This is a genomic window from Marinomonas algicola, assembly GCF_014805825.1.
Taxonomy (GTDB): domain Bacteria; phylum Pseudomonadota; class Gammaproteobacteria; order Pseudomonadales; family Marinomonadaceae; genus Marinomonas; species Marinomonas algicola.
Map to the genome: position 1 here is coordinate 3806322 of NZ_CP061941.1, position 57671 is coordinate 3863992.

General features: G+C 42.3%; 46 protein-coding genes, 4 tRNA genes and 3 rRNA genes (2 of these 53 cut by a window edge). 19 read left to right on the top strand and 34 right to left on the bottom strand.

Annotated features, from left to right (window positions below; translation table 11 throughout):
* Positions 1 to 868: the 5' portion of an EF-P lysine aminoacylase EpmA gene (gene epmA, locus IEZ33_RS17330; protein ID WP_191601260.1), read on the bottom strand. The gene continues 107 nt to the left of window position 1, outside the view; 868 of the gene's 975 nt are visible here — the first part of the coding sequence; its start codon is at positions 866 to 868; its stop codon lies off the left edge, out of view.
* 300 nt (positions 869 to 1168) lie between these two features.
* Complete coding sequence (efp, locus tag IEZ33_RS17335) at positions 1169 to 1744, bottom strand: elongation factor P (protein ID WP_191601261.1); 576 nt, start codon at positions 1742 to 1744, stop codon at positions 1169 to 1171.
* 177 nt (positions 1745 to 1921) lie between these two features.
* Between efp and epmB the strand changes: the two genes are divergently transcribed.
* Positions 1922 to 2941, top strand: a complete 1020-nt coding sequence (epmB, locus tag IEZ33_RS17340; RefSeq protein ID WP_240009567.1) for an EF-P beta-lysylation protein EpmB — start codon at positions 1922 to 1924, stop codon at positions 2939 to 2941.
* A 98-nt stretch (positions 2942 to 3039) separates the two neighbouring features.
* On the opposite strand, the gene IEZ33_RS17345 is transcribed toward epmB, so the two are convergent.
* The 3 genes from IEZ33_RS17345 to IEZ33_RS17355 all read right to left on the bottom strand — a co-directional run bounded on the left by IEZ33_RS17345 (position 3040) and on the right by IEZ33_RS17355 (position 7232).
* Positions 3040 to 3231, bottom strand: a complete 192-nt coding sequence (locus IEZ33_RS17345) for a hypothetical protein (protein ID WP_191601262.1) — start codon at positions 3229 to 3231, stop codon at positions 3040 to 3042.
* An 83-nt stretch (positions 3232 to 3314) separates the two neighbouring features.
* Positions 3315 to 6257 (bottom strand): bifunctional [glutamate--ammonia ligase]-adenylyl-L-tyrosine phosphorylase/[glutamate--ammonia-ligase] adenylyltransferase, encoded by a 2943-nt coding sequence (gene glnE, locus IEZ33_RS17350; RefSeq protein WP_240009568.1) that lies wholly within the window; start codon positions 6255 to 6257, stop codon positions 3315 to 3317.
* A 33-nt stretch (positions 6258 to 6290) separates the two neighbouring features.
* The gene (locus IEZ33_RS17355; protein ID WP_191601263.1) at positions 6291 to 7232 is read right to left on the bottom strand and encodes a CYTH domain-containing protein; all 942 of its coding nucleotides are present in this window, start codon (positions 7230 to 7232) and stop codon (positions 6291 to 6293) included.
* Between the two features lie 115 nt (positions 7233 to 7347).
* On the opposite strand from IEZ33_RS17355, the gene argE reads away from it, so the two are divergent.
* A complete protein-coding gene (argE, locus tag IEZ33_RS17360) occupies positions 7348 to 8547 on the top strand; it encodes an acetylornithine deacetylase (protein ID WP_191601264.1) in 1200 nt (399 codons plus the stop codon).
* Entirely contained in the window at positions 8547 to 9872 is a 1326-nt protein-coding gene (gene argA / locus IEZ33_RS17365; protein WP_191601265.1) for an amino-acid N-acetyltransferase, read from the top strand. Before argE ends, argA begins: the two co-directional genes overlap by 1 nt.
* A gap of 107 nt (positions 9873 to 9979) precedes the next feature.
* Here the strand turns inward: argA and IEZ33_RS17370 are convergent, their stop codons facing one another.
* From IEZ33_RS17370 to rpoE, 5 genes are all read right to left on the bottom strand, one after another.
* On the bottom strand, positions 9980 to 11395 hold the full coding sequence (locus tag IEZ33_RS17370; RefSeq protein WP_191601266.1) for a DegQ family serine endoprotease: 1416 nt from the start codon (positions 11393 to 11395) through the stop codon (positions 9980 to 9982).
* Between the two features lie 140 nt (positions 11396 to 11535).
* The gene (locus tag IEZ33_RS17375; RefSeq protein WP_191601267.1) at positions 11536 to 12003 is read right to left on the bottom strand and encodes a SoxR reducing system RseC family protein; all 468 of its coding nucleotides are present in this window, start codon (positions 12001 to 12003) and stop codon (positions 11536 to 11538) included.
* A complete protein-coding gene (locus IEZ33_RS17380) occupies positions 12000 to 12953 on the bottom strand; it encodes a MucB/RseB C-terminal domain-containing protein (protein ID WP_240009569.1) in 954 nt (317 codons plus the stop codon). The genes IEZ33_RS17375 and IEZ33_RS17380 overlap by 4 nt, the downstream gene beginning before the upstream one ends.
* Positions 12954 to 12962: 9 nt before the next feature.
* Positions 12963 to 13646, bottom strand: coding sequence for a hypothetical protein (locus IEZ33_RS17385; RefSeq protein ID WP_191601268.1), 684 nt, complete (start codon positions 13644 to 13646; stop codon positions 12963 to 12965).
* A 2-nt stretch (positions 13647 to 13648) separates the two neighbouring features.
* Complete coding sequence (rpoE, locus tag IEZ33_RS17390; protein WP_191601269.1) at positions 13649 to 14236, bottom strand: RNA polymerase sigma factor RpoE; 588 nt, start codon at positions 14234 to 14236, stop codon at positions 13649 to 13651.
* Positions 14237 to 14487: 251 nt separating this feature from the next.
* Between rpoE and nadB the strand changes: the two genes are divergently transcribed.
* Positions 14488 to 16092, top strand: coding sequence for an L-aspartate oxidase (nadB, locus tag IEZ33_RS17395; protein ID WP_191601270.1), 1605 nt, complete (start codon positions 14488 to 14490; stop codon positions 16090 to 16092).
* On the opposite strand, the gene IEZ33_RS17400 is transcribed toward nadB, so the two are convergent.
* Positions 16089 to 16409 carry a hypothetical protein gene (locus IEZ33_RS17400; protein ID WP_191601271.1) on the bottom strand — a complete coding sequence of 107 codons (321 nt, stop codon included), beginning with the start codon at positions 16407 to 16409 and terminating at the stop codon, positions 16089 to 16091. The genes nadB and IEZ33_RS17400 overlap by 4 nt on opposite strands.
* Positions 16410 to 16605: 196 nt before the next feature.
* Positions 16606 to 16881 carry an FAD assembly factor SdhE gene (locus tag IEZ33_RS17405; RefSeq protein WP_191601272.1) on the bottom strand — a complete coding sequence of 92 codons (276 nt, stop codon included), beginning with the start codon at positions 16879 to 16881 and terminating at the stop codon, positions 16606 to 16608.
* Between the two features lie 221 nt (positions 16882 to 17102).
* Between IEZ33_RS17405 and ygfZ the strand changes: the two genes are divergently transcribed.
* On the top strand, positions 17103 to 18017 hold the full coding sequence (gene ygfZ / locus IEZ33_RS17410) for a CAF17-like 4Fe-4S cluster assembly/insertion protein YgfZ (RefSeq protein ID WP_191601273.1): 915 nt from the start codon (positions 17103 to 17105) through the stop codon (positions 18015 to 18017).
* Positions 18018 to 18061: 44 nt separating this feature from the next.
* On the opposite strand, the gene ung is transcribed toward ygfZ, so the two are convergent.
* Positions 18062 to 18748 (bottom strand): uracil-DNA glycosylase, encoded by a 687-nt coding sequence (gene ung / locus IEZ33_RS17415; RefSeq protein WP_191601274.1) that lies wholly within the window; start codon positions 18746 to 18748, stop codon positions 18062 to 18064.
* On the bottom strand, positions 18723 to 19640 hold the full coding sequence (locus tag IEZ33_RS17420) for a choline kinase family protein (RefSeq protein ID WP_191601275.1): 918 nt from the start codon (positions 19638 to 19640) through the stop codon (positions 18723 to 18725). Before IEZ33_RS17420 ends, ung begins: the two co-directional genes overlap by 26 nt.
* 87 nt (positions 19641 to 19727) lie before the next feature.
* Here IEZ33_RS17420 and hexR point away from each other — a divergent pair, with 87 nt between their 5' ends.
* Positions 19728 to 20591, top strand: a complete 864-nt coding sequence (gene hexR, locus IEZ33_RS17425; RefSeq protein WP_191601276.1) for a transcriptional regulator HexR — start codon at positions 19728 to 19730, stop codon at positions 20589 to 20591.
* 85 nt (positions 20592 to 20676) lie between these two features.
* Here hexR and edd read toward each other — a convergent pair whose 3' ends face one another.
* Positions 20677 to 22488 (bottom strand): phosphogluconate dehydratase, encoded by a 1812-nt coding sequence (edd, locus tag IEZ33_RS17430; protein ID WP_191601277.1) that lies wholly within the window; start codon positions 22486 to 22488, stop codon positions 20677 to 20679.
* A gap of 379 nt (positions 22489 to 22867) precedes the next feature.
* Here edd and gap point away from each other — a divergent pair, with 379 nt between their 5' ends.
* The 5 genes from gap (at position 22868) to purK (ending at position 27652) form a co-directional block, all read left to right on the top strand.
* Positions 22868 to 23881 carry a type I glyceraldehyde-3-phosphate dehydrogenase gene (gene gap, locus IEZ33_RS17435; RefSeq protein ID WP_191601278.1) on the top strand — a complete coding sequence of 338 codons (1014 nt, stop codon included), beginning with the start codon at positions 22868 to 22870 and terminating at the stop codon, positions 23879 to 23881.
* A gap of 86 nt (positions 23882 to 23967) precedes the next feature.
* A complete protein-coding gene (gene pyk, locus IEZ33_RS17440; RefSeq protein WP_191601279.1) occupies positions 23968 to 25413 on the top strand; it encodes a pyruvate kinase in 1446 nt (481 codons plus the stop codon).
* Positions 25414 to 25439: 26 nt separating this feature from the next.
* Entirely contained in the window at positions 25440 to 25895 is a 456-nt protein-coding gene (locus tag IEZ33_RS17445; RefSeq protein ID WP_191601280.1) for a methylglyoxal synthase, read from the top strand.
* A gap of 194 nt (positions 25896 to 26089) precedes the next feature.
* Positions 26090 to 26581 (top strand): 5-(carboxyamino)imidazole ribonucleotide mutase, encoded by a 492-nt coding sequence (purE, locus tag IEZ33_RS17450; RefSeq protein ID WP_191601281.1) that lies wholly within the window; start codon positions 26090 to 26092, stop codon positions 26579 to 26581.
* Positions 26582 to 27652, top strand: coding sequence for a 5-(carboxyamino)imidazole ribonucleotide synthase (gene purK, locus IEZ33_RS17455; RefSeq protein ID WP_191601282.1), 1071 nt, complete (start codon positions 26582 to 26584; stop codon positions 27650 to 27652).
* Positions 27653 to 28042: 390 nt separating this feature from the next.
* On the opposite strand, the gene rrf is transcribed toward purK, so the two are convergent.
* The 6 genes from rrf to IEZ33_RS17485 form a co-directional block, all read right to left on the bottom strand.
* Positions 28043 to 28157, bottom strand: a 5S ribosomal RNA gene (gene rrf, locus IEZ33_RS17460).
* A 260-nt stretch (positions 28158 to 28417) separates the two neighbouring features.
* Positions 28418 to 31305: ribosomal RNA gene (locus tag IEZ33_RS17465) — 23S ribosomal RNA — on the bottom strand.
* Positions 31306 to 31699: 394 nt separating this feature from the next.
* Positions 31700 to 33237, bottom strand: a 16S ribosomal RNA gene (locus IEZ33_RS17470).
* Together the 16S, 23S and 5S rRNA genes form the textbook arrangement of a ribosomal RNA operon.
* A gap of 516 nt (positions 33238 to 33753) precedes the next feature.
* Positions 33754 to 34923, bottom strand: coding sequence for a sodium ion-translocating decarboxylase subunit beta (locus IEZ33_RS17475; RefSeq protein ID WP_191601283.1), 1170 nt, complete (start codon positions 34921 to 34923; stop codon positions 33754 to 33756).
* 15 nt (positions 34924 to 34938) lie between these two features.
* Positions 34939 to 36726: a sodium-extruding oxaloacetate decarboxylase subunit alpha gene (oadA, locus tag IEZ33_RS17480; protein WP_191601284.1), complete on the bottom strand. Its 1788-nt coding sequence runs from the start codon at positions 36724 to 36726 to the stop codon at positions 34939 to 34941.
* 42 nt (positions 36727 to 36768) lie between these two features.
* On the bottom strand, positions 36769 to 37017 hold the full coding sequence (locus IEZ33_RS17485; protein WP_191601285.1) for an OadG family protein: 249 nt from the start codon (positions 37015 to 37017) through the stop codon (positions 36769 to 36771).
* 194 nt (positions 37018 to 37211) lie between these two features.
* Between IEZ33_RS17485 and IEZ33_RS17490 the strand changes: the two genes are divergently transcribed.
* Entirely contained in the window at positions 37212 to 38180 is a 969-nt protein-coding gene (locus IEZ33_RS17490) for a tRNA dihydrouridine synthase (protein WP_191601286.1), read from the top strand.
* 15 nt (positions 38181 to 38195) lie between these two features.
* Here the strand turns inward: IEZ33_RS17490 and IEZ33_RS17495 are convergent.
* From IEZ33_RS17495 to alr, 8 genes are all read right to left on the bottom strand, one after another.
* Positions 38196 to 38272: transfer RNA gene (locus IEZ33_RS17495), tRNA-Arg, on the bottom strand.
* Positions 38273 to 38348: 76 nt separating this feature from the next.
* Positions 38349 to 38425 (bottom strand) — tRNA-Arg (locus IEZ33_RS17500).
* 51 nt (positions 38426 to 38476) lie between these two features.
* Positions 38477 to 38553, bottom strand: a tRNA-Arg gene (locus IEZ33_RS17505).
* A 6-nt stretch (positions 38554 to 38559) separates the two neighbouring features.
* Positions 38560 to 38649, bottom strand: a tRNA-Ser gene (locus IEZ33_RS17510).
* Between the two features lie 67 nt (positions 38650 to 38716).
* The gene (gene csrA / locus IEZ33_RS17515) at positions 38717 to 38902 is read right to left on the bottom strand and encodes a carbon storage regulator CsrA (RefSeq protein WP_191601287.1); all 186 of its coding nucleotides are present in this window, start codon (positions 38900 to 38902) and stop codon (positions 38717 to 38719) included.
* Between the two features lie 142 nt (positions 38903 to 39044).
* The gene (locus IEZ33_RS17520) at positions 39045 to 40286 is read right to left on the bottom strand and encodes an aspartate kinase (RefSeq protein ID WP_191601288.1); all 1242 of its coding nucleotides are present in this window, start codon (positions 40284 to 40286) and stop codon (positions 39045 to 39047) included.
* A 41-nt stretch (positions 40287 to 40327) separates the two neighbouring features.
* Positions 40328 to 42946, bottom strand: coding sequence for an alanine--tRNA ligase (gene alaS / locus IEZ33_RS17525; protein WP_191601289.1), 2619 nt, complete (start codon positions 42944 to 42946; stop codon positions 40328 to 40330).
* A gap of 224 nt (positions 42947 to 43170) precedes the next feature.
* Entirely contained in the window at positions 43171 to 44247 is a 1077-nt protein-coding gene (gene alr / locus IEZ33_RS17530) for an alanine racemase (protein WP_191601290.1), read from the bottom strand.
* A 243-nt stretch (positions 44248 to 44490) separates the two neighbouring features.
* Here alr and IEZ33_RS17535 point away from each other — a divergent pair, with 243 nt between their 5' ends.
* On the top strand, positions 44491 to 44940 hold the full coding sequence (locus IEZ33_RS17535; protein ID WP_191601291.1) for a regulatory protein RecX: 450 nt from the start codon (positions 44491 to 44493) through the stop codon (positions 44938 to 44940).
* A 1-nt stretch (position 44941) separates the two neighbouring features.
* Here the strand turns inward: IEZ33_RS17535 and IEZ33_RS17540 are convergent, their stop codons facing one another.
* The 4 genes from IEZ33_RS17540 to IEZ33_RS17555 all read right to left on the bottom strand — a co-directional run bounded on the left by IEZ33_RS17540 (position 44942) and on the right by IEZ33_RS17555 (position 48760).
* Positions 44942 to 46489 (bottom strand): hypothetical protein, encoded by a 1548-nt coding sequence (locus IEZ33_RS17540; protein ID WP_191601292.1) that lies wholly within the window; start codon positions 46487 to 46489, stop codon positions 44942 to 44944.
* A 169-nt stretch (positions 46490 to 46658) separates the two neighbouring features.
* On the bottom strand, positions 46659 to 47711 hold the full coding sequence (gene recA / locus IEZ33_RS17545) for a recombinase RecA (protein ID WP_191601293.1): 1053 nt from the start codon (positions 47709 to 47711) through the stop codon (positions 46659 to 46661).
* Positions 47712 to 47806: 95 nt separating this feature from the next.
* A complete protein-coding gene (locus tag IEZ33_RS17550) occupies positions 47807 to 48295 on the bottom strand; it encodes a CinA family protein (RefSeq protein WP_338040925.1) in 489 nt (162 codons plus the stop codon).
* Positions 48296 to 48379: 84 nt separating this feature from the next.
* Positions 48380 to 48760 (bottom strand): helix-turn-helix domain-containing protein, encoded by a 381-nt coding sequence (locus IEZ33_RS17555; RefSeq protein ID WP_191601295.1) that lies wholly within the window; start codon positions 48758 to 48760, stop codon positions 48380 to 48382.
* A gap of 156 nt (positions 48761 to 48916) precedes the next feature.
* On the opposite strand from IEZ33_RS17555, the gene IEZ33_RS17560 reads away from it, so the two are divergent.
* From IEZ33_RS17560 to fdxA, 3 genes are all read left to right on the top strand, one after another.
* The gene (locus IEZ33_RS17560; RefSeq protein WP_191601296.1) at positions 48917 to 49552 is read left to right on the top strand and encodes a hypothetical protein; all 636 of its coding nucleotides are present in this window, start codon (positions 48917 to 48919) and stop codon (positions 49550 to 49552) included.
* Positions 49553 to 49788: 236 nt separating this feature from the next.
* Positions 49789 to 52380, top strand: coding sequence for a DNA mismatch repair protein MutS (gene mutS / locus IEZ33_RS17565; RefSeq protein WP_191603694.1), 2592 nt, complete (start codon positions 49789 to 49791; stop codon positions 52378 to 52380).
* A 126-nt stretch (positions 52381 to 52506) separates the two neighbouring features.
* The gene (gene fdxA, locus IEZ33_RS17570; protein ID WP_191601297.1) at positions 52507 to 52830 is read left to right on the top strand and encodes a ferredoxin FdxA; all 324 of its coding nucleotides are present in this window, start codon (positions 52507 to 52509) and stop codon (positions 52828 to 52830) included.
* A gap of 484 nt (positions 52831 to 53314) precedes the next feature.
* Here fdxA and IEZ33_RS17575 read toward each other — a convergent pair whose 3' ends face one another.
* On the bottom strand, positions 53315 to 54508 hold the full coding sequence (locus IEZ33_RS17575) for an EAL and HDOD domain-containing protein (RefSeq protein ID WP_191601298.1): 1194 nt from the start codon (positions 54506 to 54508) through the stop codon (positions 53315 to 53317).
* A gap of 160 nt (positions 54509 to 54668) precedes the next feature.
* On the opposite strand from IEZ33_RS17575, the gene ilvD reads away from it, so the two are divergent.
* The 3 genes from ilvD to IEZ33_RS17590 all read left to right on the top strand — a co-directional run.
* Entirely contained in the window at positions 54669 to 56513 is a 1845-nt protein-coding gene (gene ilvD, locus IEZ33_RS17580; RefSeq protein ID WP_191601299.1) for a dihydroxy-acid dehydratase, read from the top strand.
* A gap of 108 nt (positions 56514 to 56621) precedes the next feature.
* The gene (locus IEZ33_RS17585; RefSeq protein ID WP_191601300.1) at positions 56622 to 57464 is read left to right on the top strand and encodes a 23S rRNA (adenine(2030)-N(6))-methyltransferase RlmJ; all 843 of its coding nucleotides are present in this window, start codon (positions 56622 to 56624) and stop codon (positions 57462 to 57464) included.
* Between the two features lie 34 nt (positions 57465 to 57498).
* Positions 57499 to 57671 carry the start of a PAS domain-containing protein gene (locus tag IEZ33_RS17590; protein ID WP_191601301.1) on the top strand. 1063 nt of this gene lie beyond the right edge of the window, so only the first 173 of its 1236 coding nucleotides appear in the window; the start codon lies at positions 57499 to 57501; its stop codon lies beyond the right edge, outside the window.

Consider the following 57671-nt stretch of genomic DNA (forward strand, 5'->3'; position numbering starts at 1 on the left):
ACCCCTGTTCAAGTGCGGCTATAAGCCTTTCGTCTACTTGACGGTTTGGCAACTGTAATTGCTTTCTCTGAGATACATCATCGGAAAAACGTTTCCCTTGTTCAATCGAATCGGTTAATTCATAGTAACCATTAGCGAGTTCCATGCCTTTCCAGTAAAGTTCAAAACGAGCCGCAACCAATTTCCCATCCTGTGTTATTTTTTGAGCCAATGCCGCCTGAGAGGCAGGATAACTATGAACAAAGCACGGTAGCTCTAAGCCAATCTTTTTTTCAATCACATGACTAAACAGCAGCTCTAACAAGGTGTCTCGATCCATCTCTTCTAGGCCATAACCCGTATGCTCATGTGCCATTTGTTGCAATGTAGTCAGGGCCACGGTATGCGGATTAATGGACAGAACGTCTTCAAAAGCCGCTTGATAGCTTTGGCGCTCACACTTAACCGGTTGCCCTTCCATTAACACATTAAGTAGCTGTTCTATTTCGTCCATCAATTGCCAATGATCCAAACCCACTCTATACCATTCAAGCATGGTAAACTCTATTGAATGCCGACGACTTCGATCCTCAGCTCTAAACACCTTACCTAATTGATAAATACAACCAGAACCAGCACACAGTAAGCGTTTCATTGCAAATTCAGGGGACGTTTGCAAATAATACGGTATTGGCTCACCTTGCACATTCGTTGACAAGGTAAGCGCCTCAATATGAGGATCAGAAATAGAAGCAAGTGAAAGCATTTGTGTATCCACTTCCATGATGTTCTTTTTGTCGAAGAAATGACGAATTTTAGAGAATAATGCCGCTCTTTTTTTTAAAGTGATGATATCCGCACTCGGCTGCCAGTGATTTTTTTGGTACATGCAAACTCTTCAAGGGAATGTAGAATAAGAAAAATAAATCAATATAAGAAGCGCAACTATACAATACCGATCTAGAAAAAGGCTAACGGCTTAAATAAAGATCACCTTTATTTACCAATAAACAAGCACGACAATAGAAAGACTAAGCGTCTATACACGCGAAAATATAAGTGATGCATTTGATTATAAGAGAGTAGGAGGGTTTATCAGAATGGCGTCGCTATCGAGAAAGGAAAGCGTATTTATTCGTCGTTAAAGTAAGAATAAGCCTATCAATGTAGTATTAATAGGCTTAAGTAATTACTTGCCAGTTGCTCGTGAAACGTATTCACCTGTACGAGTATCAACACGTAACACTTCACCAATATTAATGAACAGCGGAACACGTACTACAGCCCCCGTTGACAAGGTAGCGGGTTTAGAGCCGCCATTCGCCGTGTCGCCTTTAAGGCCAGGGTCTGTTTCAGTTACTTCTAGTTCAATAAAATTAGGCGGTGTAACGGATAATGGTGCACCATTATAAAGTGTGATCATGTACTTTTCTTGCTCTTTCAACCACTTAACGGTATCGGCAACAGCCGTTGCATCAGCGCCATGCTGTTCAAAGGTGCCGTCTGTCGCCATAAAGTGATAGAATTCACCGTCGGTATAAAGGTATTCCATGTCCGTTTCCATGACATCCGCACCTTCTAAGGAGTCACCAGATTTAAACGTCCGTTCCCAAACTCGACCTGTTTTGAGGTTACGAAGTTTAATGCGGTTAAACGCCTGTCCTTTGCCCGGACGTACGTGTTCGTTTTCCAATACTGTACATGGATCACCGTCGACCATAACTTTAGCACCAGTACGCATATCGCTGGTAGAATGATTTGCCATAATTCCTCACCGTGTTTTCATTGAGATAAACGCTCTTTGCCACTCATGATAAGGAGATAAGCAAAAAGTAAAGCAAGCCAAACGCCTTGCGGGACTTTTACAGAGCGAGTGATCAAAGCGATCACTTAATTTGCCGCAATAATAACCCATATTCATATTATTTTGCAGACATTTGACGTGAACAAAATCAAAATCCAAACTGAATCCGATATTTCATGGCAACAGCATCTCTCTAAAGCGATCACAACTATTCCCGATCTTTTAGATTATGTTGGTTTACCCAGAGACCTTTCAATAGCATGTGAGGAGGCGACAACCCCCTTTAAACTCATGGCTCCTAGACCCTATTTGGATAGAATCAAAAAAGGCAATGCGACCGATCCTTTACTATTGCAGATACTGCCCGCTCAATCCGAACAAATAAAAGTAGAGGGGTACCATAAAGACCCTCTAGAAGAAGCAAACCATACGCCGCAAAAAGCACTTGTGCATAAATACAAGCGCCGTTTATTGGTCATCACGACAGGATCGTGCGCTATTAACTGTCGTTATTGCTTTAGGAGACATTTCCCCTATGGGGAGAATCAATTGGCTCAGGATGAGTGGCTTTCTGTTCTAGACTATATAAAACAGCATCCTGAAATAAATGAGGTAATTTTAAGCGGAGGTGATCCTCTCATCATGAAAGATAAGCTGCTTGCTAAACGAGTAGAAGCCCTCGACGCCTTACCACAATTAAAACGATTACGAATTCATAGCCGCTTACCGGTTGTCATTCCTCAAAGAGTAACAGAGGAAATGCTAACATGGATACGTCAAACACGACTCGATGTCATCATGGTTTTTCATATGAACCATGCCAATGAAATAGACAACGCCGTCTCTTTGGCGGCCCAAAAATTAAAACAAGCGGGCGTACATTTATTAAACCAAGGCGTTCTCTTACGGAATGTAAATGATACGGCGAGTGCTCAAGTAAACTTAAGTGAAACACTCTTTAAACATGGAATATTACCCTATTACATGTTTTTGTTTGACCCTGTTGAAGGGGCGGCACATTTTGATGTCTCTATAGAAAAGGCGCAAAAACTAATGGGGGAAGTTGCAGCGGAACTGCCTGGGTATCTTGTGCCTCGATTAGCAAAAGAAATTCCAGGAAAAAAGGCGAAAACGTTGTTTGTGCCAATTTTAACGTGAGGCGAGCCCATTACCCTCTACTGTAAACATAAAAAAAGCCAGATAAAATTACTTTTACCTAGCTTTTCATTCAAGCTTTTCAGGGTAAGGTAGAAGCCTTAAACATGGATGTTTATCGAGTTTCCTAAATTACCTTGAGGCGCTGTAGACTTAGCCGCCGTCGTCGAGGCCGCAGCACTGTCCAACAATTTCATTACCGTTTCACCTTCCTGCTTCTGCGCTGATTTTGCTAAGTTTGCACTTAGTACTTCAAGCCCATATGTAGAAGATGCACCACTAATAGTAGACATATTCATTCTCCTTTGTACCAACAATTAAAACATGGCAATAGTTTATCGGCCGAATTAAAAATTAGTAAAGTTATTTATGTATTTTATAGTACAGATTTCTCTACAAAATGACGCCACAAACAGGAAACGGTTTCTTGATTCGCCAACAGAGCTTCTTTAGGCACTACTCGACCTTGTTTCTGTAAGGTAAGTCGATGTGCACAAGAGCGATACAGTTTATAACTCTCTGCTAATCGTTCGGCATGTTCAGGGGAAATTACACCAACGTCCGCCGCCGCCTCTAATTGGCGAATGTTATCTGAATAGGCCAACAACTCTGGATGAGCATGAGCGTGCGCCAAAATGAGATACTGCACCATGAACTCAATATCAATAATACCGCCTCGGCCTTGTTTAATATCGAACTCTAGCCCCTGCTTAGCGCTATCTAAGTGCGCTCGCATCTTTTCACGCATTTTAATCACTTCAGCTTTTAAATCCTTTACATCCCGATGACTCGATAACACAGCGGCTCGAACCTTATCAAAAGTGCTGACTAAATCATGATGACCGGCTAAAGCACGCGCTCGGGTCAACGCTTGATGCTCCCAAACCCAAGCTTCTTTTTGCTGATAATCACTAAACGCCGTTAAGCTCGACACCAATAATCCTGAATTACCTGACGGCCGCAATCTCATATCCACTTCATATAAACGGCCACTGGCGGTAAAACTGTTTAATAAATGAATAATTCTCTGACCTAAACGCGTATAAAAAGTAAGGTTATCAACACTTCGTTCGCCATCGGTTGATAACGTTTGATTGGCGTTATGTAAAAACACTAAATCAAGATCAGAGTCATACCCTAGCTCCCATCCACCCGACTTTCCGTAACCAACAATAACCAATTGAGGGATAAATACAGGATTATTCTGTTCATCTGTCGGGTAGCCATGACGTTGCGTTAAATAATGCCAAGCTTGTAACATTACTTGTTCAAGTAACACTTCAGCCAACCAGGTCAAGTGATCACTCACTTTCATTAATGGCAACACATCAGTTATGTCACAAGCGGCGATGCGTAACGTTAAGGACAATTTAAAGCGCCTCATGGCATCCATTTTAGCTTCTTCATCTTCCTCCGGTAAACGAAGTAATATTTGTCTTAACTCTTCTTCCATTGAGTATTTATCTGGAGGAGAAAAAAGTGTATTCGCATCTAAAAGTTCATCAAGTAGCATAGGCGTAGTCGAGATAGACTCACTAAACCAGGCACTTTCACGACACAAGCGTATCAAATGAGTAATCGCTGTTGGGTTCTCGCATAATAAAACCAAGTAAGATGTTCGGCGTAGAATCGCCTCTAGAATGACCAATACTCTCTCAGAAACGAGATCAGGGTTGTTTTCTGTTTCTAGCTTAAGCATAAAACTCGCAAAGAAATTAGCCAAACGATCCTGTCCAATTGGCTGCATAAACACAACGCCGCGCGAAGACACAAACCGTTGGATACTGTCTATAGCCGTATCCGAGTTTTTCCAATTGACCTCGCAGGTTAATTCTTCAATGGATTCTCTAGAAATTTCTTTTTTAAACAATACTCTCCAAGAATCCACATTCGGCAAGGTGTCATTTGAAGCACTGTCTTCTTCAATCAACTCAATGAATTCTGCGTGTACCCGCTTTCGTTGTTGCCACAATAAAGAGTCTAACGATTGCCAGCTGTCAAAGCCTAGCATTGCGGCAAGTAATTCTCTTTCATCGGTCTCAGTGGGCAGTAACTGAGTCTGTTCATCGCGAACGCCTTGTAAAGCGTGCTCAACACGACGCAGCAAACAATAAGAGTTCCACAAAGAATCGACTTGTAATTGAGTTAAATACCCTTGTTCCGCAAGATACGGTAGCACCTGATAAAGAGATTGTGTTTGCAAACGCGTATCACGCCCACCATGCAATATTTGAATCGCTTGCACAATAAACTCAATCTCTCGTATTCCCCCCTCTCCCAACTTAATGTTGTGCTCTATCCCTTTTCTCTGCACTTCTTTTTCTATCATATTTTTCAAATCTCTTAAGGCCGAGATCGCTGAAAAATCGAGATACTTACGAAATACAAAGGGTTTTCTTAGCGCTTCAAAGGCTTTTACATCTTTCGGGTTGCCCGCCATCACACGGGCTTTAATCATGGCATAACGTTCCCAATCTCGACCTTGATCTTGGTAATAGTTTTCTAACGAGTCTAAGTTAAGAACCAAAGCCCCACTTTGACCAAACGGCCTCAAACGCATGTCCACTCGAAATACAAAACCATCGGCATTCACCACATCCAAATGCTGAATCAATTTTTGCCCAATTTTTGTAAAATACTCCTGATTAGAAAGCGTTTTTTTACCACCCTGGGTATCACCGTGTTCTCTAAAAGCAAAAATCAAATCGATGTCAGAAGACAGGTTTAGCTCCCCTCCTCCGAGTTTCCCCATACCAATCACAATAAGGGACAACTCGTTACCCTCTGCATCCATTGCTCGACCGTATAAGTTCAGATAATAATGCTCGATCCATAAAATACTGGCATTTACACACGCATCCGCGAGCAAGGTTAAGTAATTCGTTAGCTTTTTTAGACTAATGGCTTGTCGTACATCTAAAAATATCAAACACACCATACAATATTGACGAACTAATCTTAAACGAGACATTAACGCCTTTTCATCCATCTCTAACGGATTATCTAAAGACGTTAATAAATCGGCAACTGACGGGCTTGGCATGGTTTCTGGTGTAATATGGACAAGGTTTTCTATCCATTTAGGATGCCTCAATAATTGCAAAAACACATACTCACTGACACAAATCACACCGTTGATCTGTTCCCATACTTCCTCAGTAAGTTGAGGTAATTGTTGCAATCGATAACGCTCTTGCAACTCCAATAAACGTTTGTTATCACAGGCCGCTTGAGCATACGCAATCAAATGAGCATTATTATTCTTCGTTTTTAAGACCGTAGATCCACCAGCCGAAATAGCGTCCATTATTTTTGTCATAAGCGCCTCAAATCATTGTATTGATACATAGTGTTATTTTGAATGTTGTAAGTTAAGCCAACGAGCAATTTTAAGCATACACACCCCGACTTTTGTTTGTCTGGATAACTGTAAATACAAGGGCGTAGTGGGTGATTCCTCTGTTACAGGCCTATTTAATACTGTCTCCAATTCAACAGATAAGTCATGAGGAAGATAGCGCTGTAGATTAATAAGAGAGTCTTGTACTTTTTCAAACAAAGCGGCGTCCTGTCGATGTAACATAGCCTCCCAGTAAGTTAGCCATACTTCATACCAATAAGCCCCTATTTCAAAATCTTGAGCACCTTCAGAGAAAGTCTCTGGCAATTCAATGACAGGACATTTTAACCGAACGCCTCTTTGAGCTTTACTTACGGTGCACACCTGTACAGGTACTGCATTTGCTAAAGACAACGCCACGTCATAAAGCGCTTTTTCGTCTCCTTGCTTTAACTCGAATTCAATTTCACAAATATCATCACGGCCATAAGGAGAAGTCACCTCCCCCTTATCACATACAGCTTCGATAACGGAATCGCCATCATCAATCAACCATATTTGACGCTCAAAATCGGTACGGTAAACAATGTTCACATTCGCCTGCCATTGTTGGTTTTGCAAACTAGTTGGCAACATGTCGTGGGTAATCAAATCAAAATCAATGGTATCAGTCGGTAGGTACCATTCCCATTCACCGCGAGCGTGCATTCCGACACGGCTCACACCTCGAGTTTTTAAAGTTTGTATATATTCCTGATTGACTGAGCGAATTCTTAAGGCAATCCCTGAAGACATCAGTAACCCTGCTGCCGTATCGTAATAGCCGTTCATCAATTTAAGCGTTGGTTGTCGTGTAGCTGGCCCACTATGTAAGCAAAGTGCATCCAAAAACCTGATCGCTTTATCAAAGTAAGCGGGATGAACCATCAGTTTTAACTCAAGTTCCGTCGCCATAAAAATTCCTCTAGAAAGTCATACAAATACAAGCAAAAAATAATTCGCAAAGTGTACCAGAATCAGTGGCTTTCACCGTTAATTAAGGCAAAATAAAAGTAACAAGGAGAAGCTTATGCATAAATGTCCGTCTTTAATAAGTATGATGACTCAACTCATCGCCAACCCATCTATAAGCTGCAGTCAAGCTGAATGGGATCAGTCAAATAAAGGTGTAATTAGTTTACTTGAGTCTTGGTTATCGCCACTAGGATTCCATTGCGAGATTCTTCCTCTACCAGATCAACATAATAAATTTAATTTAGTCGCCACTATCGGGTCAGGCGAAGGTGGCTTAGTACTATCTGGGCACACAGACACGGTCCCCTATGACCAGGGTAAATGGCAATCTGATCCGTTTAAGTTAGCCGAAAGAGACAATAAACTGTTTGGCCTTGGTTCCTGCGATATGAAAGGTTTTTTTGCCATTGTGATTGATACCGTCTCTAAAATGGATTTACAAAACCTCAAGCAGCCCTTGATTATATTAGCAACCGCAGACGAAGAAAGCTCCATGTCAGGCGCTCGGGCTCTGGCCGCCCAGGGCAAGGTTAAAGCACGCTATGCACTCATCGGCGAACCCACGAAGTTGACCCCTATATACGCTCATAAAGGCATTATGATGGAACGCATTCAGGTAACAGGACAAAGCGGTCACTCTTCAAACCCAGCATTAGGAACCAACGCCTTAGATGCTATGCATGATGTTATGAGCGAGCTAATCACCTACCGTGCCAATCTAAAAAAGCGTTTTCAAGATGCCAGCTTTGTAATCGACTACCCGACAATGAATTTTGGTTGCATCCACGGAGGCGATAACCCTAATAGAATTTGTGGGCGCTGTGAAATTGAATTTGATTTACGAGCGCTTCCAGGAATGAGCAACCAATCGCTTATGGGCGAAATATCCAGTTTACTGCCCTCAATAGAAGCTAAAACAGGTACTCGTATTCAATTAACCAGTTTATTTCCTGATATTCCTTCATTCTCAACACCCATAGATTCCGATATCATTAACGCTTGTGAGAAACTTACTCAGAAAACCGCTGAAACAGTCGCTTTTGCAACAGAAGGCCCATTTTTAAATCAAATGGGGATGCAGACATTAATCCTAGGGCCAGGCTCTATTGACCAAGCCCACCAACCAAATGAATACATGGCATTAGACCAAATCCGTCCCATGCAACATATTATTGAATCACTTATTGGCCGTTATTGCCTTAACGATACCGCTGAATTTTCGCCAATGCCTCTGACAACAGGAGACTTACTCTGATGGGGGAAGATCAAAATAGCGACTTGAATTACGTTGATTGGTTCCGTCATTCATCGCCTTACATTAACTCTCACCGTGGGAAAACATTCGTTATTTTCATTCCTGGCGAGGCGGTTGAATGCCACTTATTTCCAAATATAATCAGTGATTTAGCGCTAATGGACTCTCTTGGAGTACGCTTGGTTCTCGTTCAAGGCGCACGCCCTCAAATCAATAGAGTTCTAAAGAATCGACATCTAACGTCAGCCATACATTATGGGTTTCGGGTAACACCTCAAGATCAGTTACTGGATATTATTCAGGCCTCTGCTGGTGTCAGAGTTCAGTTAGAAGCACAGTTATCTATGGGACTTGCCAATACACCTATGGCTGGCGCCCGTTTAAAAGTCTGCAGTGGTAATTATGTTATTGCTCGACCTTTAGGCGTCGTGGATGGCATTGATTTTGGCCACTCCGGAGAAGTTAGACGAATTGATAGAGACGCTATTTTTCGTCTACTTGAAGACGACAACATGGTGCTATTACCGCATCTAGGGTTTTCACCAACAGGTGAAGTCTTTAACTTAAAAGGTGAGGATGTTGCGACTCAAGCGGCCATCCAACTCAAAGCCGATAAACTCATTATGTTTAATGAGGAAGAAGGCATTTTGAACAGTGAAGAGCAATTATTATCTGAATTGCTCGCACGTGATGCACAAGAGCTGGTTGATGGAATGGATGATGAGGATTCCACCAAAGCAGCACTTAAATCCTGCGTTGATGCGGTTCGTTCTGGCGTTCCTCGTGCTCACCTTATTTCTTACAATGAAAATGGTGGCCTTATTCGTGAGTTATTTACTCGGGAAGGCGCTGGCACCATGGTCGATGAAGACAGCTATGAGCAATTACGCCCTGCAAGTATCGATGACGTTGGCGGCATGATGGCTCTACTGGCACCACTTGAAGAAAAAGGGGTGCTCGTTCGCCGCTCTCGTGAACTTCTTGAAAACGAAATCGAACGCTTTATCTTGGTTGAACGCGATGGTGCTATTGTAGCGTGCGCGGCTCTCTACCCATTTGAAGAGGAACAGTCTGGAGAGCTTGCCTGCTTAGCCGTATCACCGGCCTATAGAGGCTCAAACCGTGGTGAGCGTTTACTTAAAGGAATTGAGCAGGCCGCTAGAAAACAAGGCCTTTCCACACTTTTCTTATTAACGACAAGAACGGCGCATTGGTTTATTGAGCGTGGATTTATTGCGGGCAGCGTGAGTCATTTACCCGTCAAAAAACAAGCTCTTTATAACTATCAAAGAAACTCAAAAATTTTTATTAAACATTTAACCTAAAGGAAGAGTAAACGAAATTAACGGCCGTCGTTTTTTCGCAAAACTGAATCTATAAAAAATGCCAATCAAACATTTTTGATTGGCATTTTCATTTTCTGATATAGATATTACTCAGTCATTTTAAACGGAATAAACATTGGATAGCCGTCTCGTATAACGCGCATTGGCACGGAACGGTTATTAGGTAACTCTTTTACTATTTGAGAGAAAGAACCCACATTTTTTACGGCCTGACTATTCAACATAGTAATCACATCGCCTTGTTGCAAACCATTTCGAGCCGCGTTCCCGCCAAGAACTTGAGTAATAACCACACCACCCTCAATATTTAATTTACCAGCCTCATCGGCAGAAAGGTCCGTAACAGACATCCCTAAGCGATTTTGCTCTTGCTGTGTCTGAGTCAGAAGTTGAGGATCATCTGGTCTCGCGTCCAACGTTAAAGTTAAGGTTTTTTCGCGACCGTCACGATAAATCAGTGTTTTAACTTTATCGCCCGCTTTCATTCCACCAACTCGATAAGGCAGTTCCGCAGAATGCTCGATTACCTCATCACCAAACTCAAGTATGATATCACCCGCTTGTAAACCTGATCGTTCGGCTGGTGAGTCGGGTAATACACGACTAACAAGAGCACCTGCAGGACGTTCTAAGCCAAAGGATTCCGCTAAATCATTATTAATATCTTGAATAATAACACCTAGCCAAGCACGAGAGACTTTCCCATCTGATTTTAATTGCTCAACAACAGACATAACGAGATTAGACGGGATGGCAAAAGAAACCCCCATAAAGCCGCCCGAACGAGTATAGATTTGAGAGTTAATGCCAACGACTTCACCCTCTAGATTAAATAAAGGACCACCGGAGTTACCTGGGTTGATTGCCACATCTGTCTGAATAAAGGGTACATAGTTATCAGAAGGAAGATTACGTCCTAACGCACTCACGATCCCCGCTGTAACAGTATAATCAAAACCAAATGGAGAACCTATTGCCAGTACCCACTGCCCCGCTTTCAGCTTGTCCGAATCCCCCATATTGACGGTAGGAAGATCTGTCGCCTCTATTTTCAACAGCGCCAAATCCGTTCTAGGGTCTGTTCCAACTAAAGTAGCAATGTACTCACGACGATCATTTAAACGTACATGAATGACATCTGCGCCATCAATAACATGGTTATTCGTCAGGACATAACCATCTTTAGACACAATGAAACCAGAGCCTAAAGAGTTACGCTGTCTTTGCTGAGGCGCAGGATGCTGCTGGCCGCCTTGACCAAATGGCTTTTGCCCAAAGAAATGACGAAAAAATTCATTTAATTCTTCCGCTTCTGGGCTCAGCTGCTTAGATTTATTTGAATTATTATTCGAGGTCTGCTCTGTACTTATATTGACAACAGCAGGCGAAGCCGACTCCACCAATTCAGTAAAATCCGGTAAATCAACCGCTGACGCCAGCGTGGAAAAAAACATCAAGAAGCTGATTGCCAAGACATTGGTTTTTTTAAGCATTCTGTTCATAAATTGGTCTCCTTAGATGTACCAAAAATATAGCAGTGCTGAAATAGTAAAATAATCTAAGTCGTCACCGTACTCAATAATTGAATACGGTGACGACTTACGTAGCCTATGCACGATTTATAATACCAAAGCGAAAAAGATCAAGGGTGTTGGTAAATGGAAATTTGCGATCTTTCCACTGTCTTTACACGCAATACTCTCGGCATAAAATCTGGGTTAGTTGATTCCTTTTCGGCTTTACTTCTGGCAAAAAAGAAACCACCTGAAAACCCCAATAGTGCCCCCATCACGGGTAACACAGGGTCGCTGCTGATTAAGCTTGGCAATGTGGCACCGCCAATTAACCCTACTAAGGGAATAAAATACATCCAAATTGATGCTTTCAATAAAGTATCTTCGGGTATACCAACAACCACTTCTTGATCAACAGCCACATCCACATCGCAGATGGCATTCATCTTCATCCTATTAGACGAAGACATTTGCGCTACCGCATGATGCCCACAACCATGACGAGCACGGCATGCGGTACAGCTACTGGTTCGAATGGTCTCAATTTCAGCAAAACCATTACGTATGGATAAGACGCGGCCATTTTCTTCAATCATTGCATTGTCCTTGGGGCAAAAGACATCAACATTTTTTCAACCGTTTTTTCAGGAACTTCACCCACTATTGTTAATCTAAGGATATCCGTTAATAAAGAACGTGACATCTCGCCAACGGTAGTTGCTCCCATCTCCATTACAGAATACGGTTTAATGGTGTCTGTTGGTTCAACAAAAACTGAAATTGATGTCATACCATCAGAAAGTAATAACATGGCCGTACGGTCATTCAACAGTCGAGCATCACGCCATACAGGAGCAAAACCATCAGGCAACCATGTAAAATGCCATTTGTTATCCGTCATTTTTGGCGTTACAGAAACCACATGACGTGAGTAAGTACCCAGTCTTGGCAAAAAATCAGATTTTTTTAACGTTGGGTTAAAGGAAATATCCGTAAACTGAACTCGATCGAGCACCTTACCTTCGGCATCTAATGTATCGTGTTTGAGCAAAAAGCTATTTTCCATATCCAACCAAAAAGCGTGCCCAAAACGATAACTGTCTTTTGGAAGCAGCGTCAGTTTCTGCGCTTTTCTACCGGCAATGAGTTCAATTTTTTTCGACAGTTTAAACCTATAGCCTTCTAATAAACGATCTCCATTTAGTTCTTTGAATTGCTTCAATGGCGCACTCACAGGAGCGGCTGTATTTGCAAAAGAAATATCTGGATAGACACAAATCACACTGTCGTCAATTCGAATCACCTCTATTTTATCGCCATCAAGATCGATTAAGCTTTCATATTCGACACCATCAATAAGACCATGACGTATTTTCATGCTATTCATTGCAACACCTTGTGACCGCACAAAAACCCCCTGATAACTCAGTGACGAAAAAGACTGCACCATAGATGTTAGCTTGGCGAGACTCGTGTCGCTCTCCGAAGAAGCAGAAGCTAAATTGAACGCAACGGTTATCAATAAGCTAACTATGACTTTTCTCAAGTTAATCACCTATTGCTCATCCTCTGCCGAAAAACTGACGACACGCGCCATTGGAATCATGCCTTGCCCAATTGTCATTGTCGCCTGCTCAGTATGCTGCCTTAAATAGCTTTGAAGACGCTCATTATGCACATCCAAGCTCAAGGTCTTTATGTCTTGGGGCGATTCTAAGAGAGAGCTGTTTTGATCAAGGTGTGCGACAGTCGATGACGCTGTATAGTCACTCGGTTCTTGACCAAGAAACAGCTGCCCAGCTAAGACCGCGACAAAAACCACACTGGCCGCCATGGCAAACGACTTAAAAGTAATCACGTTACTTTTTGCCAAAGATGTATTGGCTGGAGCATCTAATGAGGTATTATCCGTTCCCTTTTGCTTTTGGAAAGGTACAATCGTCTCATTCGCTTTTACAAAAGCAGATTCTTTTGTCTGACTCTCGGCATCATCAGGAACCATACCCTTGATACCTTCTCGTACACCACTAAGAATATCAAAGGACGCAACGTCAGTAGTTGGCGCCGTATTTTCCATAACCGACTTTGCCAGAGCATAAGCATTTAATTTTGACTCCCAATCTTTGGAGTCTTGTTCTAATAGGTAATCCAAATCTTCTGATGACAGGGTGTCATCGATAAAATCAGATAAGCATAGCGACAATTTTTCATCTCTCAACGTTTCGTTTGATGTCTTCATAATTATTCTCCTCCGTCCAAATATGGACGAATATGTTGCTCAATCGCCTCTCTTGCTCGAAATATGCGTGACCGAACGGTACCAACGGGACAGTCCATGACATGAGAAATGTCTTCATAACTCATCCCGTCAAACTCCCTTAAGGTAATGGCCGATTTCAACTCTTCAGGTAACGTCTTAATAACACTGTAAATAGCCGCCTCTAATCGATTTCGATTTAGAGTGGCATCTGGAGACGCCACATCAGCAAGCGGCTCATATAAAGCAAACGAGTCATCGTTATCTAATTCAACATCATTGCCTGAGGGCCGACGAGAACGACTTATTAAGTGATTCTTTGCCGTATTAACAGCGATGCGGTACAGCCAGGTATAAAAAGCACTTTCACCTCTAAAGGAATGAATAGCACGGTATGCCTTAATAAAGCTTTCTTGTGCCACATCCATAATTTCATGTTGATCATTAACATAACGGCTAAGGAGGCCACAGACCTTGTATTGATACTTCACTACCAATAGATCAAATGCTCGCTTATCCCCTTTTTGAACTCTTTCAACCAATTCTTGATCAGAAGGCGAACCTTGCGGCATAACAACCTCGTTTTGATAACAACAATGTTTACCCTTCATTAATTGTGTAATAAGAAGATAGACATTGAAAAAACAAACTAGTTCAGACTTTGTTGTACTTGATTCTATTGTTAGGTGTAAATTACATTAGTCAAAATGCTTTTAAAGACGCCTCTTGCTAACATTGGAAGCCATTCAATCAGATAAAGTATTCACTAATCACATACAACAATAGTAACATTAATCTTTTCATGATGAATCAGAACAATAATATGAGCCAGCAATATCACTATGATATTTTAATTATTGGTGCCGGTGCAGCAGGACTTACGCTTGCACTGGAACTTGCCAAAACACATAAAGTTGCCATGTTGACAAAAGGTGATATTCGAGAAGGCTCGACTTTATACGCTCAAGGAGGGGTGGCGGCCGTTTTATCGAATAAAGATACGATTGAATCGCACATCGAAGATACGATCACAGCTGGAGCCCACTTAGGTGACCCCGAGTCCATTCGCTTTACTGTAGAGCACTCCAAAGAAAGCATCGATTGGTTAATTGACCAAGGGGTTCCCTTCACTCGATCAGATGAAGGCAATTCCTATCATTTAACCAAAGAAGGTGGTCATAGCCATAGACGGATCATTCATGCGGCCGATGCGACAGGCCAAGCCATTTCGTCTACCTTGATACACAATGCAACACAGCACCCAAACATAGATTTTTTCCCAGACCAGGTGGCGATAGATATTATCACGACAGAAAAGCTGAAGATAAAAGGAGAAAATCGAGCATTAGGTGTCTATGCGCTTAACTTGGCAACAGACGAAGTAAATGTCTTCAGTGCAGGAAGAATTGCCTTAGCGACAGGAGGCGCAAGTAAAGTCTATCTTTATACAAGCAACCCAGATACCGCATCAGGAGACGGTATTGCTATGGCGTGGCGAGCAGGTTGTCGTGTGGCGAATTTGGAATTTAATCAGTTTCATCCGACTTGTTTATACGATGCCAAAGCAAAAACCTTTTTGGTGTCAGAAGCCGTTCGTGGCGAAGGGGGGAAATTACGTTTACCTGATGGCAGTGCATTTATGCACAAATTTGACTCAAGAGAAGAGCTTGCACCAAGAGACATTGTGGCCCGAGCAATTGATCATGAAATGAAGCGCCTTGGCGTTGATCATGTTTTGCTCGATATTTCTCATAAGGGCAGTGCCTTTATAAAAACCCATTTCCCGACTATTTACGAGCAATGTGTGCGGTTTGGCTATGACATGACAAAAGAGCCAATTCCCGTTGTTCCAGCCGCCCATTACACCTGCGGTGGAGTGATGGTTAATCAATTTGGACATACCGACCTTAAACACCTCTACGCTATTGGAGAAACGTCTTACACAGGTCTTCACGGTGCGAATCGCTTAGCAAGCAACTCATTATTAGAATGCATTGTCTATGCTCGATCAGCGGCGCAACACATGCTATCTCATCCTGTTCTACCTAAACCCCAATTCGCCATTCCAGCTTGGGACGATAGCCAGGTAAAAGACTCAGATGAGGACGTGGTGATTGCCCACAACTGGCAAGAACTTCGACAATTCATGTGGGACTACGTAGGTATTGTACGAACCAATAATCGGCTTTTAAGAGCAAAACACCGCGTGGATTTATTACTCTCTGAGATTGACGAGTTTTACAGTAACTATAAAATCAGTAGTGATCTCATTGAATTACGAAATTTAGCTAATGTCGCCGACCTCATTATTCGATCTGCGATGGACCGTCAGGAAAGTCGAGGTTTGCATTTCACCTTGGATTATCCAGAGACAAAGCCCGAAGCGAGACCAACCATTTTAACGCCTGAAAATAAAGCACATCATTAACGCTTACTTTTGTTCGCGGTTAATCTTACTTGCCTTGCAGCAAAAGATTGAAGTGTTCGATATTGAGCAAAAGACAAGGCATCGCGCGGAATCAGAAATCGAGTACGTTTATTAGGCTGAATAGGTTTCTTTATTAACCTATTAATCGTACCAATCAATGTCTGAATGAAGACGTTTTTCGCTGTGGATTCATAATAGGCGTATAAACAAAGATTGCCATACTGCTCGAAGTAAAGAGGGTATTTGGTAGCTGTGCCCTTAGAGCCTTGCCGAGAGACTCGTTTTCCTCTAAAAAAGATAGGTGCTGGCGACTTCACACAATACGCTTGGTCACCATTTAATAAGATAGTTATCGGCGAAGCCCCCCACCAATACTTTATATAGAGCAGGCAGAGAAACAAGCAAACACCGCTTAAGAACCAAAAAATATGATCCGAGAGCATCAATGTACTGCCGTATAACAACACACCTATTAGAGGTAAAAGTGTTGTTATCAAGACACCAAAAGAAGGTCTAAGAGTGATAGTTTTCAGGCTGTACTCGCTCAACGATCAATTTTACAATACGCGCTAGATCCGGATCATTTGGCACCTCTTTTTGCATAAACCAAATAAATATGTCTTGATCCTCACATTCTATTAGTTTTCGAAAGCAACGTTTTTCTTCCTCGTCTAGAGTTTCAAACACCTCGTCCATGAAAGGTTCCAGTAGTAGGTCAAGCTCTAGCATTCCGCGGCGGCAATGCCATTTCAAACGATTAAATTCCATGGACTTTTCGACTTCATTCATCACATCACCTCAGAAAAAATAATGGCCACATTATATCCTTTGCATTCTTTACAGCAAACTTTTCATCAAAACGGTTAGATTATTTCTCACTTTATAATGATATTGCCATTACTTGATAAATTCATGAGGGTGAGATATTGAATTATTATAATTTGACGCCAACAACTGTGTATTAAGCGAACGTATTCGCACATTAATTCAATAAGGTTAAATGTACCTCTATGAACGATCTATTCACCTCACTCAAAGATGAATTCGTCTTCCCTTGTCTATCACAACGAAGAGATCTAGGTGTTCTTCAGTTTGAGGGCGTTGATTCAAGTAAGTTTTTACAAGGTCAAACCACTTGCGACCTAACAAATCTGACACCAGAGAATGCCCTATTAGGCGCAATATGTAACATTAAAGGCCAAGTCGTTAGCAGCTTTTACTTAATCCATTATGCAGACTGTATTTTTATGGTACTGAGCCAGGATTTAGTCGAAAAAACCCAACTTCATTTAAAAAAATTTGCTGTTTTTTTTAAAACGTCCATTACAGACGTAACGGCTCAATTCACTATTCATAGTCTCTTTGATGTCGACTCATCTCTTTTGCATCCCACTCCACAAGTGCACAAGCCTTGTGTAATAAAAGACGATGGTATTTACGTTCAACTGCACACAGCCCCAATGACACATGGCATTGAACTACGTCCAATAAAAACGCTAAATAATGAAATGCATAAAGACCTCCCTCTCAGCCAAGCACAGGCCTTATTGAGTTTGTTTGCGGAACCCCTTATCACCTCAAAAGACAGTGAAAAATTCTTACCAAACATGCTTAACATGCAGTTCACCAATGGAATTAGCTTTAAAAAAGGCTGCTATACCGGGCAAGAAATTGTAGCCAGAGTCCATTATCGAGGGAAAACCAAAAAAAGGCTCTATCTTGCTTCACTAGAGCAACCGATTGACTTAACCAGTACGAGCCTACTCAATGAAAGTAAAAAGGAAGTTGGAGACATACTTGAGGTAAATAGGATTAACAACAAGAGTATTCTATTGGCGGTTATCAATATCAATGATACGGATACTCCACTAAATGTAAACGGCATTGAACTCAGATTACATTCACTTCCTTATTCAGTAGAGTAAAACACACCAAAGCATAGTGACATGTAAATTAAACACGACGTGTCCTATGCTTCCTCCCCTAGCTGCCAGTTAATGGGGTTTTTGCCATTATCGATTAAATAATTGTTTACCTTAGAGAAATGCTGACAACCAAAAAAACCTCGATAAACCGAAAGCGGTGATGGATGAACAGACTCAAGAACACAATGTTTATTACGATCTATCTTTTTACCCTTCTTTTGCGCATACGCTCCCCATAATAGAAAAACAACATGCTCATGCTCTGAATTAATCAGCGCTATCACTGCATCAGTAAATTTCTCCCAACCTTTGCCTTTATGGGAGTTAGGACAGCCCGCTTCAACCGTCATCACACTGTTTAAAAGCAGCACACCTTGTTGTGCCCAAGGTATTAAACAACCATGGCTAACCGTCTGAATACCTAAATCACTTGCTAACTCTTTATATATGTTAACTAACGATGGAGGTACCTTAACCGCTGGAGGTACAGAAAAAGACAACCCATGCGCTTGGTTTTCTCCATGGTAAGGATCCTGCCCTAGAATCACCACTTTCACATTATCAAACTTCGTGAATCGAAACGCTGAGAATACGTCTTCTTCTTTGGGATAAATAACCGCACCTTCTTGTTTTCGAGCGATTAAAAAATCAAACAGAGCGGTAAATTCATCAAAGTCAATGAGGTGACTTAACGGTTGTTGCCAATCATCTGGCAAAGATATCGAACTCATCACACATACTCACGTCTAAAAAAATTAACTTTTCATGCAATACTTTTGAACAATTGTAATAAAAAAGAATGTCTTCAGAGCCATCATTGGCAATAAAGTACTTTAATAGCATCCACGTCATTTCTCGAATTAAATACAAGGCATGATAATACTCTAGCGTATTCAATGTTTGTTCTACAGGTAAGCTAGAATCATAGTGATTAAGCAAAAATACAGTTTGCTCTCGAGTTAAATTATGGGACGACTTTATTACCGCTAAGTCAAACAAAGGGTCTCCCAATCCAACGTACTCCCAATCAATAACCCAAAACTTAGAAGGGTCAGCAAGACAGTTCTGAGGGTTTAAATCATTATGGCATAGACACTTTTTGTTTTCCGGGATTTTTGAGCTTAAAAATACGGCTATTCGATCTAATAAGTCGCATTGTTTTTGAAATAATGGATCCACATCAGGGTGATGGTATATTTGTTCAATATAATGTTTTATAACAACATTTAATGTATAGGCTTTTTTTGCTTTTTCTAGGCGATGAATAGACTTCAGTATTTCAGCTATTCTTTTAATGTCGCTATTTGTATGCACTATGTCCCATGCAAAAGTCGTCTGTTTTACAAAACAGCTCACCATATAGCCATCTTCTTTTAGCAGTAGAACAGGCGGTGAGAGCCCTAACTCAGTGACGAGAGGTAATATGGCTCTTTCATCTTCTCGATTAATTAAAAAACAGTCCTTATCCAAATCAGGGAGCCTAATAATGAACTTAGCGACCTTGTTATGCTTTAGAAGAAAGGTTTTATTTGAAAAGCCTCCTTCAATCTTTTCGACAGTTAATTGAGAAAGAGGTGGCAGTAAATGGGAAATTGGAGTTAAATTGTTGAATATTTCCTTCATTTGTAATCCTTTTATTGCCAGAAATGAATGCTACTGTAAAATGATAACAGCCATTTATTAGTCAATAAACAGACTTGAAGACCAACCATGATTAAACACGACGATATAATTCGAAAGATCCAAGAAAACCTGAATACACTCAGTAAATCCGAGAAAAAAGTGGCGGAAGCCATTTTAGCGGACCCTAAATCAGCGATTCATTCAAGTATTGCCAAACTCGCCGCTAAAGCCGAGGTAAGTGAGCCAACGGTAAACCGATTTTGTCGGAGTTTAATTGGCAGCGGTTTTCCTGATTTCAAAGTTGCGTTAGCTCAAAGCCTTGCGACAGGAACACCCTATGTGAATTTGAATGTGGAGCCTGATGATGCCCCAGGCGCTGTTACACATAAAATTTTCGAAGCGGCAAAGAACGACTTAACCAGAGCACAGTTACTTTTACCTGAAGCGCTAATCAGTCGAGCGGTTGATGTTTTAGCCCAAGCAAGACGAATAGAGTTTTATGGTTTGGGCGCATCTGGCCCAGTGGCACAAGACGCCCACCACAAATTTTTTAGATTGAACATGCCCGTTGTCGCATACACAGATATATTAGTGCAAAGAATGGCGGCCGCTGGAACACATCCTGGTGATGCGGTGGTGGTTATCTCCTATACAGGCAGAACACTTCCCCTTATTGAAACCGCACGAGTAGCTCGAGAAGCAGGCGCAACCGTCATAGGGTTAACCAATCCAAATTCACCGCTTACCGAGCACTGCTCAATTGTACTCCCTATCGAAGAGACAGAAGACACCGATATTTACACTCCCATGAGCTCTCGTATTGTCTATTTGACACTTATCGATGCTCTGGCAACTGGCGTACTTCTTAAGCGTGGACCTGAATTTAATGCGCACCTGAAAAAATTGAAATCAAGTGTCCAAGATACTCGTTTACCAAAAGATGAAAAATAACACATAAAAAAAGGGGAGCATAAGCTCCCCAAACACCCGAACTGATATAAGCAAACTCACTTAGATCAGTCATCAGAGGAAAAGGTTATTCAAATAGACTGCATGCGCCTTGCTCTGCACCACTCACTAATTTACGTTGGGCACCAAATAACTCTCGCCCCATACCTTGATACGATTGCGTCGTATCATAAACAGCAGACACTCTCGCGGCCAACTCTTCTGCCGACACAAGCAGCGCCAATTCTCCAGTAACAGAATCAACACGCACAATATCTCCGTCTTGTATTTTAGCGATTAAGCCGCCATCAACCGCCTCAGGCGTAAGATGAATTGCCGCAGGGACTTTACCGGAAGCGCCTGACATACGACCATCGGTTACTAGAGCCACTTTATAGCCTTGATCTTGAAGGTTACCTAAATAAGGGGTCAATTTATGCAATTCAGGCATACCCAATGCTTTCGGCCCTTGAAAACGTACAACCGCAACGCAGTCTTTCTTCAAAGAACCATCAGAGATAGCCGTAGCCAGTGAATTTTGATCATGGAATACAACAGCTGGAGCTTCAATAACGCGATGCTCAGGTTTAACAGCAGACACTTTTATTACCGCGCGTCCTAAATTTCCTTGCAATAATGACAGACCGCCTTCTGGACTAAAAGGGCGCTCAATAGGCCTCACAACATCAAGATCTAAGCTTTTATCTGTACCATCCTTCCAAACCAACTTATCATTTTCTAAGAAAGGCTCTTTTACATAATGCTGCAGCCCTTTACCAAGGATAGTATTCACATCTTCATGAACTAAACCGCCTTTTAATAACTGCTTTACAAGGAACCCCATTCCTCCAGCCGCATGGAAATGATTAATATCAGCTTGACCATTTGGGTACATCTTGGTTAAAGAAGGAACAACCTTGCTTAACTCCGAAAAATCATCCCACGTCACGATGATGCCAGCCGCTCTAGCAAAAGCAACAATATGCATGGTGTGATTTGTTGAGCCACCAGTAGCAAGCAAGCCAACTATGGCGTTCACAATCGTTTTCTCATCAACAATCTTGTATAAAGGTCTGTAATTGGGGCCAATTGCCGTAATTTTTGTGGATAATTGTGCCGCGTATTCAGTTAACGCTTCTCTTAACGGACTGTCAGGGTTAACAAATGAAGACCCTGGTAATTGCAGTCCCATCAACTCAACCAATAATTGATTTGAGTTTGCTGTTCCATAAAACGTACAAGTGCCTGCACTGTGGTAGGAAGAAGATTCCGCTTCTAACAATTCATCTCTTGATGCTTGACCTTGCGCATATCTCTGCCTAACGGCAGCTTTTTGAGCATTACTGATCCCGGAATGCATAGGACCGGATGGAATAAACAAGCTTGGTAAATGGCCGAATCTCAGAGCCGCAATCAATAATCCAGGTACAATTTTATCGCAGATACCTAAAAAAATAGCCGCGTCAAACATATTATGGGACAACGCTATAGCCGCCCCTTGAGCGATGTTATCACGGCTAAATAAGCTCAGCTCCATGCCATCTTGACCTTGAGTAACACCATCACACATAGCCGGTACGCCACCAGCAAATTGAGCAATAGACCCAACAGCATGAACCGCTTGTCGAATTTTATCTGGATAAGACTCGTATGGCTGGTGGGCTGATAACATGTCGTTGTACGAAGAGATGATGCCAATATTAGCTTCATCCAATAAGGTTAACTTTTGCTTATCTTTTGGGCTGCAAGCGGCAAAACCATGGGCCAAATTACCACATGATAATGCACCACGGTGAGGGCCTTGTTGCTGTGCTTTTTCCATGTCTGTCAAATATTGAGCTCGTAAAGACGTACTACGCTCAACAATCTTTTTTGTAACACTTATAACCGTAGGGTTCATCGATGACTCCAGGGAAGCAATTTAAGGCTAGCAAGCCGATAACTTATGTAATATTACAACACATTTAGGTAAAAAACGACCCAAAACAAGAAATAAACCACAAAAATATGTAATAAAACTACATACTTAAACTTTTTATCATTAATTCTTCACCTCCTTCCTCCTAAGAATCTCTTTTTCATGTATTATGAGAGAACAAAATCAGGTACAAACTAAAAAAAGTGCTTGTACTGATCAATGCGCATTCCTGAACAGGGAATACGTATTGATTAGAGCACTCTTTATGTAGTATTTTTACATCATTATTGACTTAGTTTGTGAATGACATGTTAATCAACAAAATTAATTTTACAATTTCACCAAATTTAAAGAGGTAGATATGACTATTAAAGTAGCGATAAATGGTTATGGACGAATTGGTCGTAACGTTCTAAGAGCGCTATACGAGTCAGGCAAAAGAGAACAAATCCAAGTTGTTGCGATCAATGACTTAGGTGATGCGAAAATCAATGCCCATTTAACAAAATACGATACGGTCCATGGCCGCTTCAATGCAGATGTCAATTTTGATGCCGATGCCCTTTATATTAATGAAGATAAGATCACCATCCTTTCTGAGCGCGACCCAGCAAAATTACCATGGGAAGAATTAAATGTAGATGTCGTTTATGAGTGCACCGGCTTCTTTACGACAAAAGACACCGCCAGCGCGCACATTACGGCAGGAGCGAAAAAAGTCATTATTTCAGCTCCAGGTAAACAAGTTGATGCAACTGTCGTATACGGTGTAAACCAAAATGTACTGACTTCCGACATGACGGTTATTTCTAACGCTTCATGCACAACAAACTGTTTAGCCCCTATCGCCAAGCCATTAAACGATGCGTTAGGCATTGAAAGCGGCTTAATGACAACTATCCATGCCTACACAAATGACCAACGTCTATCTGATGTGTATCATACGGACCTTTATCGTGCTCGTGCAGCCGCGATGAATATGATACCAACTCAAACAGGTGCCGCCGCCGCCGTTGGCTTAGTTGTTCCTGAGCTAGCAGGAAAATTTGATGGTATGGCCGTGCGCGTTCCAACAATCAATGTGTCACTCGTTGACCTTTCTTTCTTAGCGCCACGTGAAACGACGGCGGAAGAAGTCAACCAGATCATTGAAGACGCCATTGCTAAAGACCCCGTTTTAGCTCAAGTTTTATGTGTAAACAAAGACCCGTTGGTATCCAGTGACTTTAATCACAGTACCTATACATCAAATTTTGATGCCACTCAAACTCGCGTTCAGGGTAAGTTGGTAAAAGTTATGTCTTGGTATGATAACGAATGGGGATTTTCTAACCGTATGTTAGACAATACAATTGCATTAATGAATGCAAAATAACCATTCTTCTTTAAGGCTGCTCTTGCAGCCTTAATTATTTTTAACATCTTGTATTTCATTATTCTTTAAAACGACTGGTATATATCATGAATCGCAGAACAAAAATTGTTGCCACACTTGGTCCAGCGTCCAGCTCTCCTGAAATGATTGAAAAATTAATTTTAGCTGGTGCTAATGTCTTTCGCTTAAACTTTTCACATGGTCAACCAGAAGACCACATTAACCGTGCAAATGTTGTCCGTGAAATGGCGGCAAAAAATGGCAAACATGTAGCGATTCTAGGCGATCTACAGGGTCCGAAAATTCGTATTGCTCGTTTTAAAGACACCAAAGTACAATTAAAAGACGGTGACACGTTTATTCTGGATGTAGGCTTTGATAAAAACGCAGGCGATGCAACACGAGTAGGCATCGATTACCCTCAGCTTGCAGCCGATTCAGAACCAGGTAACATTCTTTTACTGGATGACGGACGTGTTGTACTAGAAGTACTAGAAGTAAAAGGTATGGAAGTCATCACAAAAGTCATTGTGGGTGGCCCTTTATCTAATAACAAAGGCATTAACCGCCAAGGCGGTGGTTTATCAGCCGCCGCATTAACAGATAAAGACAAAGCGGACATTTTGACAGCCGCCGCATTAAACGCGGACTATCTTGCCGTCTCTTTTCCTCGTTCTGCCGAAGATATTGAAGAAGCTCGCACATTAGCACGTGCCGCAGGACTTAAAGCAGGCATAGTATCAAAAGTTGAACGTGCAGAAGCGGTTGCTGATAACGCGACTCTCGATGCAATTATCATTGCATCAGATGCTGTGATGGTTGCCCGTGGCGACCTTGGAGTCGAAATTGGAGATGCTGAATTGATTGGTGTCCAAAAGCACATGATTAAACGTTGTCGCCAATTAAACCGCCCAGTAATCACAGCCACTCAAATGATGGAAACCATGATTACAAGCGCTATGCCAACTCGTGCAGAAGTGTTTGATGTGGCCAATGCTGTTCTAGATGGCACCGATGCGGTAATGCTATCCGCAGAAACAGCGGCTGGAGATTACCCTGAAGAAGTTATTCACACTATGGTGCGAGTGTGTAAAGGTGCAGAAAAACAACCAGCCATCAATCGTTCAAAGCACCGCATTGATGTTACTTTCACCAATATTGATGAAACCATCGCCATGTCAGCTATGTATGCAGCCAATCATCTTGAGGGTGTGAAAGCCATTATCAGTTTAACTGAATCTGGTACAACACCTCTACTCATGTCACGTATTAGCTCTGGCTTACCTATTTTTGCTCTATCGCCGAATCAAGAAACGCTAAATAGAACGGCTCTTTATCGTGGTGTTACGCCCGTTTCTTTCTCTTCTAAAGAGTTCGATAAAGACAGTTTGAATCAAGGTTTAGTCGATGCAGTTAAAGCATTAGGAGTCGTGAAGGATGGTGATTTGGTTATTTTAACCAAAGGTGACCATTTAGTAAGCCTTGGCTCTACGAATGCAATGAAAATTGTTCGTATCGGCGACGTTCACTAACCCTCTTACGTACATAGGAAAGCTATATGCAAAAGAAACTCATTACCTCCCCAGCTAGAAAACGAATCGCGTTGGTTGCACATGATAATATGAAGTCTGAGCTCACCCAATGGGCTAAGAAACATAAAGATCAACTGATTAAACACGACTTGATGGCCACAGGAACCACTGGGAATCTTTTGCATAAACACCTTGATGTACCAATAAAAGCATTGATTAGCGGACCTCTTGGTGGAGATCAACAGCTGGGAGGTCTTATAGCGGAAGGGAAAGTGGATGTTTTAATCTTCTTTTGGGACCCTTTTGAACCCATGCCTCACGATCCAGATATTAAAGCCTTATTAAGGGTAGCCGCCGTATGGAATATTCCCATTGCATGCAGTGTCTCTTCTGCCAATTTTTTGATTTCATCGACATTGTTCAATGAATCTTATGAACGCTTAATCCCTGACTACGACGCCTACCTAAAAGAGCGACTTTAATTAGTCGCTTTTTTCCTTAAACTCTGCACGAAAACCTCGTTTAACTCGCCCCGAGAGCGATAATCCGCTATATTAACGCGATTATTTAGCATCATTTACATTATTACCTAAACTGAGCTTAATCAGCGTACATTAACTCTTTATTAAGTTCCTTTTTACAAAGTATTCACTCATTGACTGACAGGAGTATAACTGTGCAAGCAAAAGTTGCCCTCATTATGGGTTCAAAAAGCGATTGGGCTACTATGGAATCGGCCGCAGAAATCATGGATTTGTTAAAAGTTCCATATCATGTAGAGGTTGTTTCTGCTCACCGTACTCCGGTAAAGCTTGCTGAGTTTTCTGAACAAGCAGTAAATCGTGGCTTTAAAGTTATTATTGGTGGCGCTGGCGGCGCAGCGCACCTTCCAGGAATGGTCGCTGCACACACTCGTTTGCCTGTATTAGGTGTACCAGTGCAGAGTAAAGCCTTAAATGGAATGGACAGTTTATTATCCATAGCCCAAATGCCGAAAGGGGTTGCTGTTGGCACATTAGCTATTGGTACCGCTGGAGCATTTAACGCAGGACTTTTGGCTTGTCAAATATTAGCAAATGAAGACGCTGAGCTGGCTCAAAGAATTGACAACTTTCGTCAGCAACAAACAGAAACAGTATTATCACAACCAGATCCAAGGGAGGTTTAAATGTCAACTATTTGGGTTCTTGGTGCTGGTCAACTAGGCGCAATGCTAAAACAAGCCGCCACCCCTCTAGGCCTTAATGTACGTCCTGTTGATATAGAATCTGACGAGATACTTAACTTAGCGTCCAATGATATTGTGACAGCAGAAAGAGAAGAGTGGCCCACAACCAAAGCCACAGAGCAATTGGCCACACATAAGAATTTCGTTAACTTGAACACCTTTCCGCAGCTTGCAGACCGCCTAACTCAAAAACAGTGGTTAGACCGGCTAAATTTGGCGACGGCACCCTGGTTCCCAATCAAACAAGATTCAAGCAGTGAACATTGCTATAGCACACTTGGTGAACGGGTTTTGTTAAAACGCCGACGCGGTGGCTATGATGGTAAAGGGCAGTTTTGGCTGAAACAGGATGAAGCAACAGAAATCCCTGAGGATTGGAAAGGCCATGCTATCGCAGAGCAAGCCATCAACTTTGATGAAGAAGTCTCTCTTGTTGGTGTTCGCGGTAAAAATGGCGAGAGCTATTTTTACCCACTTACATTAAACCTCCATATTAATGGTATTTTATACGCATCGATTGCACCACTTCACAGGTTGAATCACCTACAATCTAAAGCAGAAGCTATGCTAAGCAAACTAATGGAAGCATTAGATTATGTTGGCGTTATGGCAATGGAATGTTTCCGTCTAGGCGATGATTTACTAATCAATGAGCTCGCTCCAAGAGTTCATAATAGTGGTCATTGGACGCAAGCAGGAGCAAGTGTGAATCAGTTTGAAAATCACATTAGAGCCGTTGCAGGTTTACCTTTAGCGCCAGCCGAGGTCAAAAATTTAAGCCTAATGGTCAATTTAATCGGAGTACCGGTTAACTATGACTGGCTATCAACCGAAGGAATAGAGCTATATTGGTACAAAAAATCGGTTAGACCCGGTAGAAAAGTTGGGCATATCAATATGTGTTCTGGCGACACGACTAAGTTAAATAAAGCCTTAACAAAGCTTGATGCTCAATTACCAGAACCTTATCAAGAAGCCATTAAATGGCTAAAAGCAAACCTACCTGAGTGATGGATTACCTTGTAGAATAAGCCGTTATGTAAGCCCCTAATACTATAAAACATTAGGGGTTTTTTTATGATTTGTTTCTCGCATAAACCTACCCCCCTACCAAAATAAACCTGAAATATAGGTCGACAGCTGTGCCTACGCTGGATGTTTTATGACCTAAAGACCCACCGGCACAAAACGTTCCTATAAACCCCACCAGTTTAATTAACGGATAAAAAAAGTAAAGTTATCGGAAGAAAACACACTTTATGGGACGGCACCACATCCTGCCCCAAGATGTCCCTATGTCCCTATGTCCCTATGTCCCTATGTCCTATAGTCAGCTTAAATCCCGATCTACAGACGAAAAAAAACCCTGACGGCGTGAGCCATCAGGGCTTTCTAATTGAAACTTGACGACGACCTACTCTCACATGGCGAATGCCACACTACCATTGGCGATGACGCTTTTCACTTCTGAGTTCGGGATGGGATCAGGTGGTTCAACGTCTCTATGATCGTCAAGCAAACCGGTTGCGTTCGTTCTGAGTGCCTGTGTTAAGCCCTTAGGCTTAATCCAGCTTGTTCACTCACAACACGCCAGTACGTGCTTGAATCTTTAACAATGCTTTTTTGAAATAGCGATAACCAAGTATCAAACCAGCCACATCATCGCTGATGCGCGTCGTAATCTGTGTCTCTATGATCTTTTCATGATGCGTTTGACCCTTCTCTTTTCGAGTTTTCTCAGTCTCTCTTTATCACTTAAAACCACTTTGGTGTTATATGGTCAAGCCTCACGAGCAATTAGTATTGGTTAGCTCAATGCCTCACAGCACTTACACACCCAACCTATCAACGTCGTAGTCTTCAACGGCTCTTTAGGGGACTTATGTCCCAGTGAGATCTCATCTTGAGGGAGGCTTCCCGCTTAGATGCTTTCAGCGGTTATCCCGTCCGAACATAGCTACCCGGCAATGCCACTGGCGTGACAACCGGAACACCAGAGGTTCGTCCACTCCGGTCCTCTCGTACTAGGAGCAGCTCCTCTCAAATCTCAAACGTCCACGGCAGATAGGGACCGAACTGTCTCACGACGTTCTAAACCCAGCTCGCGTACCACTTTAAATGGCGAACAGCCATACCCTTGGGACCGGCTTCAGCCCCAGGATGTGATGAGCCGACATCGAGGTGCCAAACACCGCCGTCGATGTGAACTCTTGGGCGGTATCAGCCTGTTATCCCCGGAGTACCTTTTATCCGTTGAGCGATGGCCCTTCCATACAGAACCACCGGATCACTAAGACCTACTTTCGTACCTGCTCGACGTGTCTGTCTCGCAGTTAAGCGCGCTTTTGCCTTTACACTCTTCGCATGATTTCCGACCATGCTGAGCACACCTTCGTGCTCCTCCGTTACTCTTTGGGAGGAGACCGCCCCAGTCAAACTACCCACCACACAGTGTCCTCGATCCCGATAAGGGACCTGAGTTAGAACCTCAAACATACCAGGGTGGTATTTCAAGTTTGGCTCCACTAGAACTGGCGTCCTAGTTTCAAAGCCTCCCACCTATCCTACACAAGTAGGTTCAAAGTTCACTGTGAAGCTATAGTAAAGGTTCACGGGGTCTTTCCGTCTAGCCGCGGATACACAGCATCTTCACTGCGATTTCAATTTCACTGAGTCTCGGGTGGAGACAGTGTGGCCATCGTTACGCCATTCGTGCAGGTCGGAACTTACCCGACAAGGAATTTCGCTACCTTAGGACCGTTATAGTTACGGCCGCCGTTTACTGGGGCTTCGATCAAGAGCTTCGCTTACGCTAACCCCATCAATTAACCTTCCAGCACCGGGCAGGCGTCACACCCTATACGTCCACTTTCGTGTTTGCAGAGTGCTGTGTTTTTAATAAACAGTCGCAGCCACCTGGTATCTTCGACCGGTCAATGCTTACGGAGTAAATCCTTCACACTAACCGGCGCACCTTCTCCCGAAGTTACGGTGCCATTTTGCCTAGTTCCTTCACCCGAGTTCTCTCAAGCGCCTTGGTATTCTCTACCTGACCACCTGTGTCGGTTTGGGGTACGGTTCATGTATATCTGAAGCTTAGAAGTTTTTCCTGGAAGCATGGCATCAACTACTTCGTCCAAAAGAGGACTCGTCATCAGCTCTCGGTCTTAAGAAAGCCCGGATTTACCTAAGCCTTCAACCTACTACCTTAAACACGGACAACCATCGCCGTGCTAGCCTAGCCTTCTCCGTCTCTCCATCGCAATATACATAAGTACAGGAATATTAACCTGTTTCCCATCGACTACGCATTTCTGCCTCGCCTTAGGGGCCGACTCACCCTGCCCTGATTAGCATGGGACAGGAAACCTTGGTCTTCCGGCGGGGGAGTTTTTCACTCCCCTTATCGTTACTCATGTCAACATTCGCACTTCTGATACCTCCAGCCTGCCTTACAGCTTGACCTTCAACGGCTTACAGAACGCTCCTCTACCATGCAAGATAAATCTTGCATCCGTAGCTTCGGTGTACAGTTTTAGCCCCGTTATATCTTCCGCGCAGGCCGACTCGACTAGTGAGCTATTACGCTTTCTTTAAAGGATGGCTGCTTCTAAGCCAACCTCCTAGCTGTCTAAGCCTTCCCACATCGTTTCCCACTTAACTGTAACTTTGGGACCTTAGCTGACGGTCTGGGTTGTTTCCCTTTCCACGACGGACGTTAGCACCCGCCGTGTGTCTCCCGTAATTGCACTCATCGGTATTCGGAGTTTGCATGGGGTTGGTAAGTCGGGATGACCCCCTAGCCCAAACAGTGCTCTACCCCCAATGGTGAGATACGAGGCGCTACCTAAATAGCTTTCGAGGAGAACCAGCTATCTCCGAGCTTGATTAGCCTTTCACTCCTATCCACAAGTCATCCCCGGACTTTTCAACGTACGTGGGTTCGGTCCTCCAGTTAGTGTTACCCAACCTTCAACCTGCTCATGGATAGATCGCCCGGTTTCGGGTCTATTCCCAGCAACTAAACGCCCTATTAAGACTCGGTTTCCCTACGGCTCCCCTAAATGGTTAACCTTGCTACTGAAAATAAGTCGTTGACCCATTATACAAAAGGTACGCAGTCACGGAACTAAGTCCGCTCCCACTGCTTGTACGTACACGGTTTCAGGTTCTATTTCACTCCCCTCGCCGGGGTTCTTTTCGCCTTTCCCTCACGGTACTGGTACACTATCGGTCAGTCAGGAGTATTTAGCCTTGGAGGATGGTCCCCCCATATTCAGACAGGATACCACGTGTCCCGTCCTACTCGATTTCATTGATAAGGCGTTTTCGTATACGAGGCTTTCACTCTCTACGGCCAAGCTTTCCAGCTTGTTCTACTAACACCAAATCAACTTAAGGGCTAATCCCCTTTCGCTCGCCGCTACTTAGGGAATCTCGGTTGATTTCTTTTCCTTCGGGTACTTAGATGTTTCAGTTCCCCGAGTTCGCCTCATTAACCTATGTATTCAGTTAATGATACCCGCAAGCGGGTGGGTTTCCCCATTCGGAAATGTTCGGATCAAAGTTTGTTTATCAACTCCCCGAACCTTATCGCAGATTACCACGTCCTTCATCGCCTCTGACTGCCAAGGCATCCACCGTGCACGCTTGGTCACTTGACCATATAACCCAAAGTAGTTTTTTGATGCCTAACGCTTCTTAAAGAAGAGCCAGTATCAAAACAACACTTAGATCACATACCAACGATGCTTTTGTGTCATCACTGGATTTTACGATTTTAGAAAGTCATCCAGGTTATTCTCAATAAAGAGAAAGATGCTTTCCACCGGTTTGACGCTTGATTATCGTCTATTTCAAAAAGTTACATTGTTAAAGAGCAAGTTTAGTGCAAAGCACTAAGTCAGACATTTATGAATAAGACGAAGAATATGATGACAGGTCATCACATAATCACTTTCATCAACACCTTGCTTAGGACTCTATCCTAGTACAATTGCCGCTATAAAGTAGTCATCAGATAATTTGTGTGAACGCTCACCAGAGCTTCGTATCGTTTAAGGAGGTGATCCAGCCCCAGGTTCCCCTAGGGCTACCTTGTTACGACTTCACCCCAGTCATTGACCACTCCGTGGTAACCGCCCTCCTCGAAAGGTTAAGCTAGCTACTTCTGGAGCAATCAACTCCCATGGTGTGACGGGCGGTGTGTACAAGGCCCGGGAACGTATTCACCGTGACATTCTGATTCACGATTACTAGCGATTCCGACTTCATGGAGTCGAGTTGCAGACTCCAATCCGGACTACGACGCACTTTGTGGGATTCGCTTACTTTCGCAAGTTCGCCGCCCTCTGTATGCGCCATTGTAGCACGTGTGTAGCCCTACTCGTAAGGGCCATGATGACTTGACGTCGTCCCCACCTTCCTCCGGTTTGTCACCGGCAGTCTCCTTAAAGTTCCCACCCGAAGTGCTGGCAAATAAGGATAAGGGTTGCGCTCGTTACGGGACTTAACCCAACATTTCACAACACGAGCTGACGACAGCCATGCAGCACCTGTCTCAGAGTTCCCGAAGGCACTAAGCTATCTCTAGCGAATTCTCTGGATGTCAAGAGTAGGTAAGGTTCTTCGCGTTGCGTCGAATTAAACCACATGCTCCACCGCTTGTGCGGGCCCCCGTCAATTCATTTGAGTTTTAACCTTGCGGCCGTACTCCCCAGGCGGTCTACTTATTGCGTTAGCTTCGCCACTAAGTCATTACAACCCAACGGCTAGTAGACATCGTTTACGGCGTGGACTACCAGGGTATCTAATCCTGTTTGCTCCCCACGCTTTCGCACCTCAGTGTCAGTATCAATCCAGAGTGTCGCCTTCGCCACTGATGTTCCTTCCTATATCTACGCATTTCACCGCTACACAGGAAATTCCACACTCCTCTATCGTACTCTAGCCTGCCAGTATCGGGTGCCATTCCAAGGTTGAGCCCTGGGCTTTCACATCCGACTTAACAAACCACCTACGCGCGCTTTACGCCCAGTAATTCCGATTAACGCTTGCACCCTCTGTATTACCGCGGCTGCTGGCACAGAGTTAGCCGGTGCTTCTTCTGAGGGTAACGTCACAGCTATTGAGTATTAATCAATAACCTTTCCTCCCCTCTGAAAGTGCTTTACAACCCTAAGGCCTTCTTCACACACGCGGCATGGCTGGATCAGGCTTGCGCCCATTGTCCAATATTCCCCACTGCTGCCTCCCGTAGGAGTCTGGGCCGTGTCTCAGTCCCAGTGTGGCTGGTCATCCTCTCAGACCAGCTAGAGATCGTCGCCTTGGTGAGCCTTTACCTCACCAACAAGCTAATCTCACGCAGGCTCATCTAATAGCGAAAGGTCCGAAGATCCCCTCCTTTCCCCCGTAGGGCTTATGCGGTATTAGCATGCGTTTCCACATGTTGTCCCCCACTACTAGGCAGATTCCTACGCGTTACTCACCCGTCCGCCGCTCGACGCCTGTAGCAAGCTACATCGTTTCCGCTCGACTTGCATGTGTTAAGCCTGCCGCCAGCGTTCAATCTGAGCCATGATCAAACTCTTCAGTTTAAGATCTTGTGCTGATAAATCAGCTTGCTTACTCAAATTTAACTCTAACTAAACTTAAATGTTTGTTTGATAAACCAAACAAACAAGAACGAATTGAAAGTGTTTGGACTCTCGTAAGACTTCAAATTTTTCGAAGCCTCCAGCGAGCGCCCACACAAATTATCTGATTAACTATTTTAAAGAGCGTGCTGACTAAAGTAAGACAAGAAGAATGCAGTATTTTGTTTCTTCTTGCTGGGCAGTCACTCGTTGTTCTGAGTGGTTGTCCGTGTCAGCGAGGGCGTATATTAAGGATCTACAGATTTAGTGCAACCTTTTTTTGGCATTTATTATAAAAAAAGGCAATTAAAGTGATCCAAACAGGAAATCGTTCGTTTTCCACACAAAACCCATTGAGATCAGTACAATAAACATACAGAAACCAGCGAAACCACCTCAGCTCGCAAACAACAGACACAAAAAAGACGCCGAAGCATCTTTTTTGTGTCATCACCCCAGAAGGATTAACAACACCAATTAACCAACGTAACTTAACATGACGCCAGCCGCTACAGCCGATCCGATAACACCGGCTACGTTTGGACCCATTGCATGCATCAGCAAGAAGTTTTGCTTATTCGTTTCTAAGCCAATTTTATTAGCCACCCTTGCCGCCATAGGAACAGCCGAAACCCCTGCCGCACCAATTAGAGGATTCACCTTAACAGAGGCAAAGCGATTCATTGTTTTCGCCATAATAATACCAGCCGCTGTACCAATAGAGAACGCAACCAACCCCAGAGACAAGATCCCCAATGTTTCAAGGTTTAAGAAATCAGCAGAACTCAACTTTGAGCCGACACCTAAACCTAGGAAAATAGTCACAGTGTTGATCAGGGCGTTTTGCGCAGTATCACTTAAACGATCAACCACACCACACTCTTTCATCAAGTTACCAAAACAAAACATACCTAGAAGAGGGGCTGCGGAAGGTAAGAACATAGCAACCAATAGAAGCACCACTAATGGAAAAACAATTTTCTCTGTTTTAGATACCGGTCTTAACTGCTCCATTTTTATGGAACGCTCTTCATGAGAGGTTAAGGCCCTCATGATGGGTGGCTGGATCAAGGGAACAAGCGCCATATAAGAATAAGCCGCTACCGCTATGGCACCTAACAAGTCCGGAGCCAGTCTACTCGCCACAAATATCGCAGTAGGACCATCAGCACCACCAATAATACCAATCGCCGCCGCATCCGCTAGCGTAAAGTCCATGATTCCAGTTGCACCAAGCACAACAGCACCAATGACAGTGGCAAAAATACCAAACTGTGCGGCAGCACCCAGCAACAATGTCTTAGGGTTTGCTAACATAGGCCCAAAGTCAGTCATGGCCCCAACACCCATAAAGATCAGCAACGGGAACAACCCTGTCTCTATACCACCATGATATATGTAATACTGGAGCCCACCCGGTGATACCAAGTGACCCGTTGCATCATACACAGGAGCAGCCATAAAGCCTGCCCCCGGAATATTGACCATGATTGCACCAATACCAATTGGTAATAACAGCAATGGTTCAAAGCCTTTTTTGATAGCAAGATAAATCAACAGTAGACCAACGATAATCATAACCGCCTGGCCAAGCTCAAGTTGATATATACCTGTATCGTGAAATAAGTTTAATAGTTTATTTTCCATTTTTACTCAAACCTTCTACAGGGTAACCAGTGATTGACCCACTTGCACAGAGTCGCCTTCTTTCACATGTATTGCGCCAACAACACCTGTAACAGGAGCTGAAATTTCAGTTTCCATTTTCATTGCTTCTAAAATAATAATGGTTTCACCTTCTTCAACTTGCTGCCCAGGAGACACTAGAATCTTAAAAATATTGCCTGCCAATGGAGAAGGCACTGACTCACCGCTAGTTACCGGTGCGGCAGGAGCCGTCGGGGCAGACGCCAAGTTTGTACCACCAGCACTTTGAATACTTTCAATATCACCGCCATCAGAAACCTGAACAACGTACTCTTGACCAGAAACTGTTACCGTATAAACACTTGGCTCATCAGACGCTTTATCGAGTGCTGGTGCCACATCATTAGCGCTTGGTACAGGCTCAAACGCATCAGGGTTATTACGATTTTCGATAAATTTCAAGCCGATCTGCGGAAACAAAGCATAGGTTAGGACATCATCAACCTGAGCATCAGCTAAAGACAGACCTTTCTCTTTTGCTATGGCTGAAAGCTCTACCTCCAATTTATCCATTTCAGGCGAAAGTAAATCAGCCGGACGACAAGTAATAGGAGCATCACCATTTAGTACTTTAGCCTGCAGCTCGGCATTATAAGGTGCTGGTGCCGCGCCATACTCACCTTTTAAAATCCCAGCCGTCTCTTTAGAGATTGACTTATAACGTTCTCCAGTCAGAACATTAAGAACAGCCTGAGTACCTACAATTTGCGACGTTGGAGTAACGAGGGGGATTAAACCAAGGTCTTCTCGAACTCGCGGAATTTCTTGTAGAACTTCATCAAACTTATCTGCTGCGCCCTGTTCTTTCAACTGGCTTTCCATGTTTGTCAGCATTCCACCTGGAACCTGAGCAATCAAGATACGAGAATCGGTTCCACGCAAAGAGCCCTCAAACTTAACGTATTTCTTACGAACCTCTCTGAAATAGGCCGCAATCTCTTCAAGAAGGGCCAGATCTAAATTCGTGTCTCGATCGGTACCTTTTAATGCAGCAACAACCGTTTCTGTTGCAGAATGCCCATACGTCATCGACATAGATGAAATCGCAGTATCTACACGGTCCACACCCGCTTCAATCGCTTTCAAAATAGTCATATCGGATAAACCAGAAGTTGCATGCGCATGCAATTGAACTTCAAGTTGTGTTTGTGCTTTTAATAAGCCAACTAATTCGTACGCATCATATGGAGTCAAAATGCCAGACATGTCTTTAATGGCAATAGACTCAGCCCCCATATCTTCTAATGTTTTGGCATAATCGACCCAATTTTGAGTGGTGTGTACTGGGCTTTTTGTATAAGAGATAGTACCTTGAGCATGTTTACCCATTCCTTTAACAGCTTTAATGGCTGTTTCAAGGTTTCTTGGATCATTCATCGCATCAAAAATACGAAACACATCAACGCCATTTATAGCCGCTCTTTCAACAAACTTATTTACAACATCATCGGCATAATGGCGATAACCTAATAAGTTCTGCCCCCTTAATAGCATTTGCTGAGGCGTATTCGGCATTGCTTTCTTCAGCTCTCGAATACGATCCCATGGATCTTCACCGATAAAGCGAATACATGAATCAAATGTGGCTCCCCCCCAAGACTCTAGAGACCAAAAACCGACTTGATCAAGCTTCTCAGCTATAGGTAACATATCGTCTATACGAAGACGTGTCGCGAAAAGTGATTGGTGTGCATCCCTTAAAACAACATCGGTAATGCCTAGAGGTTGCTTATTTACTGTCATACTATCAGCCCCTGATATAGTTCTATTAAATAGTTTTTATGATTAACGTTTTGTATTTCTATGCTGATGAATTGCCGCAGCAATAACCGCTTTCAGATTTGCATCCACTGGTGCTTGCTGAGCCGTTGCCGATGGTGAACTCTTTTTAGCAACGGGAACAGCTTCTGGGAAGTACTTAGTCAATAAGGATGACATAACCCCTGTTGCATAGATCAAAAGAACTAAAAACAAGAATACAAACCCCATCCCCAAGACTAATAAACCAAACCCATCTTGAATTAACCCATTCATTTTTACATAAGCCCCTATCTAAATATTAACCATTAGACTTGTTTGAATTCTATGATTATGATCCTATTCACCCAAGCACTAAGCCATTGTTTACTTAATGCTAACTTTTATATCACAAACCATAACAGTTTCATATTTTTTATGCATAACAGTTTGATTTATTTTTAATTGCCCCAACCTCTAAGAAACCATCCATGCATCAAAACATTAAAATAGCCGTCGCCCCCATGGAAGGCATCATGGATCACACTCTAAGACAACTACTGTCTGAAGTGGGAGGAATGGATTATTTTGTATCCGAGTTTGTTCGTGTTACTCAATACCCTATTCCAAGCCATACATTCCATCGACTCATCCCTGAAAACACACAGGGAGCCACAACGAAACACAAACATCCAGTCCATACCCAATTACTTGGAAGCGTACCAGATCTTATGGCGTTAAGTGCCGCCAATGCAATTGAATCAGGATCAACACATATAGACGTTAACTTTGGCTGCCCAGCAAAAAGAGTAAACGGTCACGGAGGCGGCTCTGTATTACTGCAGAGCCCAAACACACTATATGACATTATGAGTACAATTAAAAAAGCCATCCCCTCACACATACCCCTTTCAGCAAAAATCCGTTTAGGTTATGAGGATGAATCACGGCTATTTGAAAATGTGAGCGCAATTGAGCTAGCGGGCACACAATCTTTAACGATACACGGAAGAACCAAAAAAGACGGCTACAGACCTCCTGCAAGATGGGAAAAAATAGGCAAGGTGAAAGAACACAGTAAGATGAAAATTATCGCGAACGGAGATATCACCAGTACTAAGTCATTACTTAGTTGCTTAAATGAAACAAAATGCTCTCATTTCATGATTGGCAGAGGTGTATTAATCAACCCTTTCATTTTCCAAGACATCAAAAGCGAGCTATCAGGCCATAAACCTTTAGATCACTCAAAAGAGTTAGAAGCGTTATTGACACGCTACATCCACATTTTACAACAGCATTATGATGAGGTCGCCACATTAGGCAGGCTAAAACAATGGTGCGGCAATTTAAGACATCAATTCATAGTGATCGAAGAGAATTTAACATCATTAAGACAGAGCCAATCTGTAGACGAGTTCATTAATAAATTGGCAAGTATGAGCAACGCAATAAAATGATATAAAAACAAGAAATGGTGCATCCGGAAGGATTCGAACCTTCGACCGCTCGGTTCGTAGCCGAGTACTCTATCCAGCTGAGCTACGGATGCGCACAAGATTAATCATTAATCTTTGGGAAGATAATTATAAAGGAATTATTAACGCAGAAGTATTATCAATAGTATTTGGTGCATCCGGAAGGATTCGAACCTTCGACCGCTCGGTTCGTAGCCGAGTACTCTATCCAGCTGAGCTACGGATGCGCTCAAATTTTCACGACATTCTAATCAAGAAATTAGAACTACTTGCTTTAATGGTGCATCCGGAAGGATTCGAACCTTCGACCGCTCGGTTCGTAGCCGAGTACTCTATCCAGCTGAGCTACGGATGCATTAAATGGCGGAGAGTGAGGGATTCGAACCCTCGATGAGTTTCACCCCATACTCCCTTAGCAGGGGAGCGCCTTCGGCCACTCGGCCAACTCTCCAAACAAGTGGGGCGTATTATAGATACCTCATTTGTTTTGTAAAGGGTTTTTTCGAAAAAAATTAAAATTAATCTTCTTCGTGTTCACCCTGTTCTTTTTGTATACGCAAATAGATTTCTTCGCGGTGTACAGAAACATCTTTTGGTGCATTAATACCAATACGCACTTGATTGCCTTTAACACCCAAAACCGTAACTGACACTTCATCACCTACCATAAGAGTCTCACCAACTCGACGAGTAAGAATTAACATGTAAATCTCCTTAGTTATCCTTTCGTGCATTTAAATAAAGAGATATGCCTCACAAATCACGTAAGACATATCTTACAAATCGAATTGTAGCTGCTGAAACAAATTTAATCCAATTTTTTTTCAGCTACTGATATGAGACACATTACGCTTCACGCACTCCATGAGCACTGTCACTTAACTTAAAAGCAGAATGAAGCGACCTAACAGCCAATTCCATGTATTTTTCATCAATAATGACAGAGACTTTTATTTCAGACGTTGAGATTAATTGAATATTAATGGATTCTTTTGCCAATGCCTTGAACATAGTACTGGCCACACCGGCATGAGAGCGCATACCAACACCCACAATAGACACTTTCACTATTTTAGAGTCGCCGATAACATCTCTTGCGCCCAACTCATCTTTAATATTTTCAAGTATTTCGAACGCTTTACTAAACTCAGTTCGGTGTACTGTAAAGGTGAAGTCAGTCGTTCCATCAGCAGACACGTTTTGCACTATCATATCGACTTCAATGTTTGCATCACTGATTGGAACCAAAATTCGCGAGGCTATACCTGGAATGTCAGGCACGCCTTTTAGCGTCAACTTCGCTTCATCACGATTAAATGCAATTCCAGAAACAGCTGGCTGCTCCATACCTTCACTCCCCTCAGTTGTAATTAATGTACCTTCACCTTCTTCAAAACTAGACAGTACACGCAATGGCACTTGATACTTTCCAGCAAACTCTACTGAACGAATTTGTAGGATTTTCGATCCCAAACTCGCCATTTCAAGCATTTCTTCAAAGGTAATTTTTTCTAATCGACGAGCGCTGTCCACAACTCTTGGGTCTGTCGTGTACACACCGTCCACATCTGTATAAATTTGGCATTCGTCAGCTTTCAATGCCGCCGCAAGCGCAACGCCAGTTGTATCAGATCCACCACGACCAAGCGTCGTGATATTACCGTCCGCATCCGCGCCCTGAAATCCTGCCACAACAACAACTTTACCCGCATCAAGATCGGATCTCATACCTTCAGTATCAATACTTTGAATGCGAGCTTTACCGAAAGCACTGTCTGTTTCAATACGAACTTGAGAACCGGTATAAGAACGTGCATCAATGCCACGCTTTTTAAGAGCCATACACAAAAGAGCAATAGTGACTTGCTCTCCTGTAGAGACCAACACGTCCATTTCTCTAGAGTCAGGTTCCTCTTGTATCGCTTTTGCCAATGCAATTAAGCGATTTGTTTCACCGCTCATTGCCGATACAGCAACGACGATATCATCGCCTTTTTCTTTGTGCCTTTGGACACGATCAGCAACAGCTTCGATACGCTCAACGGAGCCGACCGAAGTACCACCATACTTTTGAACTAACAACGCCATAATTTTTTAAACCCACACAATGGCCAATTTCGGCACTTTTTTTACACTCGCTCTGAGACCCAAGCCACAGCCACTTCCAACGCTTCTGATAACTTGTCAGGATTATTACCACCAGCCTGAGCCATATCAGGTCGACCGCCCCCACGACCATCGACAATTGGAGCAACCATTTTAATGAGATCACCCGCTTTCACTTTACTTGTCAAATCTTTTGTTACACCCGCAATCAAACTGACTTTGCCATCATTAACACTTGCCAATAAAATAATGGCGGACTCAAGCTTGCTCTTCAGCTGATCTAACATATCCCTTAAATCTTTTGGGTCACTGACTTCCACTTGAGAAATCAATAATTTCCCTCCTGATATATCAATGGCTTGAGAGGCCATATCCGAACCGGCTTGCGCCGCAATTTTTGACTTAAGCTGGTCTACTTCTTTTTGCAAAGCGCGACTCTGATCAACCAAAGACACGATCTTTTCCAATACATTATCGGAATTGCCTTTTACTAGAGAGGCTACTTTGTGCAATGTAAACTCTGTTGCTCGAACATAATCAAATGCCGCTTTCCCAGTCACAGCTTCAATTCGTCTAACACCTGCAGCAATACCACCCTCAGAAACAATTTTCAGCAAACCTATATCACCGGTTCTCTTAACATGAGTACCACCACAAAGCTCAATAGAATAATCTGACCCCATAGTCAATACACGAACATTGCTGTCGTATTTTTCACCAAATAAGGCCATAGCGCCTTTCTCTTTAGCCGACTCAATGTCCATAATTTCAGTAAGCACTTCATGGTTTAAACGAATTTGCTCGTTCACCATGTCTTCTACCTGCTCAAGCTCAACATCTGTGACACCTTCAAAATGCGAAAAATCAAAGCGTAAACGCTCGGCGTCACATAAAGATCCTTTTTGGTGAACATGATCACCGACGACTCGACGTAACGCTTCATGCAACAAGTGTGTCGCCGAGTGATTCAAAGATGTAGCGGAACGAAGCGACGAATCAACCGTACCAGTGAGTGTATCCCCAACGGCAACACGGCCCTCTCTAAGCACACCATGATGTAGATGGGTTTTACCTTGCTTGGTGGTATTTGAGACATTAAAAGCACCACCACCTCGCAACCATCCTTTATCACCAACTTGACCACCAGACTCACCATAAAAAGGCGTTTTCGTCAAAATAATCACCGCATTTTGACCCGCTTCAAGTTTCTCTACTTTCTCACCATCAACAATAATGGATTCAACAACGCCTGTACCATTTAACTCACCATAACCCGTAAACTCAGTAGCGCCTGCATCAATGATACTCGACATGTCCATGGTAAATTGACTAGCCGAGCGCGCTCTATTTCTCTGCTCATCCATAGCGACTTCAAAACCAGTCTCATCGATCTCCAAGTCGCGTTCGCGGGCCACATCATTCGTCAAATCCGCAGGGAACCCATAAGTGTCATACAGTTTGAAAACCACGTCGCCAGGGATAGTTTTAGAACCGGAACCCATAGACGCAATCGCGTCATCTAAGATCCGCATACCTTGCTCAAGTGTCTTAGCAAATTGTTCTTCCTCTTTAAGCAGAATAGATTGAATACGGCCCTTTAACTTAATCAGCTCAGGATACGCTTCGCCCATCTCGATACAAAGTGCGTCTATCAACTGATTAAAAAACGTCTCCTTCTGACCCAACTTATGCCCATGGCGAACCGCTCGACGGATAATACGTCTTAATACATAGCCGCGCCCTTCATTGGAAGGGACAATACCATCAGTAATCATGAAAGAGCATGAACGAATATGATCCGCAATAACTCTTAAAGATTGAGCACTCAAATCGTCAGTACCAACCACTTTAGCAGCCGCTTTAATCAGGTTTTGAAACAAGTCAATTTCGTAATTACTGTGTACACCCTGCAAAATAGCCGCAATACGTTCCAGCCCCATACCGGTATCAACCGATGGTTTAGGTAATGGCGCCATACTACCGTCAGCAGAGCGATTAAACTGCATGAAAACCACATTCCAAATTTCTATGAAACGGTCACCATCTTCTTCAGGAGACCCTGGCGGACCACCCCAAATATGCTCACCATGGTCATAAAATACTTCTGTACAAGGACCACATGGTCCCGTATCACCCATCTGCCAGAAATTGTCGGACGCGTATCTGGAGCCTTTGTTATCTCCAATACGGATGATGCGGTCAACAGGTATGCCAATCTTATCTGCCCATAAATTATAGGCTTCGTCATCTTCTGCATAAACAGTGACGAGCAATTTCTCTTTTGGTAGCTTTAATACGCCCGTCAAAAACTCCCAAGCGTAGCTAATCGCCTCTTCCTTAAAGTAGTCACCGAAACTAAAATTACCAAGCATCTCAAAGAAAGTATGGTGGCGTGCGGTATAACCAACGTTTTCTAAATCGTTATGTTTACCACCAGCACGTACACAACGCTGAGAAGACGTCGCTCTCGTATAAGGGCGCTGATCTTGACCCAAAAATACATCTTTAAACTGCACCATACCGGCATTAGTAAAAAGCAGAGTAGGATCGTTTCCTGGAATTAAAGAACTTGAGTCGACAACCTGATGCTGCTGACCCTCGAAGTAGGCTAAAAATGATTGACGTAATTCTGAACTCTTCATAATCAAGTAAGACTCTATGTTGTTTCTTAGCGAAAAGGGGACTGCGCAACTAACACTTGCAAGAAATAATTTAAATGAACAAATAAAAGCCCAAAATAGTACACGTAAACCTCCCATATTTTCAAAAAAAATACGATTTTTTTAAGGTATTTTTTGAGTTTCCCATAAAAAAAGCGCTGATACCCAAAATATCAGCGCTTTCTAACTCATAAAGTGAAAATTACTTATCTATATTGTATTCTGGGTCTGCTGGTCATTCGAGTAACAAGTTCATAACCTATCGTTGATGAATGATTCGCCACATGCTCAACAGGTAATGTGTCTCCCCAAAGCTCAACATTGGCCCCAAGAGTAATATCTGGAACATTCGAGACATTAACCGTAATCATATCCATAGACACCCTACCTGCTAAAGAACAAGGGATATTATTCACTATAATCGGAGTCCCATTAATGGCATTACGAGGATAGCCATCTCCATACCCAACAGCTACTGTCGCTATGATTTCTTCTTTTTGCGCCTCAAAGCTGCCAGCATAGCCAACTCTATCACCTTTTTGTATCACCCTTAGTGAAATGACTTTTGAAGTAAATGTCATTGCCATTTTTAGCCCTAACTCTTTCCCTGTAATGTCATTAAAAGGAGAAATACCATACAACATTACACCTGGACGAATCCACCCACCCTCAGGAATGTCCCACTTAAGCACGGCGGCAGAATTCGCCACACTGCCCTCAATATTTCCACAATTTTTGTGAACTCGTTTAAATACGGCCAATTGCTTTGAAGTAGTATCACTTAACAGATCGTCTGAGCTTGAAAAATGGGACATCAAAAGCACCTCATTGACATAATTAGACTGACGTAATCTTTCAACCAGTTCAGTCGCCCTATCAGGGTCGACACCCAGTCTATGCATACCAACATCCACTTTTACAAACACCTTCTCAATATGACAACCAGAGTCGATCAACGCATCCACTTGAGCGTCATTTTCAACAGCACTCCACAAACCATGCCTCTCACATAGAGACCATTCAGAAGCCTCAAAAACACCTTCTAGAAGCATAATAGGTGACTTTATACCAGACTCCCGGAGCTCTAAGGCTTCTTCAACGGCGGCAACAGCAAAAGCATCCACAGTTGAATCCAAATACTGTGCTACTGCAACTGCACCATGACCATAAGCATTCGCCTTCACCACGGCAAACGCTTTAGAGGTCGGGTGCAACGCCTTGGCAAGCAAGTAGTTGTGTTTTATAGATGATAAATTAACCGTTTTTGTCAGTGGACGCGCCATAAAAAACCTCAGTAACAACGGTGAATTGATAACGATGACACATCAAACAACCCCCCTACTAAAACAATAAAGTTGATACCTGTATTTATACACCATTAAACAAAACAATATGCTTCTTTTTAAAACAAATTACAGAGGAATAAACTAAAAAAACAATCATTGTAAGTATTTTTGACTTTTTGATATTTTTTGATGCATTTGTTAATGCTATCATGTCTTTTTAATTAGGTTCAGTAATCAAATATGGCCAACAAAGCGTTAAATGCTCTCTACGATACAGCATTAAGAAAACTATCTTACAGGGAGCACTGCACAAAAGACCTTAAAACAAAGCTTTTCAAATACACAGATGAACCAGAGTTAATTGAAGAGGTAATTACTTTATTAAAAGAAAGCAATTACCTTAATGATAAACGCTTTGCTGAAATATACGTTCGCAGCAAATTTACCAAAGGCATAGGAGAGATAAGGGTAAGACAAGAACTTAAAATGAAAAACATTCAGCAAGATGATATTGCAAACGCATTGAACCAACCAGAGATAGATTGGTTCGAACTTGCAGTTAAAGTCAAAACCAAAAAACAGCCAGACCACCAGTCATTGTCCTTTTCTGATACAGCTAAGCTGCGTCGTTTTTTACAGTCACGAGGATTTACTTTTGATCAAATACAATACGCTCTAATGAATGAATAAATCACATAATAAGGGTCATTAAGTATTTTTCTTCTAACGCGACATATTCAGCTGTAACGGATTCGATTTTAGCATCCATACTTTCTATGCTCTTGATCATTGTTTGAATGTCGTTAATCGCTTCACAATTTGAAGACAAGGTGTCTTGCAAGGTCAACGTTTTTTCCTCTAATGCTTTAAGCTTCTTCTGACCTTCTAAATACCTAAACTGAGTATTTTCCTCTACGATTTCACCTTCACTATTTTGCTCAGCAAGCGCTAACTCATAACTTTCTTTTTTGATATGAGCACTATCCAAATCTCTTTCTAGCATTTCAACATAGAGCTCAGACTCGGACACCATCAATTTTAGTTCGCTCAACCTTTTACCTTGCTCAGTGGAATATTCATCTGACTCTGCAGTTAAAGTAACTGAATGCAATACATCTTCCATTGATTGCATTGTTTCATGTTTACGCTCTATTAACCCCTTCATGCTAACCAAGGTATTGGTTGATTCATAACGCTCTTTTAATAGTTGATCCTTAGCATGGAGAACTTCTTCTTTTTTATTTAGATCAATATTCAAATTATGTCTAATAGTGTGAAGATTGTTAAATTTATTTTCTAAACTTTTTACGGAACGGTTTCTATCTAAGAGAATTTTTTCAAGCCTAGCAATTAACACATCGTTTCCAGACTGAACTTTTAGATTTAGCTCCCCAAGTTTCATTTCTTTACTCTCTTTCTGTAACGATTGTATGGTTTTCAACTGTTCAGTAGAGATCCTTTTTAAATCAGCGACTTTATCTGCCAACTCCCCTTCCATTGCAGCCAGAAATGTTGGTGGCTGCATCGAGTTTAAGAAGCTTTCCAAATGGCCTATTGGCTCAACATCAGATTCACTGTCTTGAAGATCTAATTTACTCTGCACGGCATCACGTACGGCACATAACCGTGCTATCTCTTCTCGTACTTTTGCTAAATCCACATCCAGATCCGCTTCATGCATCAACTTTAACTGGAAAGTATCCAATGCAAGTTTTAGTCTAGAGCTTAAATCGATGCCTTGAGAAAGAGAATCCGACGCCTTAGCCTCTGATTTTTTTACCTCTTCTAATAAGGCCTTTTGCTCCTGAACTTTCTTCTGCAATTCTTCGATTTCTAGTGCTTTATCCACCTTGTCTAGTAATGCCTGAAATACATCTAAATAGGGTTCAATCTCAGTACAAGGAATATCATTTTGAATCGTCGTGCGTTCAATCTCTAGGAAGGTTTTCCAACTTAATAATACCGTAAAGTCAGCGTCTTTTTTCTCCTCCTCCCTTTGAGCAATCATGTCTAAACAATAAGACATCTGACTTTCAACAATCTCCAGCCATTGATCCTTAAAACCATTCGCTATGACTTCTGGTGAAAGCACCTCACTCACTTTCTCTTGTTCTGTGACATCGACGGTTTCGCTCGATTGGTATGCACGCTTTTTTAAATACAAATACGCACCTAAGCTCATCATCAGCAAGCATAAGGAGAGTACAAAAAGTCCTATTACGACCCCAATTAAAGACATAAAAACTCATTCGAAGACTATAACGTTACTTTAAAGATACCATAAAATTTTCAAGTCACTTTTATTAAAGTACGCCACTCACAAAACATCACATAAAAAACCCCAATGCTGGTTTCCCGGCGATTGAGGTTTCAGAATACAAATCTACCTTGCACTTTCAATAACTAGCTTAAGAATCGAGCAAGTCTTTCCCTTCCACATCCGATTTTTCATCTTTCGGTGTTGGTGCGGCTAATAATTCAGCGCGTATTTTCGCTTCAATTTCTTGTGCAATATCAGGGTTATCAGTCAGATATTGAGCGGCATTCGCTTTACCTTGACCAATTTTACTGCCACCATAAGCATACCAAGCGCCGGCTTTGTCAACAAAACCCTGCTTCACACCAAGATCTATAATTTCACCCATACGATATATACCAGCACCGTACATAATTTGGAACTCGGCTTGCTTAAACGGCGGTGCAATTTTGTTTTTTACTACTTTAACTCGAGTCTCGTTTCCAACAACCTCATCACCCTGCTTAACCGAGCCAATTCTACGAATATCAAGACGTACAGAGCTGTAAAATTTAAGAGCATTACCGCCTGTTGTCGTTTCTGGGGAGCCAAACATCACACCAATTTTCATGCGAATTTGGTTAATAAAGACAACCAAACAATTGGCGTGTTTAATGGAACCCGTTAACTTACGCATTGCCTGAGATAACAAGCGCGCTTGAACACCTACAGATGAATCGCCCATATCCCCTTCAATCTCGGATTTAGGAACCAATGCAGCGACAGAGTCGACAATGATAACGTCTACACTATTTGAACGTACTAACATATCAACGATTTCAAGAGCCTGTTCACCCGTATCTGGTTGAGAGATGAGCAAGTCATTAATGTTCACACCTAATTTCTCAGCATAATTAGGGTCTAATGCATGCTCAGCATCAATAAAAGCACAGGTTTTGCCTTGTTTTTGAGCTTCCGCAATCACACTAAGAGTCAGCGTTGTTTTACCGGAAGACTCTGGTCCGTAGATTTCGCAGATTCTTCCATAAGGCAAGCCACCAGCACCCAAAGCAATGTCTAGTCCCAAAGAGCCCGTTGATACAGTTTCAATGTTAAGACGAGCACCTTCACCCATCTTCATGATGGCACCTTTACCAAACTGACGCTCTATCTGAGTAAGCGCAGCGTCTAATGCTTTTTTCTTGTTATCAGCTGTCGATGACATAATTTAACCTTCTAGAAATCCATAAATGTATAAGACGAACTCTACCTTGTTTTTTACACCAACTCAAGAAACACTGTATAAAAAAACAGTATTATTTAATCAAGCAATTTAATGAGTCCTTTTAGGGCCTCGTAAGTGGCTTGATGTCTAACGTCCGCTCGGTCACCAGCAAACTTAAATCGATTGACTCGTGGTGCTTCCGATTTTATTTGCCAACCAATATAAACTGTCCCAACCGGCTTTTCTTCTGATCCTCCCAATGGACCAGCAACACCACTTACCGCGACAACAATATCAGCCCGATGTTTTAAAGCGCCCGAGCACATCTCAGCCACCGTTTCTTTAGATACAGCACCATAATTCAACAAGGTGTCAGGGTGCACTCCCAGCAAACCCTGCTTAGCGCTATTTGAATAAGTAACTACAGCACATTGAAACCAAGCTGAGCTGCCTGATAGCTCAGTACACACCGCGCCAATCAGTCCACCAGTACAAGATTCAGCTGTCGCCAATTGATAGTTTTTTTCCATAAGCCTCTTTGCAAGAGACTGAACGAGGCTTTCAATTTCAGTTGAGATGATCACAAAAAACCCTAATAGATAATAGTGTACAGGAGAGGCTATCAGATATGCTTTTGGAAAAACAAGAAAAGACGAGATGAGAAAATGTTAAATTGAAAACGCATCCAAAAGAGCGATCATTTTACGCTGTTGATCACGTGATAGTGTCACCCACACCTGTTGCAACCTGGCTTGCAAATCCGCATCTTGCATAGCCACATAAGGCGCCGTTTTATTAGCAATTTTTGAAGCGTCACTAATATCACAGTCTAAGAAAAACCAAGAGATAGGCGAATCTAGAAAAACAGCAATTTGAAACAATTGACTCGCATTAATTTTATGTACGCCTCTTTCATAACGAGATAATTGCTGCTGTGACAAGCCTACTTTTTCTGACAAGCTCGCCGCACTCATCTGCAACTCTTTTCTCCTGAGTTGAATTCGTCGACCGATCGCTGCGTCTATATCTATAACTGCAATTTTTGACATACTTTCCACTTAGACAAAATAAAACTACCAACAAATGGAAGTTTGGAGCCTTTTCGACCTTGAAAGAACATCAAAAAAAGAGTAAAAATCTAATTCAAATCTAAAAAAGAGTAATTTGGATAGGAAATCTAAATTAATATGATAAGGACAGCCACTATGAAACCAGTCAAAACGGAAACCTCTTTTTATTGTGCGATGCAATGTCTACAAAGTGTGGGAAATAAGGTAAATCAGTTAACGGTCGATTTGGAGAAATCACTGACAAACGCGATTCAGCAAACATTGTCTTCAACGCTTTTTACAGATACGTTGTACTGGAGTTATTCTGACAAAGAAAACCCCTCAAATTGGTTTTATGAAAGTACCTACTTATCGTTGCCCATTATTTACACTCGACACAAAGAAAGGACATTCTACCTCAATATTCAAATCAGCCTTCATGGTCTAGGCATACAGAGCCATTCAACAAAAAATACAGAACCACTGCTTCATGTATTTTTTGGTGACATACCTTTGAATAGAGAGCATACTTTTGAACTAAATCAAATTTATGATTCCAGGGAAAACATCACATCCTTTAATCAACGACTGTTTACGTGGTCACCCAACACGACCAACTCGTACCAACCTTGGCTTATCAGTTTTTATCTGACAGAATTTAATACCCCCCAAGACATCCAGGAAAAGCTTGTCCAACCTTGCTTAACGCTCTTAAAAAAACCAATAAAACATAATGACCTACCTGTTGATCCACAAAAGATGGCCGCCTTATTTATCTACCCTAGAGAGTAAAACTCGATCGGTTGGCTAACTTTTGAGCATTGAAACACACGACATCTTTGTTTCCTCTAAAATAGAAAGAGAAATTGTTCAATTTGGGTGAGATTTGTTACCCTTACTCTTTTTATTGCTCAATGTCCATTTACTGTTTTTTAACGAACAGTCGCTTTCTCAACCTTGCGTCATAAACTATTTCAGGCCGATACAATACCGTGAAAAATAACGACACATCTCAACCACATACTCCCATGATGCGCCAATATTTTGGACTTAAATCTCAGCACCCAACACAACTATTATTTTACAGAATGGGTGACTTTTATGAGATTTTTTATGACGACGCTAAAAAAGCAGCGAGATTGCTGGATATAACGCTCACAAGTAGAGGCCATTCGGGAGGGAAGCCTATCCCAATGGCAGGAATCCCTTTCCACGCAGCAGAGAACTACATTGCCCGTCTTGTTCGCATGGGAGAGTCTGTCGTTGTTTGTGAGCAAGTTGGAGACCCGGCGACAAGTAAAGGCCCTGTAGATAGGCAAGTTTCCCGCATTGTGACACCAGGCACATTGAGTGACGAAGCCTTCTTAGAAGAACGAAAAGAAAACTTATTGCTTTCTCTTGCCTATGAAAGTCGTAAAGGCGTTTCAACCTTTGGTTTTTCCTATTTAGATATGGCAAGTGGTCGTTTTTGCTTATTTGAAGTAGAAGGAGAAGAGGCATTAACCAGTGAATTACAAAGACTGACCCCGACAGAAATATTATTGTCTGAAGATTTTCCCCACACTAAGTTAATTCAGTTAGAAAAAGGCATTAGAGAATTAGGCCCCTGGCATTTTGATCACGATTCCAGCTATCGACAATTAATTCAGCAATTTAACACTAAAGACTTATCAGGCTTCGGTTGTGAGGAATTAAAAGCGGCGATTTCATCGGCCGGTGCGTTACTACAATACGCAAAGGATACCCAGCGTTCAGAACTTCCTCATATTAGAACCATTACCGTTGAGCAAAGAGACGATTGTGTCTTAATTGATGGGGCGACTCGCCGCAACCTTGAAATAGATATCAACCTTACCGGCAGTTCAAGTAATACGCTTACCTCAGTATTAGATCGTTGCGCTACACCGATGGGAAGTCGTTTACTGAAACGTTGGTTACATCAACCTATTCGAGATTTAAAAGAAATAAACCTACGACAAGATGTTATTGAAGAACTCAAAAGCGACCCGATAACAAACGCGTTTAAACAAACGTTAAAGGAAATTGGCGATCTTGAACGTATCCTATCCAGAATTGGCTTACGGTCTGCTCGACCCAGAGACCTCGTCCGCTTAGGGCTTGCATTGAATGCTCTGCCAAATCTAAAAACGCAATTAAGTCATTTATCTTCCCCCCGTCTAAATGATATTAATACTCGTATTGAAGAACAAAATTCAATGGCAAACGAGCTCGAAACCGCATTGGTGGAAAATCCACCAGCGGTGGTTAGAGATGGCGGCATTTTTGATAAAGGCTACGATGCAGAATTAGATGAGCTTATTGCCCTCTCTTCAAATGCCACGGATTTTTTGGCCGAAATGGAGCGCACTGAAAAAGAAAGAACAGGCATTAGCTCCTTAAAAGTCGGGTTTAATCGGGTTCATGGTTACTACATTGAGATCAGTCGCTTACACTCAGAACAAGCACCCGTTGAGTATATCCGTAGACAAACATTAAAAAATGCAGAACGCTTCATTACACCAGAGTTAAAAGCCTTTGAAGATAAGGCATTAAGCGCAAAATCCAAAGCTCTGGCTAGAGAAAAGCAATTATATGAAGCATTACTTGATTCACTGAACCTGTTGCTCAGTTCTTTGCAAACGACAAGTCAAGCACTCGCCGAATTAGACGTACTTACCAACTTTGCAGAACGAGCGGACAGACTCAATTACACTAGACCGACACTGAGTAACGATCAAAAAATCGACATTAAACAAGGCCGTCATCCTGTCGTCGAGTCTGTCATTACCGACCCTTTTATTCCAAACGATTTATACATGGACCCTTCTCGTTCATTGCTAATGATTACGGGCCCTAATATGGGCGGTAAATCCACTTACATGAGACAAGTCGCCCTTATTACCCTATTGGCACATACAGGCTCTTTTGTGCCCGCCGATTCAGCGACATTAACTTTAGTAGACAGAATTTTCACTAGAATGGGATCTTCTGACGATTTGGCAGGAGGACGCTCTACCTTTATGGTTGAAATGACAGAGACCGCCAACATATTAAACAATGCCAGTGCCAATAGTTTAGTTTTAATGGATGAGGTTGGACGAGGGACCAGCACCTTTGACGGTCTGTCCCTTGCTTGGTCAGCGGTAGAGTATTTAGCGAACCAAATTCATTGCTACGTCTTGTTTGCAACCCATTACTTTGAACTGACCCAGCTTGCAGATGAGCTAAGCAATGCTACCAATGTTCATTTAACAGCCACAGAACACGAAGACTCTATCGTCTTTATGCATAAAGTCCACGAAGGTCCAGCCAGTCAAAGCTATGGTTTACAAGTGGCTCAATTAGCTGGGGTTCCTAAAAAAGTCATCACTGAAGCCAAACACAAATTATCCGAGTTAGAAGACCATAGCCGAACCATGCATGACTTTTCTATCAAAGAAAGCTCGCCTTGCGATAAAAAATACAAAACAAAAGAGCCATCAAGTACACCGGTTCAATCCGATTTATTCATAGGTGGCCGCAATGATGCATTAGAAGACTCACTGAAAGAAGCGGACTTAAATAACATGACTCCAATCGACGCATTAACCTTATTATACAAGCTTAAAAAACTCATCTAAATCTATATATAAGCTAGATCAATGAAGTATACATCTATTTTATATGCTTATTGTTCTTGCTGCGAAACCGCCTAAACAACTAGAATACACAGTAATTCATTTGCTGTTTTATAAAGGAGAAGTCTGATGGCTTTCATCGTTACTGACAATTGCGTTCGCTGTAAATATACCGACTGCGTAGAAGTTTGCCCTGTTGATTGTTTTTATGAGGGTCCAAATTTCTTAGCAATCAACCCTGATGAGTGCATAGATTGCGCATTGTGTGAACCAGAATGTCCAGCGAATGCCATTTTTTCAGAAGATGAGCTGCCAGAAGACCAAGAAGTATACGTAGAATTAAACCAAGAGCTTTCTCTTGTTTGGCCAAACATTACAGAAAAGAAAGACTCTCTTCCTGATGCCGCTCAGTGGGATGGTGTCGAAGATAAATTAGAACACCTAGAACGCTAGCAAATACGTTAGATCTGGATTTTATACAGTCCAGGTTTAACAAACGCAAAAAAGGACGACACAATGGCCGTCCTTTTTTATCGTTAACATTCCTGTAAACGACTCATCCGGTGAGTATAAATTCCATTTTATGATCATCCGTAATATCTAAACATCCAAGTAAACATGACTTAATCCGATAAGCCTTTCAACTCCATTTGCATCATCCATGACAATACTAATCCATTACCTAGTAAGTCCTATCCTAAAAACATCCTGTTTTAAGTACATCATGCACTTGCCCAATCCATGGGATTCCGTTTAGATGTTTCTAGAATATCACTAATATGAAAAGGTGCAAGAAAATTGAAATATCGAAAATTAAATTAAATTCTATAATAATCAATAATATAGAAAAAAATCACATCATTTTACCCATTAATCGTACAACACAAACAGCAATAACCTACAGACTATGTAGGACCTGTATTACAAAAGGTTCGAATTAAATTCTAGAAAGGAAATTATCTACCCATTCAACCGACTCTACGTATGAGGCTTTTAGGTCATCAACTGAAACCGTACTGGTTACCTTATGGCCTTTACTAAACTGCTCAACCATATCTAATACATTACCAACGTTTCCACTTCTTTGAATTATGGCATTAATGAACTCTGTTGGGAGTGGAAGCTGTTTTAATACTTCAGGCAAACTAATCCCAACACATGCATCCATCATGCTGAGCATACCAGCCAAAAAGTACGTCTCGTTATGCTTATGACCTAGTCTCAATGACATTAACTCGGCATGCTTTGCTCGTAATAAAATGGTTTCCAAGAGAACATGTCTATCACCAACTAATTCAGACATAAGCAATAAATTTGTTAATGACTTAAGCTGATCCACACCCACTAATACAATCGCTAAACGCACAGAATCCACATTCGCAGATAGGCCTGTTATTGGCGAGTTCAAAAACTTCAGTAATTTATGCACCAAACCAATATCACGACTAACAATTGATTCTAATTCATTTACATTGAGGTTTTCGCCCTTTAACAGTTCTGCCATTAACTGCAAAAGCGTAATGCTATTTACTTTTGTGGCTTTTTTACTAATAAGTTCAGGCCGCTCAAAGAAATATCCTTGGTAGAAATCTACTCCTAGTACCTCACAGAAATTAAACTCTTCCCATGTTTCTACCTTTTCCGCAACTATTTTCACCTTAAAGCCTTTCAAAGCCTCGACCTGTTGCATGAATTTATCACGACCGAGAAGCTGTAAATCAAGTTTTATATAGGTAGCTAATTCAACAAATGGTAGTAGCTTTGGCTCATATTCAAAGTCATCTAAAGCCAACTTATAGCCAGCATTCGTCCATTTTCGTAGTGAAGCCAGCAAGAGTGCATCAAAGCCTGAATTTTCCAGCACTTCAATAACGACTTGATTCTTATCAAGAGGGACGCCACTGGGATTTAATAAATACGCTCGAGGGAAATTAATGAAGGCTTTATTCTCTCCAACCATATTGGACATGCCTATTTCTAACAAGCTACCAGAAATCACTTGTGCTGTTGCGCTGACATCATCAAACACTTCAGCGTCTAAAGCATCTAGGTCTTTTCTGTATAATAGCTCATAGCCCATTATAGTTTGTTTCGTGGTAAAAATAGGTTGTCGTGCTATCGTTACATTCATACTCGAACTCAATATTTGTAAATAAAATGCGTCAAATTCATTCTTTATGACAACGTTACTTATTAATGAAACTATAAACAACAAAAATTGCAATTGGGTGTTGCGAATAAACTTGATAACATAACCAAATTACAAAAGTAAAATAAATGTGGGGTTAGCAATGCCGATATATCGTTCAAAGACTACAACTTCAGGCAGAAATATGGCCGGCGCTCGCGCGTTATGGCGTGCAACAGGAATGACTGATGAAGATTTCCACAAACCCATTATTGCTGTCGCAAATTCATTCACTCAATTTGTCCCTGGCCATGTACATTTAAAAGACATGGGGCAACTTGTTGCCCGTGAGATTGAAGCCGCTGGTGGCGTCGCAAAAGAGTTCAATACGATCGCTGTGGATGACGGCATTGCTATGGGACACGATGGTATGCTTTACAGTTTACCGTCTAGAGATTTGATTGCTGATTCTGTTGAATACATGGTGAATGCACACTGTGCAGACGCACTTGTCTGTATTTCAAACTGCGACAAAATCACACCAGGCATGCTAATGGCGGCATTACGCTTAAACATCCCTGTTATTTTTGTTTCCGGTGGCCCAATGGAAGCGGGCAAAACAAAACTGTCTGAGAATAAATTAGATCTAGTTGATGCAATGGTTATCGCAGCGGACTCAGAAGCATCTGACGAGAAAGTAGCGGCCTATGAACGCTCAGCTTGCCCGACCTGTGGATCTTGTTCAGGCATGTTTACAGCGAATTCGATGAACTGTCTAACAGAAGCCCTAGGGTTAAGTTTGCCAGGAAACGGAACCACTTTGGCAACGCACTCTGACCGCGAGCGTCTCTTCAAAGAAGCGGGGCATCGCATTGTCGATATCACGAAACGTTATTATGATAATGAAGAACTTCATTTAGCACCTCGTGCAATTGCGTCATTTGAAGCGTTTGAAAACGCCATGGCCCTAGACATTGCTATGGGCGGTTCAACAAACACCATTCTTCATCTTCTGGCAATGGCACAAGAAGCGGAAATCGATTTCACCTTGAAAGACATTGACCGTCTCTCTCGAAAAATCCCTCAGCTATGTAAAGTCGCGCCAAACTCACCAAAATATCATGTGGAAGATGTGCATCGTGCTGGTGGTATATTTGCGTTGTTAGGTGAGCTTGATCGTGCCGGACTATTGAATAGCCATGTTCATACCGTCCACAGTGACACTATGGCCGAAGCTCTAGATAAGTGGGATATCATGCGAAACCCAACACCTGAAATTCTAGAGTTTTTCCGAGCGGGTCCCGCTGGTATACCGACTCAAACGGCATTCAGTCAATCAACACGCTGGACATCCGTTGACGGAGACCGTCAGGATGGCTGCATTCGTTCCATTGAGAATGCCTTTTCTCTTGAAGGTGGGTTGGCCGTTCTCTATGGCAACATCGCTCTCGATGGCTGTGTGGTCAAAAGCGCAGGTGTAGATGAATCTTGTCTTGTTTTTGAAGGCCCTGCTCACATTACAGAGTCCCAAGACGAAGCCGTAAGTAACGTACTTGAAGATAAGGTAAAAGCAGGTGAGGTCGTCATTGTTCGTTATGAAGGCCCTAGAGGTGGTCCGGGCATGCAAGAAATGCTTTACCCTACATCCTACATTAAATCAAAAGGTCTAGGAAAAGCCTGTGCATTGCTAACAGATGGTCGTTTCTCTGGTGGAACCTCTGGCCTTTCTATTGGTCACGTTTCTCCTGAAGCGGCCGCGGGTGGTGCAATTGGGTTAATCGAGTCTGGCGATATTATTAAAATCGATATCCCAAACCGTACCATTAACGTCATGCTTTCAGACGAAGAACTGGCCGCTCGTCGAGTTGTTATGGAAGAAAAAGGTGATCTAGCATGGAAACCAGAGAAAGACCGTCCAAGAAAAGTGACCACGTCTCTTAAGGTATATGCTCATTTTGCAACAAGTGCCGACAAAGGCGCTGTAAGAGACACTTCTTTACTTAAATAACCGGTAAATTTCATCCCAAAAAGCCGCTTTAAGATTATAATAACCTTAAAGCGGCTTTTTGTTTTTTTACACTTTCTCTATTTTAACCCTGATAGTCCAAGGATTTACATGCTGAGTTATCGCCATATTTACCATGCAGGCAATCATGCAGACATTTTAAAACACATAATAGTGAGTCAAATCTGTAAACATTTGATCAAGAAAGAAGCGCCTTTTTTCTATCTTGATACACACGCTGGTATTGGAGAATATTCCCTTGAGTCCGCACAAGCACAAAAAAACAAAGAATTTGAATCAGGTATTGCCAAGCTGATTGCGCAACAAAAACTCCCAGAACCTATTGCTGACTTTGTTGATTTAGTAAAATCAATGAACGCGAAAGAGAGCGTATTAACTTATCCTGGCAGCCCGAAAGTCGTTGCATACTATCAACGCTTAAAAGATAAAATGCATTTATGCGAATTACACCCCAACGACTACCCTATTTTAGCAAGCCTCTTCCCAAGCAAACGTAAAGCCAATGTACAAAATGGAGATGGGTTTGCCGCGGTGAAAGCGATGCTACCACCACCACAAAAACGTGGCTTCGTGCTGATGGATCCGCCTTACGAGGTCAAACAAGATTACCACACGGTTGTCGATGCACTTGCAGAAGGTCATAAACGTTTTCCCACTGGCACCTATGCTATATGGTATCCTGTGTTGTCTCGCCAACAAGCGGACAACCTAATTAACTCAGTTGAAGCAACGAAAATCCGTAATATACTGCTGGTTGAGCTACTGATTCGTGACGCAAATACGGAACAAGGCATGAATGGTAGCGGGATGATTTTAGTTAACCCTCCTTGGACTCTCAAGGCAGAAGCAGAGCAGTATTTACCGACATTGCAGACACTGTTAGGTGAGGGTGACGGGGCGAGTTTTCAAGTCCGATGCATTACACCCGAATAACGATTAAATTTTGATTAAGAAGAGGAGAGGTGATATGCAAAATCCAAACGATATATTTAAGTCTGCGTTTGATTTTATGCCAACACCGGCGTTCATTATTGAACGAGTAAGTGGCAACATTGTAGGTTCAAACCAAGGATTTAGAGCGTTATTTGCGAATCAAATTGCATCTCCGCCAGAGCATTGGCTAGCCCTTAGCGCATCCTC

Coding starts and splice junctions, on each gene's coding strand:
- IEZ33_RS17520 (WP_191601288.1), bottom strand. CDS start 40,286: ATGGCGTTGTTAGTTCAAAAGTATGGTGGTACTTCGGTCGGCTCCGTT.
- IEZ33_RS17575 (WP_191601298.1), bottom strand. CDS start 54,508: ATGAATGTAACGATAGCACGACAACCTATTTTTACCACGAAACAAACT.
- IEZ33_RS17485 (WP_191601285.1), bottom strand. CDS start 37,017: ATGAATGGGTTAATTCAAGATGGGTTTGGTTTATTAGTCTTGGGGATG.
- ilvD (WP_191601299.1), top strand. CDS start 54,669: ATGCCGATATATCGTTCAAAGACTACAACTTCAGGCAGAAATATGGCC.
- IEZ33_RS17420 (WP_191601275.1), bottom strand. CDS start 19,640: ATGAAGGAAATATTCAACAATTTAACTCCAATTTCCCATTTACTGCCA.
- IEZ33_RS17540 (WP_191601292.1), bottom strand. CDS start 46,489: ATGTCTTTAATTGGGGTCGTAATAGGACTTTTTGTACTCTCCTTATGC.
- alr (WP_191601290.1), bottom strand. CDS start 44,247: ATGGCGCGTCCACTGACAAAAACGGTTAATTTATCATCTATAAAACAC.
- ung (WP_191601274.1), bottom strand. CDS start 18,748: ATGAGTTCGATATCTTTGCCAGATGATTGGCAACAACCGTTAAGTCAC.
- fdxA (WP_191601297.1), top strand. CDS start 52,507: ATGGCTTTCATCGTTACTGACAATTGCGTTCGCTGTAAATATACCGAC.
- ygfZ (WP_191601273.1), top strand. CDS start 17,103: ATGAACGATCTATTCACCTCACTCAAAGATGAATTCGTCTTCCCTTGT.
- IEZ33_RS17355 (WP_191601263.1), bottom strand. CDS start 7,232: ATGGCGACGGAACTTGAGTTAAAACTGATGGTTCATCCCGCTTACTTT.
- IEZ33_RS17555 (WP_191601295.1), bottom strand. CDS start 48,760: ATGTCAAAAATTGCAGTTATAGATATAGACGCAGCGATCGGTCGACGA.
- IEZ33_RS17535 (WP_191601291.1), top strand. CDS start 44,491: ATGGCCAACAAAGCGTTAAATGCTCTCTACGATACAGCATTAAGAAAA.
- IEZ33_RS17370 (WP_191601266.1), bottom strand. CDS start 11,395: ATGAACAGAATGCTTAAAAAAACCAATGTCTTGGCAATCAGCTTCTTG.
- recA (WP_191601293.1), bottom strand. CDS start 47,711: ATGTCATCGACAGCTGATAACAAGAAAAAAGCATTAGACGCTGCGCTT.
- purK (WP_191601282.1), top strand. CDS start 26,582: ATGTCAACTATTTGGGTTCTTGGTGCTGGTCAACTAGGCGCAATGCTA.
- IEZ33_RS17385 (WP_191601268.1), bottom strand. CDS start 13,646: ATGAAGACATCAAACGAAACGTTGAGAGATGAAAAATTGTCGCTATGC.
- glnE (WP_240009568.1), bottom strand. CDS start 6,257: ATGACAAAAATAATGGACGCTATTTCGGCTGGTGGATCTACGGTCTTA.
- alaS (WP_191601289.1), bottom strand. CDS start 42,946: ATGAAGAGTTCAGAATTACGTCAATCATTTTTAGCCTACTTCGAGGGT.
- IEZ33_RS17345 (WP_191601262.1), bottom strand. CDS start 3,231: ATGTCTACTATTAGTGGTGCATCTTCTACATATGGGCTTGAAGTACTA.
- nadB (WP_191601270.1), top strand. CDS start 14,488: ATGAGCCAGCAATATCACTATGATATTTTAATTATTGGTGCCGGTGCA.
- oadA (WP_191601284.1), bottom strand. CDS start 36,726: ATGACAGTAAATAAGCAACCTCTAGGCATTACCGATGTTGTTTTAAGG.
- IEZ33_RS17475 (WP_191601283.1), bottom strand. CDS start 34,923: ATGGAAAATAAACTATTAAACTTATTTCACGATACAGGTATATATCAA.
- edd (WP_191601277.1), bottom strand. CDS start 22,488: ATGAACCCTACGGTTATAAGTGTTACAAAAAAGATTGTTGAGCGTAGT.
- IEZ33_RS17405 (WP_191601272.1), bottom strand. CDS start 16,881: ATGAATGAAGTCGAAAAGTCCATGGAATTTAATCGTTTGAAATGGCAT.
- IEZ33_RS17375 (WP_191601267.1), bottom strand. CDS start 12,003: ATGATTGAAGAAAATGGCCGCGTCTTATCCATACGTAATGGTTTTGCT.
- rpoE (WP_191601269.1), bottom strand. CDS start 14,236: ATGCCGCAAGGTTCGCCTTCTGATCAAGAATTGGTTGAAAGAGTTCAA.
- IEZ33_RS17490 (WP_191601286.1), top strand. CDS start 37,212: ATGCATCAAAACATTAAAATAGCCGTCGCCCCCATGGAAGGCATCATG.
- IEZ33_RS17560 (WP_191601296.1), top strand. CDS start 48,917: ATGAAACCAGTCAAAACGGAAACCTCTTTTTATTGTGCGATGCAATGT.
- efp (WP_191601261.1), bottom strand. CDS start 1,744: ATGGCAAATCATTCTACCAGCGATATGCGTACTGGTGCTAAAGTTATG.
- mutS (WP_191603694.1), top strand. CDS start 49,789: ATGATGCGCCAATATTTTGGACTTAAATCTCAGCACCCAACACAACTA.
- hexR (WP_191601276.1), top strand. CDS start 19,728: ATGATTAAACACGACGATATAATTCGAAAGATCCAAGAAAACCTGAAT.
- argE (WP_191601264.1), top strand. CDS start 7,348: ATGCATAAATGTCCGTCTTTAATAAGTATGATGACTCAACTCATCGCC.
- csrA (WP_191601287.1), bottom strand. CDS start 38,902: ATGTTAATTCTTACTCGTCGAGTTGGTGAGACTCTTATGGTAGGTGAT.
- pyk (WP_191601279.1), top strand. CDS start 23,968: ATGAATCGCAGAACAAAAATTGTTGCCACACTTGGTCCAGCGTCCAGC.
- argA (WP_191601265.1), top strand. CDS start 8,547: ATGGGGGAAGATCAAAATAGCGACTTGAATTACGTTGATTGGTTCCGT.
- IEZ33_RS17585 (WP_191601300.1), top strand. CDS start 56,622: ATGCTGAGTTATCGCCATATTTACCATGCAGGCAATCATGCAGACATT.
- gap (WP_191601278.1), top strand. CDS start 22,868: ATGACTATTAAAGTAGCGATAAATGGTTATGGACGAATTGGTCGTAAC.
- IEZ33_RS17445 (WP_191601280.1), top strand. CDS start 25,440: ATGCAAAAGAAACTCATTACCTCCCCAGCTAGAAAACGAATCGCGTTG.